The sequence below is a fragment of the Asticcacaulis sp. AC460 genome (assembly GCF_000495795.1).
Lineage (GTDB): Bacteria > Pseudomonadota > Alphaproteobacteria > Caulobacterales > Caulobacteraceae > Asticcacaulis.
The window spans coordinates 1-55,715 of record NZ_AWGD01000018.1 but is presented as its reverse complement, the minus strand read 5'-3'; the positions used below and the strand labels follow the sequence as shown (position 1 = coordinate 55,715).

Below are 55,715 nucleotides of genomic sequence, written 5' to 3'. Positions count from 1 at the left end.
CTTTCCAGTGCGGACGTGTGGCATGGCGGAACCTTTTTCCGAAGAAACAGCCCCGATGGCTCAGGTGCTGTTTATCGAAGACAGCGCCGCCGAAATCCGTCTTGTTACCGATCTGCTCAACCGCGCCCGGGTCCAGTTCGACGGCCACTGGGTGACCTCGGCCGAGGATGCCCTGCGGTTCCTGCGCAACGAACCGCGGTTCGAGAGCGCGCCGCGGCCCAACCTGATCTTCCTCGACCTCAACCTGCCGCGCATCCAGGGTGGCGGGTTCCTGAAGGAATTGCGCGGCCTGCCCGAGTTGAAAACCATTCCCGTGGTGGTCCTGTCGGGTTCGGATTACGAGGAAGACATTGTTGGCGCCCGCGAACTGGGCGCCGTGCACTACCTGGTCAAGCCGTTGAACTACGAAAAGCTGTGCGAGGTGGTGGCCCGGGTGCGATCGCTGAAGCTGGAACTGCGTGGCGAAGACCTGTTCCTGTGCGCGGAGGATCTGCGGCGGGTCTAAACCCCGATACGCGGGCACAGGTGGCTGACGATGCACAGCTCGCATTTGGGTTTGCGCGCGATACAGACATAGCGTCCGTGCAGGATCAGCCAGTGATGGGCGCGGGTCAGCCATTTACGTGGTATGACCTGCATTAGCTGCTGTTCGACCTTGTCCGGGGTCCTGGCGGCCGCATCGACCAGGCCCAGCCGGTGCGAGACGCGAAAGACATGGGTGTCGACGGCGATGGCCGGCTGAATGTCCAGTTCGTTCAGCACGACGCTGGCGGTCTTGTTGCCGACGCCGGGCAGGGCTACCAGTTCGTCGCGGGTCAGGGGGATATTACCGCCATACTGGTCGATCAGAATCTGGCTGAGCCGGATGACATTGCGCGCCTTGGTGCGGAACAGGTTCAGCGAAGCCAGCATCGGGGTCAGCCCGTCTTCGCCCAGCGCGGCCATGGCGGCGGGGTTGTCGGCGATGTTGAACACCGCTGCGGTGGCCTTGTTGACGGCCTTGTCGGTGGTCTGGGCCGACAGCACCACCGCGACCAGCAGGGTGTAGCGGTTGACGAAGTCCAGTTCGGTGCGCGGGTCGGGCTTATCCTCTTCGAAGCGCTCGAACAGGGCGGAAATCAGGGCGGGATCGGGTGCGGCCATCGGGTGTGCTTAGCGGAGTTCGAGGGAGGACGGAACCGTCATTGTTCATGGCTTCTGATGTAAGGTTTTTCACCACGGACCACACGGACTTTGAGACAGTTCTGACGCCGCGAAGCGGCCTTACGTTTATTGCCGCTGCGCGGCAGTTTCCGATAAATCCTGAAGTCCGTGTGGTCCGTGTGGTCCGTGGTTAAACTTCCTACTTTCTCAACCGCTCCAGCAGTTGGATCTTCTCCCCGCGCAGGTCGCCCTCCACCCATGGCGTGAACCCGACCTTCGCCGCCAACCGGAACGACGCCGCATTGTCCGGCGCGATCATGCACGTCGTCCGCGCCAGCCGCAGATCCTCGTCGGCATGACGCAAAGCTTCGGTCACCGCTTCGAAGGCATAACCCTGGCCCTGAAATGCCGGATCCAGGCCCCAACCAAGTTCCAGATCCCCAAAGGCCGGCACCAGGTCGCGGCGGTAGTCGAAAATCCCCACCGTCCCCAGCCACACACCGTCCTCAAGCCGGCGGACCGCCCAGTTGCCGACGCCCATCACCTGCCAGTGGCCGATATCGCGCAACAACCGCAGCCAGACCGTCTCCGACGTCATCGCCGGTAAACCGATCTGCCGGGTAAAGTCTTCGTTGCGCCACAGCCGGCAGAGATCGTCGAAATCCGCCACCGTCATCGGCGTCAGGCTCAGCCGAGCCGTCGTCAGGACCGTCATGCCCAAACCTCTACTATCCGACCCGTTCCGGCGCACCTTCATCAGCCATGACTTGCTCCCATTTCAGCCACTTCTCGGTGATGGCGGCATTGAGGTCGATGCCTTCGGACCGCGCCATCAGCAGCACCATGCAGATGACGTCGGCCATCTCCATGGCCACGTCATGACGGGCGCCGTCGACGCTGCGACGCGACCGGCCGGTCATGGCCAGATAGGCCTGGGTCAGCTCGCCCATCTCCTCCTGGACCTTGATCAGGTGCCAGTCGCCGCTGCGGTCGACGTCGTAGACCCTCTGATAGCGGTCGGAAATGACCTTCAGCCGGTCGATAAAGGCTTCCAGTTCGGGTATTGGCAAGGACATGACGGCACCGTTCACGGGATGTTCTCACCCCTTGTAAGCGCGATTCTTAAACCCGGCAAGCCTAGCGCAGTTGATTGCCGAAGCGTTGCGCCTCGCTGCGGGCGGCTTCGTCGGCCGTTGGCACATAAGCCGTGGTCTGCAGGAAGGCATGGATCAGGTCGCCATAGCGGATATGCGACACCTTCAACTTGCACGTCGTCTCGGCCAACCGGGCAAAGGCGGCCTGAGAATCCTTCAACGGATCGAACCCGGCCGAAACCACCCGAACCGGCGGCAACCCGCACAGGTCGGCCTGCACCGGAGACGTATCGGCAGACGTCGTTGCGACACCGGCCGGATAAACCTGATCGGCCAGGTATTTCAGATTGTCGGCGTCGAGCCCGTAGCCCGACCCCAGTGCCTTCAGTGACGGATAATCGTTCACCCGATCGACGCCGGGATAGAACAGCAGCAAGGCCTTTGGCATCGGCTTTTTGGCGTCACGCGCCCGCAACGCCGTCGCGATCGCCAAGGTGCCGCCGGCGCTGTCTCCGGCCAGGCCGACCCGGCCACCCAGATTGGCCTGCACCCAGTCATAGGCGTCTTCGGCATCGTTCCAGGCGGCGGGATAGGGATGTTCCGGCGCCAGGCGATAGCCGACCGAAACCACCACCGCCTTGGCCTCGGCCGCTATGATCCGTACTGACGGGTCGAAAGCGTCGATACTGCCGAACATGAAACCGCCGCCATGATAATAGACGATTACCGGGGCGTCCTTGGGCAGGCCGTCCGGATGGTAGATGCGGATCGGAATGGCATTGCCGTCACGACCTGGGACAGTGCGATCCTCGGTCGCCATCTGCGGCCCAGGCGCCGTCCGCAGCGCCCAGTAGCGGTCCAGAGCCGTGCGGGTGGCGGCGCGGCCTTCCGGCGTCTTATAGCTTTCGCGCAGGTAAGCCTGGACCGCCGGCGCCGAAGCCGGACGCGTCGTATTTTCCAGCACCCACTGCAGCCGCGCATCCAGTTTAACACCATCGGACTCTTCACGCGGGCCTTTCAGGTGGGCGATGAACCAGTCCTCTGGCTGTTTCAGGGCCTCGATCTGAGCCTGTTCCGCCGGGGTGGCGACGATCGGTTCGGCCAATGCGGGTGTCGCCAGGATCAGTGCGGCGGCGGCGATAATGCGGATCATGGTTCCCTGCCCTCTTATGGTTTGCCCGAGCCTACCCCGGCACCGGCGCAATTTCAACGGTTGTTGTAATTATCGCCTCGGCCTATGACAACCGCATGACCGCCATCCTGTTTGTCTGCCTTGGCAATATCTGCCGTTCCCCGCTGGCCGAGGGCGTGCTGCGCCATAAGGTGCGCGAAAAGCGCCTGGACCATCGCTTCGATATCGACTCCGCCGGTTGCGGTGGCTGGCACGCCGGCGAAGCACCCGACCACCGCTCCATTGCCGTCGCCGCCCGCTTCGGCATGGACATTTCCGGCCAGTCCGCCCGCCAGGTCAAGCCGCACGACTTCGATCACTACGACCTGATCCTGGGTCTGGACCGCGACAACGTCCGTCACCTGACGCAGATGCAGCCGCCGGGTTCGAAGGCGAAGGTCGCCCTCTATCTCGAGGAAGCCCTGGGCCTGAACAAGGACGTGCCCGATCCCTATTACGGCGGCGCGCGCGACTTCGAAGCCGTCTACCGGCTGTGCGACCAGGCCAGTGACGCGCTTCTGGCGAAACTGGTGTGATCCGGGATCACTGCCCCGTTACCGTATGCAGCGGTAACGGGCTGCAATCGTTTGCCCGTAAGGACCGCCGAAAAAGCGGCGATCAACTCTGACTTGAAGCCTCGACAAGCCGCCTTTCCCGGTGCAAAAGAGTCGCAAAGACGCTGCCGGGCCTGGCGGCATCCGCATGCGAATTTCGAAGTTCATTTATATTTTTCAGTAACTTAAAGCGTACCCCCAGGGAACCTGTAAGCGTTCATCGCAACTCAGATCATACAATGCCGCGAAAAGCCGGCAGGAGGAAACGCCATGGCTACGTTCGATCTCACCGCAGGGAATGACTTTGTCCACGTCTCAGGCGACGGTCAGGTGCCGACATCCGACTTCACCGATCTGGCCCTGGCGACCGATCTCGAGGATCTGGCGCGCATGGTGTCCGGCGGTACGGATTTCGTCTATCTGGGTGGCAGCAACGATACCCTGCAGGCCGGGGCCTTCCTTGATGTCACCGATACGGTGAACGGTGGCGCGGGCTATGATGAGGTGGTGCTGAACGGCGACTATTCCGCCGGCCTGTCCCTGACGGCCCAGCGCCTGATCGGTATCGAAAGCCTGAAACTGACCTCGGGCCACCAGTATAATCTGACCCTGGGCGCAGGCCTGGGCGCCATGACCGTCAACGCCCTGTCGACCGTCAGCGGTGACCGCTTGGTGCTGGACGGCACGGCGGAGACCGTCACCAACTTCCTGGTCCAGGGCAGCGGCGGTGGTGACGACATCCGCCTGGGCAGCGGCGCCATCAACCAGGTCTATGGCAATAACGGCAACGACTATCTCAGTTCGCTGGCCGACGGCGCCAGCACCATGACGGGCGGCGCCGGTCACGACACCATCGCCATGAGCGGGACCGGGATTTCCTATCTCTATGGCGACAGCGGCAACGACATCATCACCTCGTCGGGCTGGATCAACACCATCGCCGGCGGCACCGGCAACGACCAGATCACCTTCAGCAACGCCCGCGTTCTGGTCGGCGGCAGCGTCACCGGCGGCGACGGTTCGGACCGGCTGTCGATTGACGGCGTGGTCATCCACGAAGCCTTCCTGGAACTGGCCGCAAGCGGCTTCGAGACCCTGTTCTTCGCCACGGGAGCGCAATTGCACGGCCACGATGGCGCCAACCGGTTCGACCTCGGCGTCTCCCTGGCGGCCGGGTCCGCCGCGCCGACCGTCCACGGCAACCAGGGCGACGATACCGTCATCGGCACCACCGCCAACGACACCCTGTGGGGCGAAAGCGCCGCGGATTCGCTGATTGGCGGCGATGGCACCGACCACCTTCTGGGCGGTACTGAAGACGACCGCCTGTTCGGCGGCGCGCACAGCGACACCCTGGAAGGCAATAACGACCAGGACTATCTCGACGGCGGCGCCGATAACGACCTGCTGATCGGTGGCAACGGCGCCGACGCCCTGCTGGGCGGCCAGGGCCTGGATATTCTCTGGGGCGATACCGGCGACGACACCATGGACGCCGGCACCGAAGACGATGTCCTGTACGGCCAGGGCGGCCACGACACCCTGAACGGTGGCACCGGCGCCGACACCCTGTTCGGCGGTACCGGCAACGACGTCTATATCGTCACCGACAGCGACAGCATCACCGAAGACGCCGGCGCCGGGCGTGACCGCGTCGAAAGCGCCATCAGTTACACCCTGAGCGCCAATCTCGAAGACCTGACCCTGACCGGCACTGCGGCCAACGGCACCGGCAACACCATTTCCAACGTGATGACCGGCAATGCTTCGGGCAACAGCCTGACCGGCGGCAACGGCCTGGATACGATCAGCGGCGGCGACGGCAACGACACGATCGACGGCGGCGCCCACGCCGACAGCCTGACCGGTGGCGCAGGCAACGACAGCCTGACCGGCGGCAGCTTCGGCGACACCTTCGTCTTTGCCGCCTCGGGCGCCGGCGACGACACGATCACCGACTTCCAGACCTCAGCCGACCTCGTCGACCTGGGCGGCGCCGACTTCACCGCCGTCTCGGACGGTCCGGGTGGTGCAACCCTGACCCATGCCGGCGGCACGATCCTGATGGCCAGCATCACCGGATGGACGCTCGCGCAGTGGAACACGCGCGTCCAGCCGGCGCCGGGACCGGCGATCACGGCCGGTATCATCAGCGCCGACATCTATGGCGACGGCGGCGATAACACGCTCAGCGGCACGACCGATGCCGACAATATGTTCGGCCTGGGCGGCGCCGACACGATCACCGGCCAGAACGGCAACGACTATATCGAAGGCAATGAGGGTGACGATCACCTGCTGGGACTGGACCAGAATGACACCCTCTACGGTGGTGACGGTTTCGACGTGCTGGAAGGCAACGACAATGACGATCACCTGCACGGCGGCGCCGGTAATGACGCCCTGCTGGGCATGTACGGCAACGACACGGTCTGGGGCGACGACGGCCTGGACATAGCCTTTACCGGCACCGGCAACGACCTGCTCTACGGTGGCGATGACAACGACGTGCTGCAGGGCGAAACCGGCAATGACACGATCGTCGGCGGGGCCGGCGTCGACACCCTGATCGGCAGCACGGGCAACGATCTCTATATCGACCCCGACGCCGCGGATGACCTGCGCGAAGACGCCGGCGGCGGCCGCGACAAGGTCGAAAGCGCCACCACCTTCTCACTCTACAACCTGGCCCATGTCGAGGACCTGAAGCTGACAGGGTCGGCCGACAGCAACGGCGACGGCAACGGCAGTTCCAACCAGATCGACGGCAACGACGGCGCCAATATCCTGACCGGCTACAGCGGCTACGACACCATGGACGGCGGGGGCGGAAACGACAGCCTCAGCGGAGGCCAGCAAAACGATATCCTGACCGGCGGCCTGGGCGATGACACCCTCAACGGCGGCGACGGCGGCGACACCTATTATGTCTACGGCAACGACACCATCATCGAGGTCGCGGGCGGTGGCACCGACATCATTTTCAGCGCCGACGACTACTCACTGGCATCCCTGGCCTATGTCGAGAATCTCAGCCTGCTGGGCGTCGCCGTCAACGGCACCGGCAATGCCCTGTCCAACCAGATCACCGGCAGCGCCGCCGCCAACGTCCTGACAGGCGGCAACGGTTACGATACCCTGGACGGCGGCTCGGACAATGACAGCCTGTACGGCGGCGCCCATCAGGACCTGCTGATCGGCGGCCGCGGCAATGATTACCTCGACGGCGGCAGCTTCGCCGATGTGTTCGAATTCGCCACCAGCGACACCGGCAACGACACTGTGGCCGGCTTCCAGACCGTCGACCGCTTCAACCTGTCGGGCGGTAGCTTCACGGCAGTGTCGGATGGCGTCGATGGCGCCACCCTGACCCATGCCGGCGGGACCATCCTGGTGCTGGGCGTAACCGGCTGGAGCCTGACGGACTGGAACGGTTACGTGGTGTAGTGCTATGGGTGCGCAGGTTTAAACGAAAGCGTCTGCATGACCCAGCATATCGATCCCGGTTTCGAGGCCCGTTTCACGAGCTTTATCAACACGGCCAATGGCTACCTGGCCACGACGCCGCCGATCAATATCAGCGTGTCGCTGAACGAAGCGGCGGCGCGCTACCATGCCTGGGTATGGGCAAAGATGGCCCCGTCGGAGGCCGAGTTCGCCGCCAAGAAGGCCGAAGCCGCGGACTATTTCGTCGACCAGTGCCGCAAGATGTTCGAGGCCCATTTCGACGACTATGTCCGCACCTACGACAAGAACTTTCCGAAGGACGAGACCAAGGCCTGATTACAGGATATACCGGCTCAGATCGGCGTCCGTCGCGATGTCGCCCAGGCGGCGCTTGACATAGTCGGCATCGATCAGCACCGACTGCCCTGCCATGTCCGACGCGGTATAGGACAACTCCTCCATCACCTTTTCGATGACGGTGTGCAGCCGGCGCGCGCCGATATTCTCGACCTTGGCATTGACCGAAGCCGCCGCCGCCGCCATCTCGGCAATCGCGCCATCATCGAACTCCAAGGTCACGCCCTCGGTCTTCATCAAGGCCTGGTTCTGCTTGATCAGGTTGGCTTCCGGCTCGCTCAGGATGCGGCGGAAATCGTCCTGGGTCAGGGCCTTCAGCTCGACGCGGATCGGCAGGCGGCCCTGCAGTTCCGGCAACAGGTCCGATGGCTTGGCGACGTGGAAGGCGCCCGAGGCGATGAACAGGATATGGTCGGTCTTGACCGGGCCGTACTTGGTCGACACCGTCGTGCCCTCGATCAGCGGCAGCAGGTCGCGCTGGACGCCTTCGCGCGAAACATCGGCGCCGCCGCGTTCCGATCGCGACGCCACCTTGTCGATCTCGTCCAGAAACACGATGCCTTCGTTCTCGGCCAGGCGCAGGGCCTCACCCGCCACCGCCTCCTGGTCAAGCAGCTTGTCGGACTCTTCCGAAATCAGGGTCGGCCAGGCCGATTTGACCGAGGTCTTGACGGTTTTCTTGCGCCCACCCATGGCCTTGGACAGCATGTCGCCGAGGTTGAAGTTGTTGCCGGCCTGGCCCGGAATCTCGATCATGCCGATCGGAGAGCCGGTCTCGGTCAGTTGCAACTCGACCTCCTTGTCGTCCAGTTCGTTGTTACGCAATTTCTTGCGGAAGCTGTCGCGCGTCGCCTGGCCGGCTGTATTGCCGACCAGGGCGTCGATCAGACGCTCTTCGGCGGCCGCCTCGGCCTTGGCACGAACACCGGCGCGGTTCTTGTCCTTGATCATCAGCATGGCGGCCTCGACCAAGTCGCGGACGATCTGGTCGACGTCGCGGCCGACATAGCCGACCTCGGTGAACTTGGTCGCTTCGACCTTGATGAAGGGGGCCTGGGCCAGCTTGGCCAGGCGGCGGGCTATCTCAGTCTTGCCGACGCCGGTGGGCCCGATCATCAGGATGTTCTTGGGCGTGATCTCGTCGCGGATCGAGTCATCGGTGGCCTTGCGGCGCCAGCGGTTACGCAGGGCGACGGCGACGGCCTTCTTGGCGTCGGTATGGCCGATGATATGGCGGTCCAGTTCGGAGACGATTTCACGGGGAGAAAAAGTGGTCATGATGTCAGTCGGTCTGTGGGCGTTATGCGCGAAACGCGTTTGGGTCTTCGGATGAAAAGTTGCGGCGGGATTAACAGGTGCAGGCCATCAGCAGGCTGCGGCCACCATTGCGGGTGGTTGCCCTCTCCATATGGGATGAAACCGGCCTTTTCATAGGCCCGGATCGCCCGTCCGTTCGAGGGATGCGGATCGGTAACGACGACAACCGCGCCTTCGTCGAACAGCTCGGCCGCCCGTTGCCGGATAAAGGCCGAACCGTGCCCCTTCCCGACCATATCGGCAACGCCGATAAACTGGTCGATGCCACGGGCCGGCGCCGGGCGGTCCGCGAAGTGATGGCCGGGATAAAGGTGCGGGTCATAGTCCTGCATATAGGCGAACGGGACACCGTCGTGCATAACCAGCCACATGCGGAAATCCGGCTCGTCGAAGTCCTCAAGCCCGATCGGCTCTGCCGGCCCGTCGGCATCCACCCACCACTGCGCCACATGGGGCGCCAAAATCCAGCCGTTGACCAAGTCGAGATCGTCCGGCGTCAGGCGGCGGAAGCTGTAGCGAACCGTGCTCAAGGCGCGAAGCGTTAGCACAATTTCAAGCCCGCCCTTCCAGCTTCAGGATCTGGGCGCGCATCTCTTTCGAACAGATTTCCGACTTTTCGGCAAAACCGTCGTCGGGACCAATGACCTTGGCGGCAACGGCGGCGGCTTTCATCTCCCGGACATTGCCGGCGCCCGCATAGGCCCACAGTTTCCACCGCGGCGTCATCCAGGCTCGATATACCCAGGCCAGAGGCCAGCCGGAGACGGCGATGGCCATCGACATCAACAGAAACAGCTGCGGCAACTGCCCCATCGGCACCAGGATCAGGGCCTGGCCCCAGGCGGCGAACATGATGCAGGTCGCCGGCATATGCACCGTCATCTTCGCCTTGGCGATGGCCTGTTCAATGGTCACGCGCTGGCTCACGACAGGGTCTCGATCGTCAGGTGGTCGTTTGTATAGACGCAGATACTGGCGGCGATCTTCATCGCCTTGCGGGCAATGACCTCGGCATCCTGTTCGTATTCGATCAGGGCGCGTGCCGCCGACAGGGCATAGACCCCGCCCGATCCGATGGCGGCGACACCGTCTTCCGGCTCCAGTACATCGCCCACCCCGGTCAGGGTCAGGATATGGTTGCGGTCGGCGACCAGCAGCATGGCCTCCAGCCGGCGCAGGTAACGGTCGGTGCGCCAGTCCTTTGCCAGGTCGACACAGGCGCGCGCCAGTTGGTCCGGAAACAGCTCCAGCTTGGCTTCGAGGCGCTCCAGCAGCGTGAAGGCATCGGCCGTCGCGCCGGCGAAACCGGTGATCACCTTACCGCCAGCAAGCGTGCGGACCTTGCGGGCGCCACCCTTGACGATGGTTGCGCCCATGGACACCTGGCCGTCGCCGGCGATGACGGTCTTGCCGTTTTGGCGCACGGCGACGATGGTGGTGCCGTGCCAGTTGGGAAAATTCGAGTCTTGCATGGCCGTTTACTTGGCGGTTTTACGCGCGGCTTTCAAGGCCTGTCTGGCATTGGATCACAGGCAGGGCTATATGAGGGCCATGTTATCCGACGACGAAATCGACCGCTATGCCCGCCACCTGGTGCTGAAGGAAATCGGCGGCCAGGGCCAGCTGAAGCTCAAGGCCGCCAAGGTGGCGCTGATCGGAATGGGCGGGATCGGCTCGCCCGCCGCCCTGTACCTGGCCGCGGCCGGGGTTGGCACCCTGGGCCTGATCGACGATGACGCGGTCAGTCTCAGCAATCTCCAGCGCCAGATTTTGTATGGCACCGGTGAGATCGGCGCATCGAAGGCGCAGACCGCCCGGGCGCGGCTGAAGGATGTCAATCCGCACTGCGACTGCTGGGTGCATCCCCTGCGCCTGACCGAAGACAACGCTGCTGACGTCCTTTCCCACTACGATATCGTGCTGGACGGTTGCGACAACTTCCCGACCCGGCTGCTGGTCAACCGGGTCTGCCATGCCCTGGGCAAGCCGCTGGTGTCGGCCGCCATCGGCCGATGGAGCGGACAATTGGGCGTGTTTAAAGGTCGGCCCTGTTACCAGTGCCTGGTGCCCGACCTGCCGCCCGATGCCGAAACCTGCGAGCGGGTCGGTGTGGTCGGCGCCCTGGCCGGCGTGATGGGGACCCTGGCGGCGCTGGAGACGGTCAAGCTGATCACCGGCGCCGGGGAGAGCCTGGCCGGGCGGCTGATGATTTTCGACGGCCTGACGATGCAAAACCGGGTGGTCGGCCTGGCGGCGGATCCCCAGTGTCCGGTCTGTTCCGGCTGAATTGATCTGGATCAAGGCCCCGCCGTCCAATCACCGCCATCGTCGCTCGATCCTGATGGAGCGTCAAATGAAGGCCTTTCTGTTTCTCGCGGTTGCGCTTGTGGCCGCTTCACCCGCGTCCGCCAAGGCGCCCGGCACGACGCCTGCCGTTGAGGTCTCGGCCGATATTCAGGCCGGCGCTGCCCTGTATTTCAAAGCCTGCGGCCTTTGCCATGACGACAGTGCGCATATGCTTCTGGACACGGGCCCGCCCCTCTTTGGCGTGGTCGGCCGCAAGGTCGGTTCCGTCGAAGGGTTCGACTATTCGCCGGCCTTGCAAAAGGCCAATCGCAAGGGCCACAGGTGGAGCGAAAAGCGCCTCGACAAGTTCCTGTCGGGCCCGCAACATGTCTATACCGGCACCGACATGCCGATGATGTTCAACGACCCGAAGGTGCGCCACAACCTCATCGCCTACCTGAAAACCCTCAAAGACGAATAGACGATCGCGCGCCTTTGTGGCATGGATGGTTTCAAGCGCAAGCATCTGCGCACGACAGGGCTGGACACGTCGCCTTCGACGAGTTCGACATGACAGCTTCAGCGACAAACCCGGTCAAACCGGCCCCGGATAAAGGCAAAATCGACAAGGATGGCGCCGACGCGCTCTATCCGGCCGTCAAACACACCGTCATCGAAGACATCTACGCCTTCGCCATCGGCTGTTCGTTCGTCGTCCTGGGCATCATCTTCCTGAAATCGGCCGGCCTGGTGACCGGCGGCGTCGCCGGTATCGCCCTGCTGGTCTCCTATGTCGTGCCCCTGCCGGTAGGCGTGCTGTTCATGCTGATCAACATCCCCTTCTTCCTGTTCGCCTGGCCGGCCATGGGCAAGCGCTTCATGATCAAGACCGTCATCGTCAACCTGGCCATCATGGGCCTGGCGAGCCTGGCGCCGCTGATGTTCACCCTGTCCAACGTCAATCCGCTTTTTGCCGCCCTGTTCGGCGGCACCATCATCGGCATGGGCATCCTGGCCCTGGCGCGGCACAGCGCCGGCGCCGGCGGCACCGGCGTGCTGGCCCTGTACCTGCAAAAGACCAAAGGCATAAATGCCGGCAAGACCCAGATGCTGTGCGACGCCCTTATCCTGTCGGCTTCGATCCTGGTGCTGAACTGGCAACAGGTCGGCCTGTCCCTGCTGTCGGCCGCCGCCATGAGTGGCGTCATGCTGGGCTTTCACCGGCCCGAGCGCTATATCGGGCGATAAAATTTTCATTCGCGCGAACCGTTTTCGCCCGCCCGCTCCTCTTGGACATCAGGCCCTCATGGTGAGGGACCAGAGGAGGCTGATCATGCTATATTCCAAAAACCTTCCGGTGATCGAACGTGTCCTGCGCGTCGCGATCGGGCTGGGCATTGCTGTTGCCGGCTTCCTGTGGCTGACAGGTTGGCTGACCTACGTCATCGCCGCGGCCGGCGCCGGTTTTGCCCTGACCGGCTTCATCGGCTTCTGTCCGATGTGCGGCCTGGCCGGACGACGACTGGACAAGCGCTAAATCGGACCGATAAGACGCAGATATGGGACACGACACAACGGCAACACTGATCGACTCCGCCCGGGCGGGCGACGATCGCGCCATTCTGGCCCTGATCGTCTCGGTCCAGGGCGACGTCCGGCGTTATGCGCGTCGCAATTGCCGCTCATCTTCCGACGTGGAGGATGCCGTCCAGGAAACCCTGTGGGTCCTGTCCCGGCACATCGCCGGCGTACGCCACGCCGGCGCCCTGTCGTCGTGGCTGTTTCAGGTGGTGCGGCGCCTGTGCCTGAAACTGGCACGCCAGGCCATGCCGCCGGCCACGGTCGCCGAACTCGAGCATGAAGCCACCCTGACCCGGCGTCCTCAGGACGAACTGAGGCTGGACCTGACGCGTGCCATCCAGTCCCTGCCGCCGCACTATCGTGACGTCCTGCTGCTGCGCGACGCCCAGGAACTGACGGTGGATGAGATAGGCGCCCGGCTGGGCCTGACACGCGAAAGCGTCAAGGCCCGGCTACACCGCGCCCGGCTGCTGGTGCGGGAGTATCTGGCGCCATAAGGCGCGATTGGACTTTCCCGGCCGTTTCCTGTATAGGCTCGCACCTCCCCGAAAGATTGTTCCGAAAGCCGCATCCCTTGGCCCATACGCTCGACCTGTCCGCAAAGCCCGCTACGCCCGCGCTCATCAACATCACCGGCCTGACCCGTGATGGCCTGATGCGTGCCCTGGTCGACAGCGGCGTGGTCGAAGAGCGCAAGGCCAAGATGCGCATGCAGCAGGTCTGGCGCTGGGTCCACCATTACGGCTTTACCGATTTCGATCTGATGACCGATATCGCCAAGGACCAGCGCGCCCTGTTCAAGGACAAATTCACCCTCGCCCGCCCGGAAATCGTCGAACGTCAGATCTCACGTGACGGCACGCGCAAATATCTGATCCGCATGGGACCGGGTATCGAGGTCGAAAGCGTCTTCATTCCCAGCGTCGGCCGCGCCGGCGCGCTTTGCGTCTCCAGCCAGGTCGGCTGTACGCTGAACTGCACCTTCTGCCACACCGGCACGCAGAAGCTGGTCCGCAACCTGACCGCGGCCGAAATCGTCGCCCAGGTCCAGGTGGCCCGCGACGATCTGGGCGAATGGCCGTCGCCCAAGGAAGACCGCCAGCTATCGAACATCGTCTTCATGGGCATGGGCGAGCCCCTGTACAATCTCGACAATGTCGCCGACGCCATCGACATCATCTCCGACAACGAAGGCATCGCCCTGTCGCGCCGCCGCATCACTGTCTCGACCTCGGGCGTGGTGCCGGAACTGGAAGCCCTGGGCAACCGCACCGCGGCCATGCTGGCCATTTCGCTTCACGCCACCAACGATACGCTGCGTGACGAGATTGTTCCGCTTAACAAGAAGTATAATATCGAGACGCTGATGGCCGCCATCCGCGCCTATCCCGGCCTGTCCAATGCCCGCCGCGTCACCTTCGAATACGTCATGCTGAAAGGCGTCAACGACAGCCCGGCCGAGGCGCGCGCCCTGATCAAGCTGCTAAAAGGCATTCCGGCCAAGATCAATCTGATCCCGTTCAATCCCTGGCCCGGCACGCAATACCAGTGCTCGGACTGGACGGCGATCGAGACCTTCGCCGCCATTCTGAACAAGGCCGGCTACGCTTCGCCGATCCGCACCCCGCGCGGCCGCGACATCCTGGCGGCCTGTGGCCAGCTCAAGTCCGAGAGCGAAAAGAAACGCGCCTCGACGATCCGCCGCGAAGCCCAAAATGCGCCAAACGAGGACAGCGACCACGGCGAAAGCCTGCCATTCGCCCATCTCGCGGCCGGCATGATCGACTGAAGCCCTGTAATTTTCAGGCATCATCAATTCGAAGGAAATATTGTCCACAGCGGTTTATAGTTGGACTTGATCTTGCAGGGACAATATCCCATGAATGAGCGCCCGGCGGGGCGTACAGAAGGTAAGGGGAGCGTATGACTACCGACTCGTTCAATCTCGATTTCCTGTCGCCCGAGATTCTGCGGCCAGAAATCCAGGCGTTTGCCGAAGGGTTTCCGACCACCCTGGCCCATGCCGGCCTGACCCTGCTGCTGCTGTTCCTCGGCGCCTTCATCTATTCCGTCCTGACACCCTATAAGGAAATCCACCAGATCCGCGAAGGCAACTCCGCCGCGGCCGTGGCCTATGGCGGCGTCATCATCGGCCTGGCCGTACCGCTGGCCGCCTCCCTGGCCGCCGCTACCTCCTGGCGGGAAATCCTGCTGTGGGGCGGCGCCACCATCGTCCTGCAACTGTTCGTCTTCCGCCTGGTCGATTTCCTGCTGGCCGGGCTGCCGAACCGCATCAACGAAGGCGAAACCTCCGCCGCCGTGCTGCTGGTAGCCGCCAAGCTGGCCGCTGCCCTCGTCCTCGCCGCCGCCATCTCGCTCTAGGGCACGCCTGTGAAACTGGACTGGCTCCTTTACGCAGCAGGTATCGCGGTCCTGGTGATCGTGCCGGGCGCGTGGCACGAAGACTCCGCCCTGCCCGAAGCACCGCCGCCGCCGGGTGTCGGCGAAATGTCCCTCTTCGCCACCTTTACCCCGTTTTCGGCCGGCTCGATCATCAACCTGCCCTCCGCCGATCAGCGCGTCATGACCGGCACGGCCTTTTCGCTTGCCAATACAGGGGAATGGATCATGGCGCGCCAGAGCGTGGCCGGATGCCCGCACCCCTTCCTGAATATCGGCGGCAACCTGGCTGTCCCGTTCAAGGTTCGCGACGTCAAGGGCGTCGACGGCTATGTCGTCGGCCTCACCCAGGGCGCCGGCCGCGCCCTGGCCCTGGCCGATCCGAAGACGGTCGAAGCGGGCGTACGCGGCTTCATGCCGGGCTACCCGGCCGGCGTTCCGGGCGAGGCGACCGCGCGCTATATCGGCAACGTGACGCTGAAACGCGCCAAGCGCGGTGAGCGCTCCGAAACCGTCATGGCCTGGGCCCGGGCCGGCCGCACCAACGGCATCCGCGGCGACCTCAACAAGCTGGCCGGCGGGCCGGTGGTCGACGACAATGCCCGTGCGATCGGCATCGTCATCAAGGAAAAGCCGCGCCGCGGCCGCATCTATACCTCGACGCCGGAAACCCTGAGCAAGCTGGCCAGTACCACGGGGATGAAGCCCGACTTCGACAGCGAGGCCGTCATCACCAAGGCCAATTACGGCATCGTCTCGGACACGCTGCGACGTGAATACCGCGTCGCCCAGGTCGGCTGTATCAAGTCGTAGTTCCTGCTGCCAGAAACCGGCGAATCCGGTGATACACACCGTCCATGACGCCGCTGAATCCTGACCATCTGGCCCGTCTCGCCCAGGCCGACCCCAAGCTGAAACCGCTCACCGAGCGTTTCGGGCATATCCAGTACCGCCTGCGCGAAGGCAGCTTCCCTGCCCTGTTGCGGCTGATCGTCGAGCAGCAACTGTCGGTCAAGGCCGCAGATACCATTGTCGGCCGGCTGCAAGCCGGCCTCGGAGACGTCAGCCCCCAGGCCCTGCTTTCGCATGACGAGGACCTGTTGCGCGGTTACGGCCTGTCGCGGCCCAAGATCGCCTATGCCCGCGCCCTGGCCCAGGCCATTCACGCCGGCACCTTCGATGCCGATAGCCTCAGGGACCTCGATATCGACGCCGCCGCCGACAAGCTCCTGGCGTTGAAGGGCATCGGCCGCTGGACCGCCGAGGTCTATCTGATGTTCTCGGAAGGCCGGCTGGACCTGTTCCCGGTCGGCGACGTCGCCCTGCGCGAGGCCCTGGGCTGGCTCGACCAACGGGATTCCCGACCCGACGAAAAGTACTGCGCCGAACGCGCGAAAGTCTGGTCGCCGTTTCGTTCGGTGGCGTCGCATCTGTTGTGGGCGTGGTACGGCGCCGTAAAACGCGGAGAAGCCACCCGTGAGCTATAGCTTCACCGGCAGGCTGTGGCGCTGGCAGGGCGAGGCGCCGGCCTCGTGGATCTTCGTCACCCTGCCCGGCGATATCGCCTTCGAGATCAAGTGCCAGGTCGCCGACCGCCGCGCCTGGGGATCAGTCGCCGTCGAAGCCCGCATCGGCGCCACCGCCTGGCACACTTCGCTGTTTCCGGAAAAGGCGGCGGGAAGCTATCTCCTCCCCATCAAGGCCAGCGTGCGCAAAACCGAAAACCTGGGCGACGGCGACGAAGCCACCATCGAATTGACCGTGAAAGGCTGAACCATGCTCCGCGTCCTGGGCCGCCCATCATCGCTGAATGTCCGTAAGGTCCTGTGGGTCTGCGACGAACTGAACCTGGTCTATCAGCGCGAAGACTGGGGCGTTGGTTTCCGCCCGGTCGATACGCCGGACTTCCTGGCGCTCAATCCCAATGGCCAGATCCCTGTGCTGATCGATGGCGACCTGGTGCTGTGGGAGTCCAACACCATCATTCGTTATCTCGCCAACGGCTACGGACCGGAGCTTTATCCCACCGAACCCGTCGCCCGCGCCCATGTCGACCAATGGCTGGACTGGCAGGCCACCGATCTCAACGCCGCCTGGGTCTATGCCTTCCTGGCCCTGACGCGCCGCACGCCCGGCTATGACGATTCCGGACGGATCGAAGCGTCGGTCAAGGCGTGGAACCGGGCGATGACCATTCTCGATGCCCAACTGGCCAAGGCCGGCGGCTACGTCTCAGGTCCGGAGTTTCGTCTGTCGGATATCGCTATCGGCATAGCCGTCCATCGCTGGGTCGCAACGCCGCTCGACCATGCCGCCCTGCCGTATGTCCGCGCCTATTACGACCGCCTCAAGGCGCGTCCCGCCTTCGCAAACTATGCCCGTTCCGACTGGCCCTGAACCGTTACAGCATCGCCCACGCAAACCTCGCCATCTTCCAGCACCCGCGCCGTGATGCCGCCGTGGCCGCGCACGGCATTATAGCCGCCGGGGCCGAACGTTTCCTCCATTCGGGAACAGGGATGACATTCCCCCGTCATTTCCAGTAAAGCGGAACCGAGCCGAAAACGCCTCTCCTTCAAGGCCTGCAGGTTCAGACCCGCCACCACAATGTTGCGCCGCAGTTGCTCCGGCGCGACGGCGTCCAGGCCGAGATAGGCGGCGATGGCGGTCAGGTGCTCGGCCTGGATCAGGGTGACATGACGTTCGCCGCTGCGGCCGGAATAACGGTCGCCGACCAGGCCCACGGTCGTGGTCAGACTGGCGCGCTCCACCACCTCGACCGGCGCCTGGCGTTTCGGACGCAGACCAATCCACGTCACGACACCCGGCCGGACGGGGGCGGTCATCAGTTTCGCCAGGGGTGAGTTCGGATTCAACATGACAAAAGCCGGGAGATCATCTCCCGGCTTTTAATCCGTTTTGACGCAGCGGGCTAGCCGACCCGACCGACCGTATTGTCCGGCTTGACCTCGATGTCCGGGGTCAGGGCGTGGTCATTGGCGTCCTTCGGGGCGTCGAACTTGTGGTGCTTGTCCGGATGAAAGTATTCCTTGTCCTCTCCGGCCTGGTTCAGTTCGTGCGGCGAGAACACGCGCTTGCCCTCGTAGGTGACGGCATCGACGGCATTAGGCTCCCGCGGCTCGCTATGGGTGCCTTCGGTCGCCCGTGGTTCAGGCGCGAACGAATCCGCCGCGTTGTCGTGGACTTCGCTGGCGAAGGTCGGATCGCCGGCCTGGCCCACGCCGCTGTCGGGGGTGCGAAGAGTCAGATCCCCAGTCAGGCCGGCGGTGCTGGCAAAGGCATTGCCGCCCTGGACCTGGCTTAAACCATCCAGATTCTGACGCTGGTCTGTCGCCGACTGGCTCTGCCCGGCCTTTTCCCCAAACAGATCGGGGGCATTATCGGTGGAAGTATGGAAGTTGTTGTCGTCGCGCGGCCTGTCCATGACGGTCCTCCTGAAGGCGGTTAAACCATCATTATAGGCGCATGGAGATAAGGGCGGAGACGGCATTCCGTCCTTACCCCATAAGGGATACATAAGCTTAGCGGAGCGACTTTGACCCTTCGATCAGATCGGCCACGACGGACGGATCGGCCAGGGTCGAGATGTCGCCCAGATTGGACGTATCACCCTCGGCGATCTTGCGCAGGATACGACGCATGATCTTGCCCGAGCGCGTCTTGGGCAGGCCCGGCGCGAACTGGATGACATCCGGCGAGGCGATCGGTCCGATCTCCTGGCGCACCCAGTTGCGCAGTTCCGTCTTCAAAGCGTCCGAACCCTCGACGCCCTGTTTCAAGGTGACATAGCACCAGATGCCCTGGCCCTTGATGTCATGCGGATAGCCGACGACAGCAGCCTCGGTGACGCCGCTGTGGCCGACCAGGGCGCTTTCGACCTCGGCCGTGCCCAGGCGGTGGCCCGACACGTTGAGCACATCGTCGACCCGGCCGGTGATCCAGTAATAGCCGTCCTCGTCGCGGCGGCAGCCGTCGCCCGTGAAGTACATGCCGGGATAGGTCGAGAAATAGGTTTCCAGGAAACGCTGATGGTCGCCGAACACGGTGCGCATCTGGCCCGGCCACGAATCGGTCAGGCAGAGATTGCCTTCGGTGGCGCCTTCCAGGATCTTGCCCTCGGCATCGACGAGGCAGGGCTGAACGCCCGGCAGGGGCTGGGTGGCGGAACCCGGCTTCAGCGGCGTGGCGCCCGGCACCGGCGAGATCAGGATACCGCCGGTTTCGGTCTGCCACCAGGTATCGACGATCGGGCAGCGGCTGTCGCCGACCACCTTGTGATACCACAGCCAGGCTTCGGGATTGATCGGCTCGCCGACCGAACCCAGCAGGCGCAGGCTGCTGCGCGACGACGCCTTCACCGGCGCCTCGCCTTCGCGCATCAGGGCGCGGATGGCGGTGGGCGCCGTGTAGAAGATGTTGACCTGGTGCTTGTCGATCACCTGCCAGAAGCGGCTGACGGTCGGATAGTTGGGCACGCCTTCGAACATCAGCGTGGTGCCGCCATTGGCCAGCGGGCCGTACAGCACATAGGAATGGCCCGTCACCCAGCCGATATCGGCGGTGCACCAGTAGACGTCGCCGTCCTGGTAATCGAACACGGTCTTGTGGGTGTAGGCCGCCCAGGCGAGGTAACCGGCCGTGGTGTGGAGCACGCCCTTGGGCTTGCCGGTCGAACCCGAGGTATAGAGGATGAACAGGGGATCTTCGGCATTCATCGGCTCGGGCGGGCAGTCAGCCGACATGCCCTCCAATGCCTTGGCGACGCTGACATCACGGCCGCCATGGGTCAGGTAGGGCGCAGCCGTATGCTCGACCACCAGGACGTGGCGAACATTGGGGCACTGCAGCAGGGCCAGGTCGACATTGGCTTTCAGCGGAATCGTCTTGCCGCCGCGCAGGCCTTCATTGGCGGTGATGACGATATCCGACTGGCAGTCCAGAATCCGGCCGGCGATGCTGTCGGGCGAGAAGCCGCCGAACACCACCGAATGGACGGCGCCGATCCGGGCGCAGGCCAGCATGAAGAAGGCGGCTTCCGGCACCATCGGCATGTAGATCGTGACGCGGTCGCCCTTCTTGACGCCATGGGTCTTCAGCAGGTTGGCGCGTTTGTTGACCGCTTCCGACAGCTCGGCGTAGGTGATGTGTTGCGACACGCCGGGATCGTCGCCTTCGAAGATGATAGCGGTCTGGTCGGCACGGGTGCGCAGGTGACGGTCGATGCAGTTGGCTGAGACGTTCAGCACCCCGTCGTAGAACCAGCGGATGCGGAAGTCGGCCCGGTCGTACGAGACGTCCTTGACCTGGCTGTATTCGTGGATCCAGTCCAGCGAGTCGCCCAGGCCCCGCCAGTAATGTTCCGGGTCGGCGGCGAAGCGGTCACGCTGGGCCTGGAGGCCACCGGCGGTCAAGGTGCCGGGGCGGATGAAATCACCGGGAACGCGGAAAAAATGGTCGGGCATTGTGGTCGTCGTCCTCTGCATTCCCCCGTTGTGGCCCCAAAGGAACCAAGGGGGTTTTTGGTTGCCGGGACCTTAGGGAAAGCCGTTTTCGAAGTCCATAAGACCAATGCGAAAAAGATGGCATCCGTTGCCCGGAACGCTTAAACAGTCGCAGACTGCGACGGAGTACCCCCATGCTGCTGGCATTTTCCACCTGGCCCGAAATCGACGAACGCCTGAAGTCGTCGCGCACCGTCATCATCCCGATCGGCTCCAACGAACAGCACGGCCCAATGGGGCTGCTGGGCACCGACTGGCTGTGTCCGGAAATCATCGCCCATGCCGCTGAAAAGTCCGGCGACCTGCTGATCGCGCCGACCTTCAATATCGGCATGGCCCAGCATCATCTCGCCTTCTCGGGTACGATCTCATTACGCCCCTCGACCTTTATGGCGGCGATTTCGGACTGGGTGAATTCCCTCGCGCGGCACGGCTTCGACCGCATCTATTTCCTCAACGGCCACGGCGGAAATGTCGCCACCATCGAAGCCGCCTTTTCCGAGATCTATTCCGACTATTCGTACCAGGCCGAGCCCTGCCCCTTTATCCTGAAGCTGCGCAACTGGTGGGATCTGCCGGGCATTTCACGCCTGTGCGCCAAGCTGTACCCGACCGGACACGGCACCCATGCCACCCCGTCGGAAATCGCGGTGACCTTCGCCGCCTATCCCGACCGCGTGAAATCCCACGCCATGGAGCCCCAGATCGCCCCCAATGGCCCGATCCGCGACGCGCTGGACTACCGTGCGCGCTTTGCCGACGGCCGCATCGGTTCGGACTCATCGCTGGCCACGGTCGAGGACGGCCAGAAGATTATCGATGCCGCGGTGACCGGCCTGATTGACGACGTCGCCAAGTTCGACGCAGAATAGGCCGATGACTTTCAAGCGTTTCTTCGTCCTGATCCTGCTGACCGTCGGTGTCCTGGCCGTATGGCAGATATTGGCGACCGTCCTGCTGTCCTTCGGCACGCCGTTCTGGCTGGTGTCCATCACCTTCCTGCCAGCGATTACGGCGTGGTGGCTGTTGGCGAGGGTCGTGCGCAAGGGGGGGTGACTGCGTAATTGCGAACCTGCTAGTTCGGAGCCCCAGTCACGAATCCTGAAAATACGAAACGGAGCACTCAAAGCCGTCGTGATACAAGGCCTCGACGCCGCGTCCAATCCACAGTTCGTGCTTTCTAACTGCGCCACCAGCGTGACGGACCGAAAGTTCAACGCTTCGGTCATGGAAGTCGACGCCGCCTGATCTCTTGGGGCGACTTTTCAAACGGACGACGGTTTGCCGACCAGCGCTGTTCAACGCAAACCGGCCACCGATATCTCGCCGGTCCTGGCTGTCATCCGCACTCCCTAAGTCGGGTACATACTCGATGGTGACCTGCCCCAAGCTCGACGCTTCTTTGGCAATATCTTCCACAAATGACACATGAGCCTGCCGTGCACGCGGAGTAGCAAGCGCATAGGGGTCTTTAATGACCATGTCGACGATCACCCGCCCCTTGAAAATTGACAGTATCTCTGCTGTCGGTCGCGCAGTTCCAGCCAAAGCCTTCCATTTCCTCGCACCGGAGGCTTGAGGGGCGTCGGGTAGACTTAAGGTCTGCCGTTTGACCTCTCGCTCCGGCGCGAGAACTTCGACGGCAGGGGCCGCCGGCTCCGCCGCATCCTGGGTGCCAGTCACCTCGCCAAACAGAACCATCAAGTCGTTCTCGTCTGCTTCTGGCGGCGAGAACAGATCTTGTGTGAGTTGGCGTTTTCGGCTCAGGAGCGCATCCAGGCGAAGGTCGAAACTGGTCTCTGCCAACACGGGATCAGGATGTACTGCCAACGGAATATGTACATGCACTTCCCGCGCCTGCCCAATCCGGTAGACACGATCGGTGGCCTGATCTTCAACGGCTGGGTTCCACCACCGCGACAGGTGAATAACGTGGTTGGCCTGGGTCAAGGTCAGTCCGACCCCACCGGCTTTCGGTGAAAGTATCATGACATCAAACGGATCTAAGCTGCCTTGGAACGCCCGGACCATATCTTGACGCTTGGGACCGGGAACCCCGCCATTGATCCGTTTGGGAAGGGTTCTCAACTTGAAACGTGCCTGGATAAGACCCGCCAGTCGATCCTGCATGGCCAAATCTTCGACAAAAATCAGCGCCTTTTCCTTGCGCTCGCAAACCATGTCGAGGATCTCCAAAGCTTTGGTCAATCTCGCCGAGTCACGAGCATAGATATCCAGGCTGTCGGGAGCTTGCTCCGGATTAACGGGATGCAGAGATACCCCACGCATATTGGCCAGGACTTGGAGCATCCCCCCCTTGCCGAACGCACCGCTCGCCGACAGCGCCGCCGCCCGGACAACCACTTGACGATAAGTATCGGCTTGAACCGGCGGCATGGCCACGCGATAGGTGTGGACATGTTTGGCTGGTAAACTACCCAGGACCTCAGACTTCATTCGGCGCAGCATGTACGGCGTTTGCCCATCCGTATCCTTCGTCAAAAGCGCTTTGAGATTGGCCAGCTTGTCTGGTTGGTCGGGCGGAAACCTGCGTTCAAAATCACGAGATGCGCCCAGAAGACCAGGGGAAATCACATCCATAATCGACCACAGGTCCTGCAACCGGTTTTCAACCGGGGTCCCGGTCATGCCCAGGACGAAGTCAGCATTCAACGTTTTACTGGCCCGGGTCATCTGACTGACCGGGTTCTTCAGCTTCTGAATTTCGTCAAAAACAATCAGGCCAAACCGGGTCCGTGCAAAGCTGAAATGATAGTCACGCAGAGTCTCATAGGTGGTCAGAACAACCCCACCCTCACGCCATCTTTCTGCATCAAGGGACGCGCGACCGGTTTCAATGTCTCGCTGCGATAAGTCGGCCTCTTCACGAAGCAGTTTCAGGTCGCCACCAAACGCCAGAATCAATCGTCCCAGGCCAGGGGCATTTAGGTGCTTGGCGATCTCATCACGCCAATTGCCCAGCAGGCCGGTCGGCGCAACGATAAGACAAGCCGAACGATCCCCACCGTGCTCAAGCCGCTGTGCCTGGAGCCAAGCCATAAAGGCGATAGCCTGCAAGGTTTTTCCCAGGCCCATATCGTCGGCCAAGAGACCGCCGCGCCGCCCCAAACGGCAGGATTTGGCCAGCCAGCCCAAGCCTTCAACCTGGTGAGGTTTCAGGGGCGTTCGCAGAAGGCTTGGAACGGACACAGGATCACTGTCCGTTCCTTCTGGCGTTTCGCGAGGCGCAAACGCCACCTCCTCGAAATTCTCCTTTACGATAAGGAACAGTTTCCCCGGCCAAATTTCTTCTGCCGGCGAGCTGGCTTCGTCCGCGGAGCCGGCATCAGTGCCAGCGGCAAACGGCTTCAGGTGCGATATGGCGGCCAAGACCTGATCATTGACCGGCAAATGACTGGGAGGCGTAGAATCGGCGGCGACGCCCTGAAGCAGGCCTGAGACATCCACCTTGGGCTGGCCGGCCTCAGCCGCGGCCGAGACAGATGATACCAGTGCTTCGACCTTATCGGGCGAAACAGCATAGTAGTCATCGGCGACCTTTAAACCGAAGCGTTCCGGCAGCCAGTGGTTCTTATGCGACGGGACCATCCACGGCAGGACAGCAACCCGCCAAAGGTCAACCCCGGCCACCCGATCGGAATATTGCTGTGTCTCAACAAATAGCTCGTCCAGCGGCAATTCGTCGGCGCGGGCCTCCCCAATCAAGGTTCGCAAGACAGCACGCGGGTTCAGTACAAAATTCCGGCGTTCTGCCTCCGGACGATCCTGAAGCGTTCGAATGGAGTTCAGAATCGGTCGTAGTTCGGGATCAATAAAGACGTACTCCCCGTCGCGCAGCACGTAGACCGGACGGCCCTCGGATTCGCGGCGAAACCGGTTTTCAGCAAACAGCTTTTGCGCCCGCGGCGTCAGAAGGTTGTCCCATTCCTCATCCCTTTGCCTGTCCTCGGAAGGTAGGTCGGCCGCCGGACCAAAGAGGATCGGATCGAAGTCCGTTCGATTGGGCGTTAATGTCTTCAGTTTCAAAGACATCGCCGAAGCGTAATGCACACGTAAATCCTGCAGATAAGATTCCGAGGTTACCGCCGTGCCTTCAGGCCAGCAGGCCTTTAAAGCGGCCAGCGCGCGGAACCGATTGGCCTTATCGGTTGGCTGAGTCAGCGCTTTTGCCGCGCACCAACAGGCGTACAGCGGCTGCGGGATGCGCCACTGCTGGCCATCAGCCCGCAGCAGGGCGCCTTCGACTGTAGCTCGGATCGGTTGGCCACCCAGCCGGACCCAGGTTACCTGGACTATGAAGCCATCTTCGTCGATCCTGCCAATCGCCTTGATGTCCAGGGCCAAGGGCGTAGGCGAGGGTAGATTTAACGCCGACCCTGTTGCGGCCCCAAGTTCAGCCAAGCCACTCGGCGTAAATTCGATGGTGTGGTCGTCAACGATCGCAAAGGCCTCGTCAAGGCCGCATACGGTTGCGATAGCACTCGCCGCGCCAGGTTTCAGCCTCGACCATTCGGAGACGGGAACTGATTTTCCACGATCAAGCATGGCCAGGAAAACGCGGTCACTGCGCATTTCGCAGGTAAAATCTGCGCTTTCCTTATCCTTTTTCGACTTGAAAAAAGGAAATTTCATCGCCAGCCAATCCCCGTGAAATGCCTGATGATATTTGCAATTTTGCCTTTCCAACGGCCAGGCTGGTCATGTGATCCACAACCCTTGTGTTCCCCAAGCGCTGGGGCATTCATTATTCGATAGCACCTGTAATTTTTTTCGTAGAATTTGGGTGCCGTTCTGTCCGATGTAAGCCAAATGTTCCAGCTTCCATTATGACTCCATTCGACCACAGTTAACTCGCCTATCGCCATGATAAGGGCTGTGTGTTGCTTGGTTCTCCCCGAGCGAGCATCGTGCAATCCAAAATTCAGAAATGACGCATCTCCGGACTGTCGCGATATTTGTTTTGCGATGAAGGCGCCATCTTCACCAAATACGACCCATGCTTTTGAGACTTGATCGAGGTACTGCGACCAGAAAGTTTTCCTGTCCCGCCACATATCACCACGGCCAGCCATGTCCATCCTGTCCACGATCGCAAAAAACTGTTCAAAGGAAGCCCGGGCCAACCAACTATTAAGCACGGACCGCGCTTCGGCCGAGGCTTGATTCCATCGGCCCGTGCTAAACCTTGGATCTCCGCCATAGGCAAACACCGCCTCGATCACCAGGGACTTGTGTGCTTCTGAGGGCTCTGCCTGCGACCAAGGGGCCAGCAAGGCTTCAGCATAGTCGCGCCAGGCAGCCGGATAGTTCAACGGGCTGTCATCCAACCGCGCCCAATCTATGAGCCTTGACTGCATCCGCCCTGCAACGGCGCCTTTTTTAGTCGCGACCTCTCGGCAGGCGCAAACAAACGCAGCCAGCGCCAAGCCGCCTTTTTGGCGCAAGGCAGTGTCCAGACCGGCATCTTCCATCGTGCGATTCGGCGCCAAATCGTCGTGCAAGACGTGTTTTGCGATTTGTCCGGCAACCTGATCAACATCGAAAAATGCTTTATCGCGTAAACGCCATACATCATCTTCGCGCCATGGCCATTGGGCAGTCAGCGCTTTGAGTTCTCGCGCCAGGACTGAGATTTCAGCGTGGTCTGGTGAAAACCGGTCGATATAGGCGTCGATAAGACCAAACAACGCCGAGCGTCGATGTTGCTTCTCGACCAAGGCTACGAAATGCCGCAAAAAGGTCTCGTCCCGGCCCGGCTGCAAAGGCGGGTGAAAAAGCACACGTGCGCCCTCGCGCAAGTCCCGCCCACTCAGACCTTCGCCAGTCTCCAGGCTGGCCAGCAGGCGCCGCTGCAGAGCGTCAACATTCTCAGGCTCAGCACTTACGCCTTCGCCGTCCAAGGCCCGTATGGCGCGGCCAACCCTCACCAGGAGTGGTGCTCTAACGCTAAGCCTGCGAATCCAATCGCTTGAAAGTGCCTCCTTAAGGCCGCTCACTGACGTGCCTCAACTTCGCGGGAAATGGCCTCGATGTTTCCCCGATCCGGCGTAACCATGATCAAGCGAATGTCGATGCGGCGATTGCTACTCTTGTCTTCGTTACTGTCGCCTGCCTTGACTGGACGGCGGTCACCATAGCCGCTGACACTCAAAACTGGGGCACACCCACTGCCCTTTCGCGCACATAAATGCGTAAGCCGTCCTTCCGCCCCGACCAGGCTGCGGTAGGTATTGGTGGCCCGAACCACCGACAGATCCCAATTATCCTGGATCAGACCACCACCCGACAGTGGATCTTTATCCGTATGCCCTTCTATGTAGACGGACTCAATCCTGTGTTCCGTGGTCGGACAGGGGCGTGTCGATGCAGCGTCGCCTACGGTATCCGTGTAACAGGGGAGAATATCGCCCAGTGTCGCCGCCAGCTTTGCGACCTTTTCGGCACCACCCGGCTTTAGCACTGCCTGGCCACTATCAAAAAGAATAGCGTCCGGGAGGCGCAAGACCCCATCCTGAGTATCTATCGTGACTTCAACACCCTTGGACTTCAGTGATGACTGAATTTCGTGAAGTATCTTCGCCCGAGTTTCGTCGGCTCCCGTCAGTTGATCCGTAACTGTACGGAACTGAAGTGCATAGTACATCAACAGAATGATGAAGATGAAGATCATACCCACCATCATATCCGTCATTGAAACAAAATAGTTTTCTTCCTCGACCTGGGGCTCGTGGGCGTCATCGATAATCATTCAGCCGCCCGCCCTGCCTGCATCACATCATTATGTCGCTCCAGCGCCTCGGCATGATCCTCGATGGTTGCCAGGCGGGTAGCGAGCTTATTGATGGCTCCCGCCATCTCGCTATCAAACTTCTGAGCAAAGTCGCGGAACTGGTCGAACGAGCCGCCCAGAGCCGCTCCCAACTTCTCGACGGCACCACCCAGGGATTTGTCCACATCCTCAAAACGGCCGCGGTAGGTGCGAAGGGCTGTCTCAGCCTCTTCGTGTGAAGCACGAACCTGAGCTACAAACACTTGCATCTCCTTCAAAGCCTCGCGCTCCGCCCGAGTTGCACCGTCTACGGAAGCGGAAATGCGCCCCGCCGCTTCGTGAAGCGCCTTGGCGCTCAGAGCTACGGGATCGGCAGCCTGGCCGAACGAACGTGCGGATTCATCGAGAGAAACCGCCAGACTGCGACCGCTGGTAACAATGCCAGACATCGCGTCGACTGTTTGCTTCGCACCATCAGCACTGCGCTGGAAACCAAGGCTGGCATCAGCAATGGATTGAGCCGCCGAACTGACAGCCTGAGTAAGCCCTGTGGAGACGGACCTGAGCCCCTCGCCCGATTCTTCCAGTATGGAGCGGAATTGCCGGTCACTTTCGTGCATGGCATTCCCCAAAGTCGTTGCAAACTCCTCTTGCACTCTGTCTGCGGCCTTGGTCGCCGCAAATTGAAGCGCTTCAACAGCCTTCTCTATCGTCCCGGACGACCGCCCCTGAAGCAATTCGAAATCCTTCAAGACTCGACTCATGGCATCCGCCTGAGCTTGAGATGCCTGGTCGCTTTGATCTGTCAATTTCTTCCCGAGCGAATCGACGTTCGAGGTTAGGCGATCAAAGGCGTCTCGAATATCTCGGGCAGCGGCGGCGAAATCCTCACCTGCGGTTTTGATCTTGCCGGCAGCATCATCACTCGATGCCCCAACGGCGGTGCTTAAGCCGTCAAGTTTTGTGCCCAACTCCCCCAATATTTGGCCAAACGCTCGCAGTTCTCCTCCGATACCATCCCGGAACGCCTCCGCAGCGCCTGCGCCAAGGCCTTCTCTTACGCCACTGAAGCCTTCACTCAACCTATCCAATGACGCCGTCACCGGTTGCAGCGCCTGACTGAACTGAACACCGATCCGTTCCGATAATTGTAACGCAACATCAGTGTTGAACATTTTCAGTTGGTCGCGTTGCTCACGAAGTACGTCTAGCTGGTCAATGGCGATCTTCTGCGGCGGAATGTAGAGCAAACCCGATTCCAGCAGTGAGCAAAGTTCTTCGATCTTTGCTCGTGATTTAAGGTTTATCCGGTACTCATACCCGCGGAGCAACAATGAAGCCCCGACACCGCCAATAGAGGCGAAAAACTTAGCCCCAGCGACTTTCAAAAGTTCGATCAGTGAGGCAGATGGATCGGGACTGTTTCCCATGCCTTTTTGGGCAACATAAAGGGCAACGACAAGTCCCAAGAATGTCAAAACCAACCCGATGCCAACCGACATGTTGGACCAAAACATCAAGCGAAGTTGTGATGGCGCAACCTTTTGGAAATAGGTCAGAGGTCTGCTTGTGTTGACAATAGGAATTGCGGTTTCGTCGACGAGAGTTTCGTGAAACTCATCCCATGCTAGGACGAGCGCCTGAGCGTCCGTTTCGACTGGCGACATCACGGCTTTAATATCGTCAAAACGATCGGCAAATACCCTTCGTCCCGAATCAACGCCGGCGGGTTTCAGGATGCTTCGTAAGGTTTCCAGACGTTTGTCCACAGCCGCCCAGAACGGGCGTACCTTGCCGTCCGCCTGGACGATGACAATAATAGCCCAGCCGAGAAGCGCGGGAAGCAAAACGAAAGGCGCAACCCACGACTGGCCGAAGACAACGACGAACGGCCACATCAAAATATCTAAAGCGCTGCCCATTGCCCACCTGAAGAAAAACTGCCCAATCAGACCATCGTGCTTCGTACGGGCAGGGTCAACTGCAAATTGCCTCTTCGCTTCGGCGGCAACCTGCGTTCATCCTCAACCGCTATAAACACCTGTTAAGCATAATCCCTTACATCTGCCGCAGACACAACCGTAAGGACTCCCATGCCCAGTTCCGCGACAGCGCCCGCCGCCCCCGCCCTGTCGCGCCCACAGGCGTTGTTCGTCGTTACCGTCTTCACCAGCGCCTTCCTCGTCTTCTTCGTCCAGCCCATGGTTGGCAAGCTGCTGCTGCCCCTGCTGGGCGGCGCGCCGGCCGTATGGAACACCTCCATGGCCTTCTTCCAGGCCGCGCTGCTGGCCGGTTACGGCTACGCCCACGTCCTGCAGAAGATCAAAAACTTCAAGACCCAGGTTCTGGTTCACGGCATCATGCTGGCCCTGGCCGGCCTGACCCTCCCGCTGCATGTCACCGGCCTCCTGGGCCTGCCCGATCCCGAACACCCCGCCCTGTGGCTTCTGGGGGTGCTGACCCTGTCGATCGGCGCGCCGTTTGCCGTCCTGTCGGCCACGGCGCCCCTGGTCCAGGCCTGGTTCGCCCGCACTGCCGACCTGGACGCCGCCACCGGAAAGGCGCCCGAACCCTACCGGCTCTATGCCGCCTCCAATCTTGGCAGCCTGCTGTCGCTGCTGGCCTATCCCGTCATCGTCGAGCCCCTGACCCATCTGACGCACCAGCGCCTGGGCTGGAGTCTCGGCTACGGCGTTCTGGCGGTCATGATCATCCTGTTGGGGATGACGCAAAAGGCGCGCACCGTCGCCGCCGGGGCCGATGCCGTCACGCCACGTCCCGGCCTGATGACCATGGCCGGCTGGGTCGCCCTGGCCGCCATTCCGTCCAGCCTGATGATCGGCGTCACCACCTACCTGTCGACCGACGTCGCCACAGCGCCCTTCCTGTGGGTCATTCCCCTGGCGCTCTACCTGCTGACCTTTATCCTGGCCTTTTCGACCCGCCGCCTGATCAGCCGCAAGTACCTGCTGCTGGCCCAGGCCATGGGTTTGGGCCTGTGCCTCTATATCCTGCCGCTGCACGACACCAGCATCTTTGTGCACCTGGGTGTCCACCTGCTGTGCTTTTTCCTGACGGCCTGGATGTGCCACGACGCCCTGGCCCTGGCCCGGCCGGCGCCGGACCATCTGACGCTCTACTATCTCTGCCTGTCGCTGGGCGGCGTGATCGGCGGCGGCTTCAACGCCTTCATCGCGCCGGTCCTGTTCGATACCATCTTCGAGTACATCCTGGTCCTGGCCCTGTCCTGCGCCGCCCGGCCGTGGGGCGCCAGTCTCCTGGGCGCCTGGCCGCGGCGTGACATGATCTGGTTCGGCGCGGGTGCTGCCGCCGGTCTGGCCTTGACGGTCCTTCCCATGCTCAACCTCTCCGAAACGGTGGCCAGCGCCGCCGCCAAGATCCTGTTCGCCCTGACCATCGTCACCATCGTCGCGCTCCATCACCGCGGCCTGCTGATGGCGGTGGTCGCCGTACTGGCGGCCTTCGCGCTGCAGGGATTCAACCATCCCGGCAATGAGGTCGAAAGCGATCGCAACTTTTTCGGCGTCATTCGCGTCGCCGACGCCGAGGACAAGACCGTGGGCCCAATCCGCGAGATGATCCATGGCACCACCTTGCACGGCGCCCAGCGCCGGCTTCCCGGGACGCAATGCCAGCCCCTCACCTATTACGATCCGACCACGGCCATCGGCCAGAGCTTCGTCCTGCAACAGACGCGTTCGCCTTCGATCGATATCGCTACGGTCGGCCTGGGCGTGGGTACAGTGGCCACCTATGTCCGGTCGCAGGACCGGCTGACCTTCTATGAGATCGATCCTGAGGTGGTACGTATCGCCCGCGACCCGCAGCGCTTCACCTTCATCTCGGATTGCGCCAAGGGGCCAGTGGATTTCCGCACCGGCGACGCCCGCCTGACCTTGTCGCCGCTGCCGGCCGGAAAGCTGGATCTGCTGCTGGTCGACGCCTTTACCTCGGATGCGGTGCCGGCCCACCTGCTGACCGCCGAAGCCATCGCCATGTACCTGTCGAAGCTAAGCGACGACGGCGTGGTGGTCTTCCACCTCAGCAATCGCCATCTGGAACTGCGCAGCCCGGTCATCGCCGCCGTGCGCCAGGCCGGCGGCAAGTCGGTGACCCAGATCAGTCCGGCCGCTCCGGACGGCAGCCGCCTGCGCTCGGCCTCGATCGTGGTGGTGGCCGGCAAAAGCGACGATGCCCTGGCGCCGTTCCATGCCGATCCGCGCTGGAAAGGCACAAGCCCCGGCGGGGTCAAGGCCTGGACCGACGACTATATGAATGTCATCGGCGCCATGCTGCGGCCGCAGTATTGAGATGACAGAAAGAACATGATATAGCTAAGTTAGCTAATCGGAATATGTGTTATGCAGGTTACCATCCACGCCGCCAAAACCCAGTTATCAAAACTGATCGAAGCCGCCGCATCCGGCGAGGAGGTTGTGATTGCGCGCGGCCAGACGCCCGTGGCCCGACTTGTGCCGATCCGTAAGGGGCAGTTCAAAATCGGCATTCTCAAAGACAAGGTAACGACCGTTCCTGACTTTCTGGAGCCGATGGCCCCGTCCGACCTGGACCTTTGGGAAGGCCGCTGAGTGGCCCTGTTGCTGGATACCCATGTCTGGGCCTGGAGCCTGACAGGCATTGGGCTGAGCGCGACCATGATGGACGCCCTTGACGCTACCGACGCAATTTATGTCAGTCCTATAAGTTTTTTCGAAATCGGCCAAAAGGTGCGTATCGGCAAATGGCCGGAAATGGCGCCTTATGCAGGCAGTTTGCCTGGTCTGCTGGAAGATCAGAAAGGTCTCGTCGCTACGCTGACACCTGATATCGCACTTAAGGCGGCGATGATGGATTGGGAGCATCGCGATCCGTTTGACCGTATCCTGGCAGCAACCTGTCTGGCAAACAACTGGCCACTGGTTTCGGTGGATGCTGCGTTTGACGCCGTACCAGGTTTGATCCGTTTAGATTAGAGCGCATCCCGAAAAGTGTGACGCACTTTTCGGACAAAGATGCGCGTAAAAGCAAAAACTTAGAGCGCCGATCCGATTCTTCCGGATCGGCGCTCTAGGGCGGCGGGCGCCTGACCGCCGCCCGTTTTCGCTTACTCGGTGTAGTAGGTGTCGATTGACGCCCACACCCGATCCGGGCGGTGCAGGTTCAGGGACTGAACGTCGTCGCCTTCGACCTTGGCCGTGCCATCGACGGCGTAGGCGCCCTCGTCCGACATGTAGTTGTAGGTGAAGCCGATCACGACAGTATCGCCGTCGGCCTTGCAGTAGCTGATCTTGATCAGGCGGTCGCTCTGGCGCGAGGCGACATCGCCCAGCTCCTGACGCGCGGCGGCGGCGGCGGCGTGACCGGCGGCCTCTTCCTGGGCTTGCGAACAGGCGAAGGCGCCAGCGGCCGACAGGGACAGGGCCAGACCGGCGATGGTGCCGATGAGAACGGTTTTAACAGACATGGTGACACACTCACAAAGTTGATTTTGGGAAGGAAACACTGTCACCGGGGGAGCGATGACAGCGCTGTCATAATGCATGCCTAAGCCGAGCTGTCAGCCGTTAAATTTGGCTCTGCAACAATTATTGATGAAACCGTTTGCGCCTGTAAAACGCCGCGACGCCGCACTTGACTCTATTTCGATGTTTAGCTAAATACAAATTTATGAGCCTCGTTTTCAAAGCCCTCTCCGATCCGACCCGCCGCCGTGTCCTGGAAATGCTGCGCGAACGGACGATGTCGGCCGGAGAACTGGCGGCGGCCTTTCAGGTCTCCAAACCCACCATGTCGGCCCATTTCGCCGTCCTGCGGGAAGCCGGGCTGATTGTCTCGGAAAAACAGGCCCAAAGCGTCATCTATCACCTGCAAATGTCGGTTCTCGAAGAGGCCATGCTGGGTTTCGCCCAGGCCTTCGGCTGGCAGTTGCACCCGGCGGCCCAGCCGGAAACCCCAACCGACTGAACGGAGATCACACCATGTCAGAAGCCCCGACACCTGCAAGACCCGCCGTGTTTCCCGTCATCGCCCTCATCGTCCTGGTGGCGCTGGTTCTGGCGATCGCCGTAGCGAAAAAGACCGGGCTTATCGAAGCTGGCGCCGCGGCGCAATATGCCGGCAGTCTGTTCAGCCTGCTAATGATCGGCGCCGGCAATGTGCTGCCCAAGCGCGCCGCCTCACCTCAGACCGCCTCACGCCTTGCCGGTTGGATCCTGGTCCTGGGCGGCCTTGCCAGCCTGGGCCTGTGGCTGCTGGCGCCCCAGGAGATACGTATCGCCCTGGCCTCCGCGACCGCGTTATCGGCTTTTGCCGTCGCCATCCTGGCCGCTGCCCTGCACCTGAAAAGCGGCAGTCCGGTGGGCGGACGCGCCCACACGGCAATCCTGCAAATCCTGAATGGGTTGATGTGGGCCTTCGCCATGTTTCTGGCCGACGTGGCGATCGGCGGGCAGTCCGTACTGTGGCTGACGGCCGGCTTCACCGTATCGATGAGCCTTCTGGAAATCTGCCTGAAGGGTGCGGCGAAAAAATCGGCCTAATCCGCGCTGACGAACCGCGCCAAAAGCCGCAGATACGCCACCTGGTAAGCATTGGAGTTCTCGGTGACTTCCCACGAATTGATCGGCCAGCCGGCATTGAAATCGGCATAGGCCTTCTGGTCGGGCTGGCCGTGGGGCGGCGACAACAAGGCCGCTCCGCATTGCGGGCTAACCGCCGGACAGCGCGGATCCCAGCCATAGCCCGGATTGGCGCCACCGACGACATAGCCGGGCGCCGGTCCGAATTTCGAAGCCTTGACGCTGTCCCATGGGCCGCCGGGCGCAAACCACGAATGGTAAAACCGGTCGACCGAGTTTTCCGCGCCCGCCGCCGACATGTTCGACAGATAGACCTTACCCAGTGGATTGACGCCGTGCATGTAATGCAGGTAACCGGCGGCCGCGTCGCGCGACTCTTTCACCGGATGGCCGGACAGCCCCAGCCGCGCCAGATCCGAGAAAATTCCACCATGGTAGCCCTTGGTGGCGCTGCTGCCCCAGACATAGGCGGTGACGAAGGCGTTGTACGGGTCCGTCCCTTGCGAGCCCCAGCCCACCCCGCCTTCGAAGTTTGCAGCCCACGCCTCCTTGATGGCCCTGGCGACCTTCGGCGTCGCGCCTCGCATCAGGGCATAGTCCAGCAATGGCGCCTGATGACCGTAGTCGAAGTCGAGATTGCTGACATGCTTGAACAGGTTGGCGTCGCGGTAGTGGGCGTCGACATAATCGCGATAGACCGCCTCGCCCGTCAGGTCGAACAGGTAGATGGCCGCAGCCAGCGCCTTCATGGCGCGGCTGTAGTCATCGGTTTCCTGCTGGCCGGCGCCGACGCCTTCGGAGTTATCGCGCGGATCGTTATTGTAGAAGGTCACCTTCGGATTGGCCTGGGCCCAGGTCCACGCTTTGATGGCGCGTGCTTTCAGGTCGGCGGCATAATATCCATCATAGATCTTGGCCGCCTTGGCGAAGGCCGCCGCCGTGCCATAGGTCGCCGACGTCGTGGCCGGCCCATATAGGCTGGGCCCCTTAGCGGCCGAGGGCGGCGACGCATGCGACAGGGCGACGATCGACAACACGCCGCCGTCGGGGCTCTGCATCCGCACCAGCCAGTCGACGCCGTACTTCACCTCATCCAGCAGGTCGGGCACGCCATTGCCCGATTCCGGGATGTTGAAATCGTCGGTCCACAGTTCCGGCCGTTCGGAATAGATCCCCAAAAGGCCGACGACATAGTCGGCCGTCCAGGACGTGTATTTGTTGTAGTCGCCGGCATCGTACCACCCGCCCGACAGATCGCGTTCCGTCGCAGCGTCGTTCTTCGCACTGTAGAGACGCGCCTTTGCATCCTGGGTATGGGACGCCGCATCAGCCCAGCCTTCACCGGCGAAGCGCGCCTCCTTGGCGAAACCCGCGCGCTGGTAATAGAAGGCGCGGGTGGCGGCCACCAGGACAGGCCGGTAGACCGAAGCCGAGATTTCAAATTTATAGGAATCGTAGGCGGCTTGCTTGTCGCGGATGACATAGGCGCCCGGGGCCGTCACGGACGAGAAATCGAACTGCCAGATCCGGTCGCCGGACGAAGCATCGACCGCGCCATTTTTCCAGGCCACCGGCTTGCCTTCATAGGCCACGGCGCCGGTCGCGGTATTCACGACCTGATAGACGGCGCCCGGCGAGAAATCCCATTCGGCGTCGAAGCCAACTTCGGGGTCGCGGATGACCGCGACCTTCTGCGCATCGGGGAGGTAGCCGAACTGATCGACCACGATAAACGGCGTCGGCGGGGCATCCTGCGCCACGACCGGTCCGGCCAGAAGCAGTCCCGCCGCAAACGCCAGAACTTTCATGCCCGCTCGACCTTGAGCGGCCGCGACAGCAGCGCTTCGATGGCGGTGCGCACGTCCATCTCGCCCTGGAGCACGGCATTGACGGCTTCGCACAGCGGCAGTTCGACATCGAACTTGCGGCCGAGGTCGACCGCCGCCGGCGCCGATTGCACGCCTTCGGCCACCGACACCTTGCCGGCCAAAGCTTCCTCCAAAGTCATGCCCTTGCCCAGCGCCATGCCGACGCTCATATTGCGCGATTGGGTCGACGAGCAGGTCAGCACCAGATCGCCCAGGCCGCACAGCCCGACCATGGTGTCGAACTGCGCCCCCATGGCGACGGCCAGGCGCGACATCTCGGCGAACCCACGGGTGATCAGGGCGGCATGGGCGTTGCGCCCCAGCCCCTTGCCTTCGGAAATACCGCAGGCGATGGCCAGGACGTTCTTCAGCGCGCCGCCGGCTTCGGCGCCGATCATGTCGGTCGACTTGTACGGGCGGAAGGTCGGCCCGGCCATGGTGCGGGCGATCTTGGCGCACAATTGCGCATCGTCGCAGGCCACGGTTACGGCCGCGGGCAGGCCCCGCGCCACTTCGGACGCGAAACTCGGCCCGGCCAAAACGGCTCCACGCGCCTGGGGCAGGACCTCTTTCAGGACCTCGTTCATCAGGGCGTCGGTGCCGCGCTCGATCCCCTTGGAACACAGCACGATCGGCAGGCCGTCCTGCACATAGGGCGCCAACGCTTTCAAAGTGGCGCGCATATGCTGGGCCGGCGGCACGGCCAGGATCAGGTCGCAGTCGGCCAGCTCGGCAAAGTCGTGGGTGGCCCGGATGTCGGGCGACAGTTCCACGTCTTTCAGATAGATGGGGTTCTGCTGGTCTTCGCGGATGCTCTGCACCACCTCGGGCTCGCGCGCCTGCAAGATGACCTTGTGGCCGGCGAAGGTCGCCACCTGGGCCAGGGCCGTACCCCACGCCCCGGCGCCAATTACGCCCACACGTTTGAACCGTTCGTTCAAGACTTGGCTCCCTTACGCCCCTGTTTTTTATGGACCGGTTCGGCCTGCGCCCGCGCTTCATCGAGCGGCCAGCGCGGACGCGCCAGCGCCGCCAGCCCCTCCGCGATCAGCGACTCCCTGTCCTCAATCCCCATCTTGCAAAGCTTGGCGTAATGTTCAAGGCCTGCCAGAGCAATCATGGCAGCGTTGTCGGTGCAGTATTTCAGCGGCGGGGCCATGAAACGGAAACCGTGGGCCGCCGCCAGGGCCTGCAATTCGCGCCGCACAGTGGCATTGGCGGCGACTCCGCCGGCTACCACGAAGGCCGGTTCCGTCACTGCATTGTGTTCACGGAACAGCTTCATCGCCCGGCCTGAGCGCTCCACCAGTTGCCGCGCGATGGCCGCCTGGACCGATGCGCACAGGTCGTTGCGGTCCTGCTCGGTCTTGACGTGCTCATAGGCGATGGTCGCCGCCGCGGTCTTGAGACCCGAAAACGAGAAGTCGCAATCCTTTCGGCCCAAAAGGGCCCGCGGCAGGATGAAGCGTTGCGCGTCGCCCAGGGCCGCCGCCTTTTCCAGCGCCGGCCCGCCGGGGTAACCCAGCCCCAGGACCTTGGCGATCTTGTCGAAAGCCTCGCCCGCTGCGTCGTCGATCGTGGTGCCCAGCCGTTCGTAGTCGCCGACATCGCGCACCGACAGCAACTGGCAATGCCCGCCCGACACCAGCAAAAGCAGGAAAGGAAACGGCACCTCCTCGGTCAGGCGCGCCGACAGGGCATGGCCCTCCAAATGGTTGACCGGGATCAGCGGCAGGTCGCGGGCAAAGGCAAAGCCCTTGGCGAACGACAACCCCACCATAACCCCACCGATCAGGCCGGGCCCTGCCGTCGCCGCCACCGCGTCGATGTCCGGCCAGCCGGCATCGTTCAAAGCGCGCTGCGCCAGGTCGTCGATGGTTTCAACATGCGATCGTGCGGCGATTTCCGGCACCACACCGCCATATTCGGCGTGCTTGACCACCTGGGAATGGATGACGCTGGACAGGACTTCGACGCCCGCGGCCGAACGGCGCACCACGGCCACGGCGGTTTCGTCGCAGCTCGATTCAATGCCCAATACGGTCAGGGTCTGGTCCATAGGCCCCTAGATGCTTTCCTTAACCGGTGCGTCAAGTCTTTTGCATTGAACCGGCTAAAGAAAATGCTAGATCAGGAACATGACGACACTTCGCATAGGCACCCGCGGCTCGAAACTGGCACTGACTCAATGCGGTTGGGTCCAAAGGCGCATCGTCGCGGCCCTGGGTGAAGATGTGACCCGCGCCGACGACGTGGCGCCCCTGACCGTGATCACCACCCAGGGCGACCGCATCCAGGACCGCAGGCTGATCGAGGCCGGCGGCAAGGCGCTGTTCACCAAGGAGATCGAGGACGCCCTGCTGCGCGGCGAGATCGATGTGGCGGTCCATTCACTGAAGGACATGCCCGCCGCCGAGGTGCCGGGCCTGAGCCTGTGCGCCATTCCGGTGCGCGAGGATCCGCGCGACGCTTTTCTGTCCCCGAACTACGAGACCCTGGCCGATTTGCCGGCCGGCGCGCGGCTGGGCACGGCCAGCATGCGCCGCCAGGCCCAGGCCCTGGCCCAGCGGCCGGATTTGCAGGTCGTCATGACGCGCGGCAATGTCGACACCCGCATCGCTAAACTTCAGGCTGGCGAGTGTGATGCCTTATTGCTGGCGGCGGCCGGGCTGAACCGGCTGGGACTGTCGCACCATATCCGCAGCCATATCGATCCCGACCTGTTCCCGACGGCGCCGGGCCAGGGCGCCCTGGCGATCCAATGCCGCACTGAGGATCTCGGCGCCGCATGGGTCGCCAAGGTCCATGACGTGACCACCTTCCTGCGGGTCCAGGCCGAACGCGGCGCTTTGGAAGCCCTGGAAGCCTCATGCCGCACGGCGGTCGGCGCCTATGCCACCCTGCAGGACGATCAACTCGATCTGTTCGTCGAAGCCTTGAGCGGCGATGGTTCCAAACGCTGGCAAAGGCGCGAAAGCCTGTCGAGCCCGACAGTGCAGACCGCGCGCGACCTGGGCCTGAAGCTGGGCCACGCCATCAAGGCCGAAGCCGGGCCGGAATTGATCGTGAGCTGACGCATGACCAAGCCCGTCGTCTGGATCACACGCACACCCGATGGCGCCGGCGGCACCGCCAAGGCCATCCAGGCCCTGGGCGGTGACGCCATCCTGGCCCCGGTGCTCAAGGTCGTCCCGCTCAAACCGATCATCGACCCCCACAGCTTCGACGCCGTCATCCTGACCTCGCGCAACGGCCTGGCCGCTTTCGGCGCCATCGTCGCCCGCCGCTCGATCACCGCCTGGTGCGTCGGCGAAGCCACCGCCGAAGCCGCCCGTGCCGCCAAGTACCAGAACGTCGTTGCCGCCGAAGGCGATGTCGACGCCCTGGCCAGGCTGATCATCGCCACCGCCGACCAGCATACCCGCCTGATCTACGCCGCGCCGAAGGAACCGGCCGGTGACCTTGCGGCTGTATTACGCCAGGCCGGATTCCTGGTGCGCGAAGCCGCCGTCTACGAAACCAAACCCGTCATGCCGGTGATCCATCCCGCCGACATGGCGCGCCTGACCCACGTCCTGGTCCATTCCGCCAAGGCCGGCCGCGCCGTCGCCGCCATGCTGCGCGGCCATCGCGACCGGTTTGCACTGGATCGCCTGACCTTTGTCTGCATCTCCGACGCCGCCTGGCACGGACTTGAAAACGCCTTGAACGAAGGCGAAAAAAATATCGATCCGGCCCGCCTGATCCGGCGTATTTCGCCGTTCCCAGACGAGGCATCCATGCTAAAACTGATCGACTAAACAGGATACCCAGGATGAACACCCCCAACGATCCGCTGACGGCTGAGTACGACGCCGAAGACGCCGCCCTGCGCGAGCACCGGCGCGAGGCCGCCAAGGTGACGCGGATCGCCATCCTGTTCGCCGTGCCCTTCGTTCTGATGCTGGTCGGCATCATCGGCGCCTTTATCTGGAGCAGCCAGCGGACGCCGCCGGCGCCACCCGCCTGGCGGCCAGCCAGCCGGCGCCCGCTACGGCCGCCACCGCACCCGTCATCGACAAGGACGCCGAGATCGCCGCCCTGCGCGCGCAGATCGCGGCCCTGCAGCAGGGCCAGGGCGCCACCGTCAATCCAGCGGCACCCGGCGCCCCCGTCTATGCCGACCCCAACGCCCTGAGCCAGATCACCGCCCGCCTCGACCGCATCGAAGCCAACCAGCGCCTCCTGGCCCGCGCCGCCGCCGCCGCCAACGCTGCCGCCGCCCTGCAACAGGCGTCCCAGGGCGACGGCCCCTTCCTGGCGCAACTGGCCACCGTCCAGGCCAGCGTCGACGATCCGGCCCTGATCGCCCTGCTGCGCCCCCATGCCGAAAAGGGCGTGGCCAGCGAGGTCTCCCTGGCCGTCGAGTTCCCGCAATACGCCGCCAAGGCCCATATCGCCGCCGCATCGGGGGCCAACAAGAATGGCATCCTGGAACGCCTGGGCCAGATGCTGAACATCTCGGTCCGCCGCACCGACGGCAGCGACGGCGCCAGCCCCGATGGCCTGCTGCACAGCGCCGAAACCCGGCTGAACGCCGGCGACCTGCGCGGCGCCGTCAGCTTCCTGAACCGCCTCCCCGCCCCGGCCCAGGCGGCGCTGAAGCCGTGGCTGGACAAGGCCCAGGCCCGGATCAGCGTGGACGACGCCACCCACCGCCTGACCGAAGCCGCCCTCGCCCGCCTCAGCCAGAGCGCCGAAGCCCCGGTCCAAGCCTCAGGCGAAGCCGGAGGCGTCCTGTGATCCGTTCGCTTCTGATCCTTCTGGCCATCACCACCCTGATCGTCCTGGCCATCGGCCTGGTCGGCGATCCCGGCCTGGCGTCACTGAGCTGGATGAACTACCGCATCGACATTCCGGCGACCGCGGCGGTGATCATCATCGGCATCATGGCCTTCTGCGCCGTCGCCTTCTGGAACCTGGCCCTGTGGCTGGCGCGCTCGCCCCAGCGCGCCGAACGCGCCCGCGCCGACCAGCGCCGCCGCCAGGGTGACGACGCCCTGACCCGCGGCTTCATGGCGGTCGCCGTCGGCGATGGCTCCGAAGCCCGCCGCCACGCCGTCAAGGCGCTGGACCTCAGCGACAACTCCGTCCTCGTGCGGATCCTGAGCGCCATGGCGGCCGAAGAATCCGGCGACACCGTCGCCACCCGGACCGCCTATTCGGCCATGGTCAGCGTGCCGGAACTGAAGCTGGCCGGCCTGCGCGGCCTGATGCAACTGGCCGCGCGCCAGGGCGATAAGGCCGAGGCCGTCAAGCTGGCCGGCGAGGCCTATAACCAGCCGCGTCCATCCATGTGGGCCTTCGAGACCCTGTTCGCCGCCCGCCTGGAAGCCGGCGAGTGGGCCGAAGCCCTCGACCTGATCGAAGGCGCTTTGACGCGGAAGCTGATCTCTCCGATCTTCTCGGAACGCGCCAAGGCGTCGCTGATGGCGGCCTCGGCCGCGCGCCTGGAAGCCTCCGACGACGCCCAGATGCGCGATCAGGCGCTCGACTATGCCCAGCGCGCCGCCAAGCTGCAGCCCCAGTTCACCCCGGCGGCCATCATCGCCGCGCGCCTGCTGGCCAAGGCCAACAAGCCCGGCCGCGCCGAAGACGTGCTGGAAGCCGCCTGGGCCGCCCGCCCGCACCCGGCGGTGTGGCTGGCCTATCGCGACCTGGTCTCGGACGAGACGCCGAAGGAACGCGCCCGCCGGCTTCAGGGCCTGATCGACCGCAACCCCAAGCACCGCGAGAGCCGGCTGCTGCAGGTCGAACGCGCCCTGCTGACCAATACCAAGACTGAGATTGCTGCCGCGCTGGCCGCGCTGGAGGACGACAGCGCCGAAGCCAACCTGACCAAGCGCATCTGCGGCGTCATTGCCCGCGGCGCGCAAGGCCTGGGCGACTACGACACGGCGCGGGTGTGGATCGCCAAGGCGGCCGGCGCCCGCGGCGAAGCCGACTGGTCCGACCTGGATGCGGAAGGCAATGCCTTTACCTATTCGGCGGCCGACTGGAGCGGCGTCATCCTGAACTTTGCCGAGACGGCGGCTTTGTCGCATCCGCGCTATGAACGCGGCGACAAGGGCCTGCCGGAGATTCCGGACATGCCGACGCGCTACGTGCCGTCCATGCCCTTCATCAAGGGCCCGGCGCGCGGCTCGGCGCGACCCGACCCCAGTCATATGCCTGACGATGTCGGCCAGTACGACGCGGCGATCACCGGCCAGGACCTGGACGAACCTTCGGACGGCGCAAAGCCGAAGCCGGCCCGCGCGCGCGCCAGGCCGCCGAAGAAGTAAATCTTGCGGATCGCGGTGACAAACCGCTTGGCAAGCTATGGCGATCTGTGTAAAGACACCGGCCTGCCTAGCGGGGCTGATTTGCTCGCCCTGCCTGGATCCGGGCCGCTTTAGCTCAGCCGGTAGAGCACCTCATTCGTAATGAGGGGGTCAGGTGTTCGAGTCACCTAAGCGGCACCATTTTTGCCAATACATTCAATGCTTTGCGTTGCGCCAGTGGTGTTGCGTGCGTTTCATTAAGACGCCAGACACCAAATAGACACCACGGCAAATTACTTTGATGAAAACTCGTCTTCTGGCGCCTCCAACTGCTTGGAAGGTTTGCAAGGTTTGCTTGCGGACCTGAGCTCAACTTTTCAGCGGTAAAATGAAATGAATCGTACATGGCGCCCCTCCGTGCACGCTCACATATTAATGTTATTCCCTCTGGTTCAAGCGGCCACACATCGACGCAGTTTCTTTACGGCCGCTACGATTGCGACAATTTTTATGGCGGCATAAGCTTAAATGCGTACGAACCACTTCCGCTTCGGGCGAAGATTATCCAATCACCACAGCCGGAGCTACAATTCTGCTTTTGACGCGAGGGGGACAATTTGGTTGAAGGTCCCAGACTGAATAAGGATGACATTGTGAGCGATAAAGACATTGGGAGCGTGTATCTGACTTGTGCCTCGTGTGGCGCGACGCTCACAGGACCTGTGGAATGGTCTGAATTCTCCGCTTTCGATCCCGATGTCGTTGACGGTCAATCCCCTGTTCAACGCGGGACCATCGTTCGATGGAACATGAATAGCACAGCGCCGATCTATTTTGGCGACGGCAAATCTGAAGGACTGAAAGTTTACTCGCGGTCCGGGGCAATTTCGATGCATCCTGACGATGTCATTCGAGATCAAATCCAAAGCTGCGGGTTCGACAATGGCTGCTGCGGGTCGGACGGCCTCGACGGTGAAAATCGTGCTTGCAATTGTGGCGCCGTCTTGGGAACGGAATGGAGTGATTGTTGGACCCAAGCCGAGGTCCGCCTGAGCGGCGATGCCGTTGAAGTTAAGAGGTGCTGAAGACCTACCCCCATACGCCGCCGGGGCTCTGCATACCTCCGTGCGCGCACGCGCGGAAAATCTGTGTTAGCGTTCGAGCATAATGTCAGAGCTGGTTCGCCACATCTTTCACCTAGAGATTCTCCCCCCGCCCCTATGGTCCGAACTCGTTGAACTGGCGCATTATCTCCCTGATCCGCCGCAAATCGTCCTGACATTCCTTGGTGTAGATACCATGCCGGTATCGCCCATTGGCGCGGACCATAGGTGCACCCGGCTGATATTCCAAGCCTTGTGCAAGGGGTAACCATGGTTTTGAGGTCGTTCCTCTCCCCCGGTCGTGACGGTATCCGCGATGACATTCTTACTGTTCCTTGCATCGATGTGGGTGTGTTTGACCTCGACCAGTTGCCTGCCGCCACCGCTCATTTTTTGTAGCGCTTCGATCTGTGCCGTGAAGGTGCGCCCCAGCCGGTTGACTCGAAACAACCAAAGGTTGCTGGCGTTTAGTGTGGCTGCGGACTTCCGTATATTCCAATGCACGCCTTTCTATTCAACCCCATTGCTTCCTAACGCACGTTTCGTGAGGCTGAGACAAAACAACCGCAGCGGAAGACTGACGTGAAAGCTATAGTCCTGACAATTCCGACGCTGATCCTCGCCGCCACCTGCACACCGCCGGCCGCAGACACGCCGGCAACCGACTCATCCACCGCAAACTCGCCTGCCCCGGTGCAATCTGCAGAACCTGCCGGCCGCCAGTCGCGCTACACCTCGCTGACCGACTGCACAACCACCCTGTCGAAGCCGGACGAAGCCGGTTACCGAGCCTCGGACTGCCCCGGCGTCGATGGCTTTGCTGTCCAGAAAATCGAAGCCGATGGCCGCGAGAACCTGGCGATCCAACCACCCAAGGATCGGTCGCATAGCCTCAGACTGCCCGAATATGGCAGCGGAGGTTTCAGCGCTCTCGGAGAGCAGATCGAATGGCGCGGCGAACCCGGCGCGTCACCGGACGCCCTGATCGTGCGTTACAAGGTTGTTGAAAAGGCCGAAACGCCCGAGCGGTGGACATCCTATTTAATTGTCGCATCGCTTCAGGCAACGCCCTGCGTCGTGGCCAAAATCCCGCCCGGACCGCACCAGAACGACGAAGCCCGCCGCGCCGCCGACGATACGATGCGTTGTATAGCCCCCTGACACGCGACGTGGGTCTGATCCGCATCTGGTGCGTGCATCTGTTTGCCATCTTGCCACGTAGTACCGGCAACAGGTGGTGCGCGCATGACGGACTTGGGATGGTTGTCTTCGCCGGTAAGGCGGAAAAGATTGGCGCGACAGGCCACGGTCGCTTGCGCCGTCACGGCCGCCCACCTTCTGTTTTTCGCCCTCATCTGCATCGATATCCGCCCGAACAGCACGGCCCATGCCGGCGCCTACGGCACGACCGTGACCCTCAGCCTGGTCGACGGCGTGTCCCAGCCCCAAACGTCAAAAACCGCCGCAGCTTCCCCGCCACCGGCCAAAAAAACCAAAACCGTCGCCGATGCCAAGGCAGCGGAACCCGCTGAAGCGCCCCAAGCCACAGCCGACAGCGAGGTTACCCCCCCCGACGACGTTGCCGCCGCGGCCGAAGCCTCGCCGCTCTCCACCGCAGACATAACCGCCCTGGCCGCCTTCCAGATGCCGACCTCCTCCGGTGAACCCGGCCAGGCCTGCAACCTGACCGCCCTGTTGGCCACCGGTTTCGCCACCAGCCCCGCTGTCAGCCAAGGCCTGGCCGGACTGCCGAACGACCAGCGCTCGGTGGCCAATGCCGTCATGTTGTGGGACGGCGGCTGGCCCGACGACACCCACACCGGTGGCAAGGCCCTGTTGCGCGCCCTGCTGATCAAGGCGGTCTCGTCCGCGCCCCAGCCTTGCCTGGACCAGGCCCAGCGCGGGCCGGTCCTGTTCTTCGTGCCCGACAACGGCACCACCGCCGTCCTGGCCATCGGATCGGGCGAATGGCGCTGGGGCGACCTGATCGCGCCGGACGCGGCAGGCATCGACGGCAATTATTTTCTCACCCTCGCATCCGGAAGTCCGACCACCCCGTAATTCCGGACAGGGCCAACAAGACACACACAGTGGATCGCACAGCGATCAGGAGGGTTTTCGTGATAAGTCTGAAACGTCGTGGCATCGCCATTCTCACCACAGCCAGCATTCTCAGCCTGACGGCGGCATTAATGCCGGCCATGGCCTCCAGCCACCGCGAGGCGCCGGGCATCACCAAGTCGCCCAAGGTCGACGCGACCGACTTCTACATGTTCCGCAGCTACGAACCGGGCCGCGAGGACTATGTCACCATCCTGGCCAATTATCAGCCGCTGCAGGAACCGGGCGGCGGTCCCAACTACTTCACCATGGACCCGGACGCCGTCTATGAGATCCATATCGACAACAACGGCGACGCCAAGGAAGACCTGACCTTCCAGTTCAAGTTCAGCACGCCGCTGGTCAACGACACCGGCATCACCCTGAACATCGGCGGCACCACCAATGCGATCGCCCTGCGCGACGCCGGCCCGATCAGCCAGGCTCCGACCGACGCCACCCGCGCCGATACCGAAAACTATACGGTGACCCTAATCACCGGCGACCGCCGCACGGGCAGCAAGGCCGCGGTCGGCAATGTCACCGCCGGCGGCAACACCTTCGCCAAACCGTTCGACAATGCCGGCACCAAGACTATTGCCAACTACGGCGCCTATGCCAACAAGTTCATCTACGCCACCTCGATCCCGGGCTGTTCGGCCCAGGGCAAGGTGTTCGCCGGCCAGCGCGCCGAAGCCTTCGCGGTCAATCTGGGTCCGATCTTCGACCTGGTGAACTTCGTGCCGATCGAAGGCGACAGCGCACCCGGCGCCGGTGACGGCGGCGGCTTCCCCGGCGGCATCACCCAGAAGCGCTCCAATGACGACCTCTACGGCAAGAAGAACGTCACCACCCTGGCCATCGAAGTGCCGATCTCTTGCCTGAAGGGCTCCGGTAACGGCGTCATCGGCGGCTGGACGACGGCCAGCCTGCCCCAGGCCCGCCTGCTGGCGCCGAACGCCACCTACAACAAGCCCTCCGTCTCCGGTGGCGCTTACACCCAGGTGTCGCGCCTCAGCATGCCGCTGGTCAACGAACTGGTCATCGGCCTGCCGGACAAGGACAAGTTCAACGCTTCGTCGCCGTCCGGTGACGCCCAGTTCGGCGCCTATGTCACCAACCCGACCTTCCCGGCCATCGCCAACCTGCTGTTCCGCGACGCGGTCAATGCCACCCTGCACACCAATATCGCCGACCTGGCGCCGACCAACTTCCCGCGCAACGACTTGGTCGCCGTCTTCCTGACCGGCGTACCGACCCTGAACCAACAGGCCACGGTCACGCCATCGGAAATGCTGCGCCTCAACACCGGTGTCGCTGTCACGGCTCGCGCCAACCAGAAGAACCTGGGTGTCGCCGGCGACGACCTGGCCGGCTATCCCAACGGCCGCCGCCCGGGTGACGACACGGTCGACATCACCCTGCGCGTCGCGATGGGTGCCCTGTGCCATCCGATCCCGATCAACGGCACCCCGACCAATCTCGGCGTTTGCACCCCGGCCCAGGCCTCGGTCGGCACCGTGCCCTTCACGGACGGGGCACCGCTGTCGGCCCGCGATCTCGGCAACGCCTTCCCCTACTTGAATACGCCCATTCCGGGCTCGCCCAACGACTGAGGACTTAAGCCATGAAACGACTGATCATACTTTCGGTGATCCTCGGCGCGGCGGCCGGCCTGGCCGCCTGCGGCGGGGGCGGCAGCGGCGGTGGTTCGACGGTGGTGGTAACCCCACCCCCGCCGGCCGATCCCAACACCAAGTTCGGCGCCGGTTTCGCTGCGGCGTTCAAGGCCGATCCCAACTCGACCCCGGCTTCGGTATCGGCATCGGATGTGGTGCCCGTCGATCCGGCGGCCAAGCCGACGGACCTTTAGGACTACGCGCAGCACGCAATGAAGGCCCGCTTCCGGAAGGATGCGGGCCTTTTACTGTTTTTGGTGAGAGTGGCTTTTGAAGGTTTGGAACCGAGAATGAACGCGAATAGACGCGAATTTCAGGTTCGATCTGGTCTGTCGCCTCTACCTTATTGGACGCCGATTGGCCCTCTCTCTTATTCGCGTTTATTCGCGTTCACTCGCGGCTCCAAACTCAACTATCCCGGCGTGAAGCCCAGCGTCAGGCTGGAAAATATCGTGTCGAATTCCGCTTTGGGGTTACCCTGGACAGGTTTGGTCCACACCACGTTCAGTTGCCAGCTTCCCGTTTTCGGGATCTTGAACACCGCCCGTCCCGCCGCATCCGTGGTCATCACCTCCAGCGGGCGGGAATCGAAATCGAGATTATTAATCCGCACCATCGCTCCGGCCAGGGGCTGGCCCTGGTAATAGACCCGCACCGGCAGGCTGCCGGTAAACTCCGGCGCGTAAGGATTGACCTCCGGCACGATCTCCAGCGCTAAACCCAACCGCCGCGTCGCAATCGCATCATCCGCCCTGGCGTAATCCCCGACCTGGACCAGGGCCTTGGCCCGGCGGCTGTAGGTTTCACGCCCCGGCGCATTGACCGTTTTCTTCTGTGCCCGCCAGGCCATGGCCGTCGTCAATCCTTCGGCCTTCAGATAATCATTGAACCGGATCGCCGGCAGCTCGCTGTAGGCGCCATCGGTCTCGAAAGCCAGCAACTGCAACCCACGCGCCGGGAACTTCAGCACGGTATCGGCATTGGCGTCGCCCATCTTCAGCTCACCACGCCGATCGGCATGGCCCGCCGCCGACAAACTATCGAAGCGTACGACTCTATTGCGCGCGATCAACGACTTCTGGCGGTCCTTGCCATGGCCGACCTGAAACGTCATCGGCGTCGCAGCCCCCGCCTTGAGCCGGAACCGTTCCGGCTGCAGCCAGAAATCATGCGCCATTGCCGGCAAGGCCGCCCCGGCAATCGCCAGCGCCAAAGCAAATCCCCACCGCCGCCTCATCGGTTTACCGGTTTCCCGCGTATACGGAGTCACAAAGCCATAGCGGGAAATCGTCGATGTCATCAGCCAGCCCTCGTTCGCACCGCCGGGCCTCACACAGCCCGGCTTCCTCTCTTACGAACGAACCGCGCCGCCGGCCGCACGACGACGAAAATTTATTGGCGTTAGGCCGCATCGGCCTCGTCACCCTTCTCGCAACTCTCACCGCAGCCACCCCGGCCTTCGCCCATGAAGGCACCGGCCTGGCCGGCGGTTTCCTGTCGGGCATCCTGCACCCCCTGACCGGATGGGACCACCTGCTGGCCATGGTCGCGGTCGGCCTGTGGGGCGCCATCCTGGGCCGGCCGCTGATCATTGCCCTGCCGGTGATCTTTCCGGTAATGATGGTCGCCGGCGCCTTCCTGGCCATGGTCAATGTGCCTCTGCCGCCAGTCGAATTCGGCATAGCCCTGTCAGTCGTCGTGCTGGGCGCCGTCATCGCCTTTCGCTACGCCGCCCCGGTCTGGCTGGCCTGCACCATCGTCGCCGTCTTCGCCGTCTTCCACGGCTACGCCCACGGCATGGAGCTGCCTTCGGCCGCCGATCCCGCCGGCTACAGCACCGGCTTCGTCCTCAGCACCGGCCTGCTGCATATCGTCGGCATCGGTATCGGCTTGATCGACCGCCACGAGACCGGCCGCAAAGCCGTCCGCGCCCTTGGGGCCTTGATCTCGATCGCCGGCTGCGTCTTTCTTTGGAAGGCCATCGCCTGATGCGCGATCCCCTGCTGCCCCAGATCATGCTGGCCGCCGCCCTCGGACTGGCCCTGAGCTACACCGAACGCGGTACAGCCCGCCAGGCCGCAGGGATATGCGTTGTCGCTGCCATCGCCACAGCCCTGCTGCCCCTGCCCGGCTTTCCGACGGATCTCGCCTTTGCCGCCGGCTGGCTCAGCGTCCTGGCCACCGCCGCCAGCCTCCACCTGCCCGAGCCGTGGCGGCTGCGCGCAGGTCCCTGGCTGGGGCGCGGCCAGGCACTGAATGCCGGGCTTTGGGTGGGCCTGCTCAATCACATGACACTGTCGCCGTTCGGCCTGGCCTTTGCCTTGCCATTCGTCGCTTTGATGCTGCCGGGTGCCTGGCTGATCGGCCGCGGCTGGGGCATCGCCATCAAGGTCGCCGCTAGTTGGCTGATTGCGATCGCTGTGCTGCAGATCGCGCTGGGCTTCGTCCCGACACCGGGCTACGAAGCCGATCATATGGAATAAATTACGCCTGGATCTGCAGGTCGCCGCGCAAATACACCAGCGCGCCATGACGGCTGCTCAGCAGGCCGTGGCGCGCTTCCGGAAAAGCCATATGCATGTCGCCGGCGCGGATGGGCACGCCGTCGATCTCGATCTCGCCTTCCAGCACGAGGCATTCCTCGATCACGCCGTGGCCGTGATTACCAACACTGGCCCCGGGCGCTAGTCGATACAAAACGCCGCTGGTCGCCGCCGCCTTGTCGACGAAGACGATCTTGCGGTCGATACCGGGAATGAAGGCTTCCCAGGCCAGCTCGGCGGTGCGGATGGTACGGGTATGGGGCGATCTGTCCTGATCGTCGATGGCGCTTTCGATGCGGTCCCACAGATCGGCCGGCGGCGCGATCGGCGCAACACCAGGCTCCAGGCCGGAAAAGACGAGGTCGTAACGGCCGACCTCCGCCGCAAATTCCGCATCGGCGTCGATACGGGCTTCGGCGGAAACAATTTCGGCAAGCGACGCTATTCCCAGGGCGTAACGCGCCGCCAGGTAGCTGTCCGAAATGTCGTCATGTTCGCTCATCGATACTCAAAGACTCTTTCAGTTGCGCCAGGCCGCGCCGGACCCAGCTTTTGGCGGTACCCACCGGCACCTGCATTTCTTCGGCCAGTTCCTCATGGGTCAGGCCGAACACGTAACATAGCTGCAGAGCGCGATGGACATCCGGACGGAGTTCCTTCAGGCACTTGCGTACCGATATATAGTTTTCCGTGTTACCAATACCAACATAAATATCCGTTTCGCGCTCCATACCGGCGACGTCTTCGAACGCCCCCACGGTTTCTCTGCGGGAAATGCGCAGGCGATCGATCGCCTTGCGCCGCGTAATCGAAAACAGCCAGACCTCTGCATTGCCACGGCGAGAGTCGAACTGATGGGCCTTTCGCCATACGGTAACGAAAACGTCCTGCAGCAGGTCCTCTGCCACGTCTCTCTGCCTTACCATACGAAGAAGGACGGAAAAAAGACGCCCGGACATGAGATTATACAGAGATTTCAATGCCGGCTTATCGCCTTTGGCGACACTTTCGACCAGGAGGTTGAGATTGGCCGGTTCAGACACCCGCGGCCTCGCGGCAAGCATCTGCCTTACCTGAGGCGCGTCCATGACCATGATCATCCCAGCATATCCCGTGAACCCGCGCCATTTCCGCTTCCCCACCGTAAATATTCAATGCGGCCTTGCCGGCAAAAGAGCTGAGCATGACGGGTGCGACACGGAAAATGACGAACGGACGGCCTCCGCCGAAATGCGACAGCCGGACAGATACGTTCGAAGTCGCGCAGAGGATTTGCGGCCGGAAAAATAAAACAGCTGTTATCAACCAATAGGTATGCGCAGTGACAGTCGCAGGGTCCGCGGCTCGAACGGATGAACGTGAAAGTCGTCGACGCCTTCGTCCGGCTCCCCCGGGAGGCGCGAGGTGTAGACGTACTGGATATCGTTGTCGCGGCTGTCGAACAGGTTCAGCGCCTCCAGCTTCAGGCTAAACCGGCCGAAGTCGTAATCGACAAGCCCATTGACGAAGGTCGTCGCCTGCGACCGCCGCGAATTGTCCTCGATCAGCGGCGCCGGGCCCAGGGTACGCACGGTCAGAGTCGTGGTCAGGCGGGGAGTCAGTCGCGCGGTTATGCCGCCGGTCACGACATATTCCAGCGCATTGGGGATGCGGTCGCCGTCGGGCGGATCGCCGGCATAGCGCGAATGCGACGCTGCCGCCGTCAGATTGATATCCAGCCGCGAATGCGGGCTGTAGCCGAACAACAGCTCCAGCCCCGTCCGGTCGGTAGCGTCGGTGCTGGCCGTATCGCCGCCGTCGCCGATATAGACCAGCTCGGAGTCGAGGTGCAGCGCCCATAGCGCCGCCGTCGCGGTAAAGCCGCCCGCGCTATACCGCGCCCCCAGCTCTCCGCCCCGCGACGCCGCGAACAGGTCGACCGTCGGCGCCGGATCGTCGCTGCCGGGAATGACGGTGATGGTGGCGCCGCGAATGTCATTCGAATGGAATCCGCCGCCGGCATCGGCATACAGTTCCACAATCTCCGACACACGCCACGCCGCGGTGAACTTCGGACTGAGCAAGACGTCATGGGCCTCGCCGCTGTTGCGCGGATCGTCCGAGCGAACCTCACCGCCGATCGTATCGAGCCGCAGGCCTCCGGTTACCCGGACCGGCCCGAAGGCGCGCGTGGCGTCGGCAAACACCGTTGCCGAATATTCCCGCACCCGGTCTTCGCGCACCGTCGACAGGACCTGGCGCTGCTTGGTGTTATACAGCCCGACCCGGCCGATATCGTCGTAGCGAAACTCCGCCCCCGTCCGCACGGTAAAGCCCGCCATCGGTTGCGCCCAGGTCTTGATCACCGATCCGCCGTGCACCCAGCGCTGGTCCGACTGCTGGAACTGATCGCCATTGACCGGATCGTTGAGGAAATAGCTGAAGTTGGAAAACAGATCGAGGCTGTAGCGCTGGGTGTAGAGGGTTGCCTCCAGCCCGTCCGAGCCATGATAGCCCAGGGACAGGATATAGCGCGACGTCTCGCCGCCGTCGCTGGTGTCGATGGCGCCCAGCCGTGAGATCAGGCCGCTGTCGATGGCGCGCTGCGGCACCTGGTCGGTGGCGTTGGTGTGGGCATCATAGGCCAGGCCGGTCAGCGACCAGTTGCCCCAGCCGACCCGCCCGGTAATGGCCAGCTTGCGCAGGTTGTCGGGATTGTCATACGGCCCGCGCGAACTCGTGTAATCCACCGCCAGGAAGCTGCGCTCGCCCAGCCCCGCCACGCCCAGGAACCGGCCATAACCGTCCTCGCCGGTCGTGAGTTGGACATAGGACGGCGTACCGTTGGCGAAGGTCTCGAACTGCGCACCGCCGGCATTGGAAAAGTCGCCCAGAACGACGTGATAGGGGCCTTTACGATAGGTAATAGTCTCGACGACCTCCGGCGTAATGCCGTTCAGGTCGAGATAGCCCTGGCCGTGACCGTGGCTGCGCAGGTTCAGGGGCACGCCGTCAAGCGACACCGAAAAATCGGTGCCGTGATCGAGATTAAATCCACGCAGGAAATACTGATTGGCCTTGGTATTGCCGGAATGCTGGGTCGCCGCCATGCCGGGCACCACCTCGACCAGCTCACCCGGCCGGGTCAGGGGCCGGTCGTCGAAGCGGGCGAAGGACACAACGCCTTCGCTGGCCGACTGGGCGACGCCGATCTCGCTGCGCCGCTTGCCGAAGACATAGACCGGCTCGCCTGCCGCAACGATCTCTTCCCCGGCCGCCGGCACCTGGGCCATGGCGGGCAAGGCGACACTTGCCATCAAAAGGCTCAGCCACAACGGATGACGATACATATCCGGCCTCGTATGAAGTTTGCTTCAATTGTTCATACGAACGGGTTGCGGCAGCGGACGCAAGCGAATTTACTTTTTCGCCGAATTGATCTTAGGGTCGCCCACCGGGTTGAGAACGAGGCTTTTCATGCAGCGCGTCACCATCTCCATCGACGACGGCCTGTCGCAGGACTTCGACCGGCTGACCCACGAACAGGGCTATACCAGCAAGTCGGAAGCCATTCGCGACCTGATCCGCACGGCGGTGGCCGCCAGACCGGATCTGCCGGTGGACGGCGCCTGCGTGGCCAGCCTGTGCTATGTCTACGACCACCATGTCCGCGCTTTGGCGCAACGGCTGACCGAACTGCAGCACGACCACCACGACATTGTGGTGGCGACGACGCACATCCACCTCAACCATGACTCATGCCTGGAGACGGTGATTCTGAAGGGACCGGCCGGGGCGGTTCGGGGTCTGGCCGACGCTATCCAGTCCCAGCGCGGCGTACGCTTCGCCACGCTGAACGTTATTGGCGTGACGGCGGTGCACAGTCATGACCATGACCACCACCATCACACCTGACGCTTAGAGCGCATCCCAAAAAGTGTGACGCACTTTTTGGATTAAGATGCGCGTAAAAACAAAAACTTAGAGCGCCGATCCGATTCTACCGGATCGAAACGCGCTCTAGCCGCCGAACTGATAACGCAGGCTGATCCGCAGGGTATCGATCTCAATCTTGTCGCTGGTCCGGCGCATATCGGTGCCGGCCGGATTGACGATCAGGAACGGATTGGAATTGAAGGTATTGGCGCTGGGCCCAGCGTGCACAACCACGGCCGGCTCATCCTTCAGCGAGGTGCGCAGGTATTCGATGCCGCCGATCCAGTGCTCGCTCATCCGCTGTTCGATGCCGAACCCGACCTGGTAGCCGTCGCTGTCATCGCCATCCGTAGCGGTAAAGCTGTTCAGCGCATTGCTGGTCCGGAAGGTACGCTCGATATCGGCCTGGGCGTATCCGGCGGTTACATAGACCTGCCACTCGCCCATGGCGTGCCCGGCCTTGGCGCGCAAGGCATTGATGTTCTCGATGTCGCGGGTGAAGACATAATTGGCCGGCGTGGTCGAAAAGGCCGTGACGCTGTCCTGGAACTTTGCGTCGCTGACTTCGCCGACGACGCCGAACACCCAGTTTCCGAACTGCCAGTCATAGCCGCCGCGCAGGCCGATGCCGGCCTGCTCGCGCTGCTTGGCGCAGCCTTCGCCGGGCGTGCGGCCATTGGCGCCGCCGTCGCAGAAACCCGGTGAAAAGGCGTTGGCGCCGGCAAAGGTATTGACCATATCACCGTATTCGCCATCGAGATTGGTATCGAATTCAATGGTTTCATGATCGTCGGCGATATTGGTCATACCGGCGGCGACCCCGACATAGGGCCCTGCCCACGTCTTTGCCCCGTCCTGCGCCCAGGCTATGGGCGCGGCTGCAGCCAGCACGCCGGTCGCGATCAGAGTAACGGTCAACTTGGTCGTTTGCATGGGGATGCCCTGTCTTTGCTGGATGGAAACCTGAGGCGGCTCATCGCAAGTACGGGCGGGGGGCAGTTTCGGATGCAAGGCTTCAGGCCTCACCAGCTAACGGGGTATAAAAGAAAAGGCCGGCGGTTTCCCGCCGGCCTTTCCCAGTTTGAGATGAACCTTCGTCTTACACGAGGAAGACGAGGTCGGACTTGGTGATGGTGACATTGTTGTCGAAGACGACGGTGGCCGTAACGCCGCCGCTGCCGGTGCCATTGCTGTCCCAGACCAGGGTGTGGGTCGTGGTGTTGTAGATGAACTGACCGACATTGCCGACCGCCGTACCGTTGGCGTTGCTGGTGAACAGGGTATTGGCCAGGCTGTTGGTGAACTCCGACGCGTTGAACGCCAGGTGGTCGATGCCGACCTGGAAGTCCGTGACGTGGTCGGTGCCACCGCCCGACTTGGCGAAGACGAAGGTATCGGCTTCGGTACCGCCGGTCAGGTTGTCGTTGCCCGTACCGCCGGTGATGCGGTCGATGCCCGCGCCGCCGGAGATGGTGTCGGCACCCGCACCGCCGTCCAGGGCGTTGGCCCCGATATTGCCGGTGATGGTGTTGTTCAGCGTGTTGCCGGTGCCGTAGATATCGCCGGTGCCCGCAAGTTCCAGCTTTTCGACGTTGTTGGCCAGGGTGCGGCTCACGGTCGAGATGGTCGTGTCCGTACCCGTTCCCGTGCCCGACTCTTCGAACACCACGTCATTGGCATCGTTGACGTAGTACACGTCGGAGCCGAGGCCGCCGGCCATGGAGTCGGCGCCCGCGCCACCGTCGAGGGTGTCGTTGCCTTCACCGCCGGAGATGGTGTCGTTGCCGTCCATGCCGTAGAGCTGGTTGGAACCGCGGCCGCCGGTGACGTGGTTGGCCACCGAGTTACCCCAGGCATTGGTCGCCGCCGTACCCCAGCTGGCCAGTTCGACGTTTTCCAGGTTGTCGGCCAGGGTATAGCTGACCTGGGAGATGACGGTGTCGG

General features: G+C 62.8%; 60 protein-coding genes and 1 tRNA gene. 35 read left to right on the top strand and 26 right to left on the bottom strand.

The genetic code is table 11. The features are described 5' to 3' along the window. Positions 1 to 22 precede the first annotated feature (22 nt). Positions 23 to 505: a response regulator gene (locus ABAC460_RS0124455; RefSeq protein ID WP_081716507.1), complete on the top strand. Its 483-nt coding sequence runs from the start codon at positions 23 to 25 to the stop codon at positions 503 to 505. Here the strand turns inward: ABAC460_RS0124455 and nth are convergent. From nth to ABAC460_RS34345, 4 genes are all read right to left on the bottom strand, one after another. Further along, positions 502 to 1,143, bottom strand: a complete 642-nt coding sequence (nth, locus tag ABAC460_RS34360) for an endonuclease III (protein ID WP_023453210.1) — start codon at positions 1,141 to 1,143, stop codon at positions 502 to 504. The genes ABAC460_RS0124455 and nth overlap by 4 nt on opposite strands. A gap of 199 nt (positions 1,144 to 1,342) precedes the next feature. Beyond that, a complete protein-coding gene (locus ABAC460_RS34355) occupies positions 1,343 to 1,858 on the bottom strand; it encodes a GNAT family N-acetyltransferase (protein ID WP_023453209.1) in 516 nt (171 codons plus the stop codon). Positions 1,859 to 1,871: 13 nt separating this feature from the next. Beyond that, entirely contained in the window at positions 1,872 to 2,219 is a 348-nt protein-coding gene (locus ABAC460_RS34350) for a phosphoribosyl-ATP pyrophosphohydrolase (protein ID WP_031236692.1), read from the bottom strand. Between the two features lie 61 nt (positions 2,220 to 2,280). Beyond that, complete coding sequence (locus ABAC460_RS34345; protein WP_023453207.1) at positions 2,281 to 3,390, bottom strand: alpha/beta hydrolase; 1,110 nt, start codon at positions 3,388 to 3,390, stop codon at positions 2,281 to 2,283. 95 nt (positions 3,391 to 3,485) lie between these two features. On the opposite strand from ABAC460_RS34345, the gene ABAC460_RS34340 reads away from it, so the two are divergent. From ABAC460_RS34340 to ABAC460_RS0124450, 3 genes are all read left to right on the top strand, one after another. Further along, positions 3,486 to 3,944, top strand: coding sequence for a low molecular weight protein-tyrosine-phosphatase (locus tag ABAC460_RS34340; protein WP_023453206.1), 459 nt, complete (start codon positions 3,486 to 3,488; stop codon positions 3,942 to 3,944). A gap of 288 nt (positions 3,945 to 4,232) precedes the next feature. Then, on the top strand, positions 4,233 to 7,409 hold the full coding sequence (locus tag ABAC460_RS34335) for a beta strand repeat-containing protein (RefSeq protein WP_023453205.1): 3,177 nt from the start codon (positions 4,233 to 4,235) through the stop codon (positions 7,407 to 7,409). 36 nt (positions 7,410 to 7,445) lie between these two features. Then, the gene (locus ABAC460_RS0124450) at positions 7,446 to 7,745 is read left to right on the top strand and encodes a DUF3144 domain-containing protein (RefSeq protein ID WP_023453204.1); all 300 of its coding nucleotides are present in this window, start codon (positions 7,446 to 7,448) and stop codon (positions 7,743 to 7,745) included. Here ABAC460_RS0124450 and hslU read toward each other — a convergent pair whose 3' ends face one another. From hslU to hslV, 4 genes are read right to left on the bottom strand one after another with little or no spacing between them, the layout of a single operon-like run. Next, entirely contained in the window at positions 7,746 to 9,044 is a 1,299-nt protein-coding gene (hslU, locus tag ABAC460_RS34330) for an ATP-dependent protease ATPase subunit HslU (RefSeq protein ID WP_023453203.1), read from the bottom strand. It abuts the gene before it with no gap. Then, a complete protein-coding gene (locus ABAC460_RS0124445) occupies positions 9,041 to 9,631 on the bottom strand; it encodes a GNAT family N-acetyltransferase (protein ID WP_200863673.1) in 591 nt (196 codons plus the stop codon). The genes hslU and ABAC460_RS0124445 overlap by 4 nt, the downstream gene beginning before the upstream one ends. 4 nt (positions 9,632 to 9,635) lie before the next feature. Continuing rightward, on the bottom strand, positions 9,636 to 10,010 hold the full coding sequence (locus ABAC460_RS48225; RefSeq protein ID WP_023453201.1) for a hypothetical protein: 375 nt from the start codon (positions 10,008 to 10,010) through the stop codon (positions 9,636 to 9,638). Beyond that, positions 10,007 to 10,555: an ATP-dependent protease subunit HslV gene (gene hslV / locus ABAC460_RS34325; RefSeq protein ID WP_023453200.1), complete on the bottom strand. Its 549-nt coding sequence runs from the start codon at positions 10,553 to 10,555 to the stop codon at positions 10,007 to 10,009. Before hslV ends, ABAC460_RS48225 begins: the two co-directional genes overlap by 4 nt. 70 nt (positions 10,556 to 10,625) lie before the next feature. Here hslV and ABAC460_RS34320 point away from each other — a divergent pair, with 70 nt between their 5' ends. The 11 genes from ABAC460_RS34320 (at position 10,626) to ABAC460_RS34270 (ending at position 17,747) form a co-directional block, all read left to right on the top strand. Then, entirely contained in the window at positions 10,626 to 11,369 is a 744-nt protein-coding gene (locus tag ABAC460_RS34320) for a HesA/MoeB/ThiF family protein (protein WP_023453199.1), read from the top strand. 67 nt (positions 11,370 to 11,436) lie between these two features. Continuing rightward, positions 11,437 to 11,850 (top strand): c-type cytochrome, encoded by a 414-nt coding sequence (locus ABAC460_RS34315; RefSeq protein WP_023453198.1) that lies wholly within the window; start codon positions 11,437 to 11,439, stop codon positions 11,848 to 11,850. An 89-nt stretch (positions 11,851 to 11,939) separates the two neighbouring features. Beyond that, a complete protein-coding gene (locus tag ABAC460_RS34310; protein WP_023453197.1) occupies positions 11,940 to 12,617 on the top strand; it encodes a YitT family protein in 678 nt (225 codons plus the stop codon). Positions 12,618 to 12,702: 85 nt separating this feature from the next. Further along, positions 12,703 to 12,906, top strand: a complete 204-nt coding sequence (locus ABAC460_RS34305; RefSeq protein ID WP_023453196.1) for a YgaP family membrane protein — start codon at positions 12,703 to 12,705, stop codon at positions 12,904 to 12,906. 22 nt (positions 12,907 to 12,928) lie between these two features. Continuing rightward, complete coding sequence (locus tag ABAC460_RS34300) at positions 12,929 to 13,447, top strand: RNA polymerase sigma factor (protein ID WP_023453195.1); 519 nt, start codon at positions 12,929 to 12,931, stop codon at positions 13,445 to 13,447. A gap of 77 nt (positions 13,448 to 13,524) precedes the next feature. Next, the gene (rlmN, locus tag ABAC460_RS34295; RefSeq protein WP_023453194.1) at positions 13,525 to 14,739 is read left to right on the top strand and encodes a 23S rRNA (adenine(2503)-C(2))-methyltransferase RlmN; all 1,215 of its coding nucleotides are present in this window, start codon (positions 13,525 to 13,527) and stop codon (positions 14,737 to 14,739) included. 134 nt (positions 14,740 to 14,873) lie between these two features. Continuing rightward, on the top strand, positions 14,874 to 15,332 hold the full coding sequence (locus tag ABAC460_RS34290; protein WP_023453193.1) for a DUF350 domain-containing protein: 459 nt from the start codon (positions 14,874 to 14,876) through the stop codon (positions 15,330 to 15,332). Between the two features lie 9 nt (positions 15,333 to 15,341). Beyond that, positions 15,342 to 16,163: a hypothetical protein gene (locus ABAC460_RS34285; RefSeq protein WP_023453192.1), complete on the top strand. Its 822-nt coding sequence runs from the start codon at positions 15,342 to 15,344 to the stop codon at positions 16,161 to 16,163. A 44-nt stretch (positions 16,164 to 16,207) separates the two neighbouring features. Further along, positions 16,208 to 16,837 carry a DNA-3-methyladenine glycosylase family protein gene (locus ABAC460_RS34280; protein ID WP_023453191.1) on the top strand — a complete coding sequence of 210 codons (630 nt, stop codon included), beginning with the start codon at positions 16,208 to 16,210 and terminating at the stop codon, positions 16,835 to 16,837. Then, on the top strand, positions 16,827 to 17,123 hold the full coding sequence (locus tag ABAC460_RS34275) for a DUF1905 domain-containing protein (protein ID WP_023453190.1): 297 nt from the start codon (positions 16,827 to 16,829) through the stop codon (positions 17,121 to 17,123). The genes ABAC460_RS34280 and ABAC460_RS34275 overlap by 11 nt, the downstream gene beginning before the upstream one ends. A gap of 3 nt (positions 17,124 to 17,126) precedes the next feature. Further along, positions 17,127 to 17,747 (top strand): glutathione S-transferase family protein, encoded by a 621-nt coding sequence (locus ABAC460_RS34270; RefSeq protein WP_023453189.1) that lies wholly within the window; start codon positions 17,127 to 17,129, stop codon positions 17,745 to 17,747. Here the strand turns inward: ABAC460_RS34270 and ABAC460_RS34265 are convergent. The 3 genes from ABAC460_RS34265 to acs form a co-directional block, all read right to left on the bottom strand. After that, positions 17,723 to 18,196, bottom strand: coding sequence for an MOSC domain-containing protein (locus ABAC460_RS34265; protein ID WP_235075794.1), 474 nt, complete (start codon positions 18,194 to 18,196; stop codon positions 17,723 to 17,725). The two genes, ABAC460_RS34270 and ABAC460_RS34265, sit on opposite strands and share 25 nt — an antisense overlap. 86 nt (positions 18,197 to 18,282) lie before the next feature. After that, positions 18,283 to 18,795 (bottom strand): hypothetical protein, encoded by a 513-nt coding sequence (locus ABAC460_RS34260; RefSeq protein ID WP_023453187.1) that lies wholly within the window; start codon positions 18,793 to 18,795, stop codon positions 18,283 to 18,285. Positions 18,796 to 18,892: 97 nt separating this feature from the next. Continuing rightward, positions 18,893 to 20,833 (bottom strand): acetate--CoA ligase, encoded by a 1,941-nt coding sequence (gene acs, locus ABAC460_RS34255; RefSeq protein ID WP_023453186.1) that lies wholly within the window; start codon positions 20,831 to 20,833, stop codon positions 18,893 to 18,895. A gap of 173 nt (positions 20,834 to 21,006) precedes the next feature. On the opposite strand from acs, the gene ABAC460_RS34250 reads away from it, so the two are divergent. Together ABAC460_RS34250 and ABAC460_RS34245 are read left to right on the top strand one after the other, a co-directional pair. Further along, positions 21,007 to 21,744, top strand: a complete 738-nt coding sequence (locus tag ABAC460_RS34250; protein WP_023453185.1) for a creatininase family protein — start codon at positions 21,007 to 21,009, stop codon at positions 21,742 to 21,744. A 4-nt stretch (positions 21,745 to 21,748) separates the two neighbouring features. After that, on the top strand, positions 21,749 to 21,928 hold the full coding sequence (locus tag ABAC460_RS34245) for a hypothetical protein (protein WP_023453184.1): 180 nt from the start codon (positions 21,749 to 21,751) through the stop codon (positions 21,926 to 21,928). A gap of 36 nt (positions 21,929 to 21,964) precedes the next feature. Here the strand turns inward: ABAC460_RS34245 and ABAC460_RS0124435 are convergent, their stop codons facing one another. From ABAC460_RS0124435 to zorA, 4 genes are all read right to left on the bottom strand, one after another. Next, the gene (locus ABAC460_RS0124435; RefSeq protein ID WP_023453183.1) at positions 21,965 to 25,525 is read right to left on the bottom strand and encodes a DEAD/DEAH box helicase; all 3,561 of its coding nucleotides are present in this window, start codon (positions 25,523 to 25,525) and stop codon (positions 21,965 to 21,967) included. Then, positions 25,522 to 26,793 carry an EH signature domain-containing protein gene (locus ABAC460_RS34240; protein ID WP_162150308.1) on the bottom strand — a complete coding sequence of 424 codons (1,272 nt, stop codon included), beginning with the start codon at positions 26,791 to 26,793 and terminating at the stop codon, positions 25,522 to 25,524. The genes ABAC460_RS0124435 and ABAC460_RS34240 overlap by 4 nt, the downstream gene beginning before the upstream one ends. Positions 26,794 to 26,885: 92 nt before the next feature. Then, entirely contained in the window at positions 26,886 to 27,641 is a 756-nt protein-coding gene (locus ABAC460_RS34235) for an OmpA/MotB family protein (RefSeq protein ID WP_023453181.1), read from the bottom strand. Then, on the bottom strand, positions 27,638 to 29,584 hold the full coding sequence (gene zorA, locus ABAC460_RS34230) for an anti-phage ZorAB system protein ZorA (protein WP_023453180.1): 1,947 nt from the start codon (positions 29,582 to 29,584) through the stop codon (positions 27,638 to 27,640). The genes ABAC460_RS34235 and zorA overlap by 4 nt, the downstream gene beginning before the upstream one ends. A gap of 171 nt (positions 29,585 to 29,755) precedes the next feature. On the opposite strand from zorA, the gene ABAC460_RS34225 reads away from it, so the two are divergent. Genes ABAC460_RS34225 through ABAC460_RS34215 form a run of 3 tightly spaced genes read left to right on the top strand, consistent with a single transcriptional unit; the run spans position 29,756 to position 32,656 of the window. Continuing rightward, a complete protein-coding gene (locus ABAC460_RS34225) occupies positions 29,756 to 31,993 on the top strand; it encodes a spermidine synthase (RefSeq protein WP_023453179.1) in 2,238 nt (745 codons plus the stop codon). Between the two features lie 51 nt (positions 31,994 to 32,044). Then, positions 32,045 to 32,272 (top strand): type II toxin-antitoxin system Phd/YefM family antitoxin, encoded by a 228-nt coding sequence (locus tag ABAC460_RS34220; RefSeq protein WP_023453178.1) that lies wholly within the window; start codon positions 32,045 to 32,047, stop codon positions 32,270 to 32,272. Then, positions 32,273 to 32,656 carry a type II toxin-antitoxin system VapC family toxin gene (locus tag ABAC460_RS34215; RefSeq protein WP_023453177.1) on the top strand — a complete coding sequence of 128 codons (384 nt, stop codon included), beginning with the start codon at positions 32,273 to 32,275 and terminating at the stop codon, positions 32,654 to 32,656. It abuts the gene before it with no gap. 131 nt (positions 32,657 to 32,787) lie between these two features. Here the strand turns inward: ABAC460_RS34215 and ABAC460_RS34210 are convergent, their stop codons facing one another. Beyond that, a complete protein-coding gene (locus ABAC460_RS34210) occupies positions 32,788 to 33,147 on the bottom strand; it encodes a hypothetical protein (protein WP_023453176.1) in 360 nt (119 codons plus the stop codon). Between the two features lie 203 nt (positions 33,148 to 33,350). Here ABAC460_RS34210 and ABAC460_RS34205 point away from each other — a divergent pair, with 203 nt between their 5' ends. Next, on the top strand, positions 33,351 to 33,647 hold the full coding sequence (locus ABAC460_RS34205) for an autorepressor SdpR family transcription factor (protein ID WP_023453175.1): 297 nt from the start codon (positions 33,351 to 33,353) through the stop codon (positions 33,645 to 33,647). Between the two features lie 14 nt (positions 33,648 to 33,661). Beyond that, positions 33,662 to 34,222 carry a hypothetical protein gene (locus tag ABAC460_RS34200; RefSeq protein WP_155914618.1) on the top strand — a complete coding sequence of 187 codons (561 nt, stop codon included), beginning with the start codon at positions 33,662 to 33,664 and terminating at the stop codon, positions 34,220 to 34,222. Here ABAC460_RS34200 and ABAC460_RS34195 read toward each other — a convergent pair. From ABAC460_RS34195 to tsaD, 3 genes are read right to left on the bottom strand one after another with little or no spacing between them, the layout of a single operon-like run. Continuing rightward, a complete protein-coding gene (locus ABAC460_RS34195) occupies positions 34,219 to 36,069 on the bottom strand; it encodes a glycoside hydrolase family 9 protein (RefSeq protein WP_023453173.1) in 1,851 nt (616 codons plus the stop codon). The genes ABAC460_RS34200 and ABAC460_RS34195 overlap by 4 nt on opposite strands. Next, complete coding sequence (locus ABAC460_RS34190) at positions 36,066 to 37,070, bottom strand: NAD(P)H-dependent glycerol-3-phosphate dehydrogenase (protein WP_023453172.1); 1,005 nt, start codon at positions 37,068 to 37,070, stop codon at positions 36,066 to 36,068. Before ABAC460_RS34190 ends, ABAC460_RS34195 begins: the two co-directional genes overlap by 4 nt. After that, positions 37,067 to 38,188: a tRNA (adenosine(37)-N6)-threonylcarbamoyltransferase complex transferase subunit TsaD gene (gene tsaD, locus ABAC460_RS34185; protein ID WP_023453171.1), complete on the bottom strand. Its 1,122-nt coding sequence runs from the start codon at positions 38,186 to 38,188 to the stop codon at positions 37,067 to 37,069. Before tsaD ends, ABAC460_RS34190 begins: the two co-directional genes overlap by 4 nt. 70 nt (positions 38,189 to 38,258) lie before the next feature. Here tsaD and hemC point away from each other — a divergent pair, with 70 nt between their 5' ends. From hemC to ABAC460_RS34160, 5 genes are all read left to right on the top strand, one after another. After that, positions 38,259 to 39,203, top strand: coding sequence for a hydroxymethylbilane synthase (hemC, locus tag ABAC460_RS34180; RefSeq protein ID WP_369794094.1), 945 nt, complete (start codon positions 38,259 to 38,261; stop codon positions 39,201 to 39,203). Positions 39,204 to 39,206: 3 nt separating this feature from the next. After that, positions 39,207 to 39,929 carry a uroporphyrinogen-III synthase gene (locus ABAC460_RS34175; protein ID WP_023453169.1) on the top strand — a complete coding sequence of 241 codons (723 nt, stop codon included), beginning with the start codon at positions 39,207 to 39,209 and terminating at the stop codon, positions 39,927 to 39,929. Positions 39,930 to 40,506: 577 nt separating this feature from the next. Continuing rightward, positions 40,507 to 40,911 (top strand): COG4223 family protein, encoded by a 405-nt coding sequence (locus ABAC460_RS34170; RefSeq protein ID WP_023453168.1) that lies wholly within the window; start codon positions 40,507 to 40,509, stop codon positions 40,909 to 40,911. Further along, positions 40,908 to 42,452: a heme biosynthesis protein HemY gene (locus ABAC460_RS34165; protein ID WP_023453167.1), complete on the top strand. Its 1,545-nt coding sequence runs from the start codon at positions 40,908 to 40,910 to the stop codon at positions 42,450 to 42,452. Before ABAC460_RS34170 ends, ABAC460_RS34165 begins: the two co-directional genes overlap by 4 nt. Positions 42,453 to 42,556: 104 nt before the next feature. Beyond that, positions 42,557 to 42,632 (top strand) — tRNA-Thr (locus tag ABAC460_RS34160). Here the strand turns inward: ABAC460_RS34160 and ABAC460_RS49595 are convergent. Further along, complete coding sequence (locus tag ABAC460_RS49595; RefSeq protein WP_155914617.1) at positions 42,616 to 42,837, bottom strand: hypothetical protein; 222 nt, start codon at positions 42,835 to 42,837, stop codon at positions 42,616 to 42,618. The genes ABAC460_RS34160 and ABAC460_RS49595 overlap by 17 nt on opposite strands. Positions 42,838 to 43,084: 247 nt before the next feature. Between ABAC460_RS49595 and ABAC460_RS50105 the strand changes: the two genes are divergently transcribed. From ABAC460_RS50105 to ABAC460_RS34135, 5 genes are all read left to right on the top strand, one after another. Further along, positions 43,085 to 43,516, top strand: coding sequence for a hypothetical protein (locus ABAC460_RS50105; RefSeq protein WP_162150307.1), 432 nt, complete (start codon positions 43,085 to 43,087; stop codon positions 43,514 to 43,516). Positions 43,517 to 44,116: 600 nt separating this feature from the next. After that, complete coding sequence (locus ABAC460_RS34150; protein WP_031236685.1) at positions 44,117 to 44,695, top strand: hypothetical protein; 579 nt, start codon at positions 44,117 to 44,119, stop codon at positions 44,693 to 44,695. Positions 44,696 to 44,824: 129 nt separating this feature from the next. Continuing rightward, positions 44,825 to 45,595 carry a hypothetical protein gene (locus tag ABAC460_RS34145; RefSeq protein ID WP_023453163.1) on the top strand — a complete coding sequence of 257 codons (771 nt, stop codon included), beginning with the start codon at positions 44,825 to 44,827 and terminating at the stop codon, positions 45,593 to 45,595. A gap of 59 nt (positions 45,596 to 45,654) precedes the next feature. Further along, on the top strand, positions 45,655 to 47,250 hold the full coding sequence (locus ABAC460_RS34140; protein ID WP_200863672.1) for a DUF4331 domain-containing protein: 1,596 nt from the start codon (positions 45,655 to 45,657) through the stop codon (positions 47,248 to 47,250). Positions 47,251 to 47,261: 11 nt separating this feature from the next. Continuing rightward, the gene (locus tag ABAC460_RS34135; RefSeq protein ID WP_023453161.1) at positions 47,262 to 47,507 is read left to right on the top strand and encodes a hypothetical protein; all 246 of its coding nucleotides are present in this window, start codon (positions 47,262 to 47,264) and stop codon (positions 47,505 to 47,507) included. A 218-nt stretch (positions 47,508 to 47,725) separates the two neighbouring features. Here the strand turns inward: ABAC460_RS34135 and ABAC460_RS34130 are convergent, their stop codons facing one another. After that, positions 47,726 to 48,613 carry a DUF4198 domain-containing protein gene (locus tag ABAC460_RS34130; RefSeq protein ID WP_031236683.1) on the bottom strand — a complete coding sequence of 296 codons (888 nt, stop codon included), beginning with the start codon at positions 48,611 to 48,613 and terminating at the stop codon, positions 47,726 to 47,728. 95 nt (positions 48,614 to 48,708) lie between these two features. Here ABAC460_RS34130 and ABAC460_RS34125 point away from each other — a divergent pair, with 95 nt between their 5' ends. After that, complete coding sequence (locus ABAC460_RS34125; RefSeq protein WP_023453159.1) at positions 48,709 to 49,302, top strand: HupE/UreJ family protein; 594 nt, start codon at positions 48,709 to 48,711, stop codon at positions 49,300 to 49,302. Continuing rightward, positions 49,302 to 49,796, top strand: coding sequence for a hypothetical protein (locus tag ABAC460_RS34120; protein ID WP_023453158.1), 495 nt, complete (start codon positions 49,302 to 49,304; stop codon positions 49,794 to 49,796). Before ABAC460_RS34125 ends, ABAC460_RS34120 begins: the two co-directional genes overlap by 1 nt. 1 nt (position 49,797) lies before the next feature. On the opposite strand, the gene ABAC460_RS34115 is transcribed toward ABAC460_RS34120, so the two are convergent. From ABAC460_RS34115 to ABAC460_RS34105, 3 genes are all read right to left on the bottom strand, one after another. After that, a complete protein-coding gene (locus ABAC460_RS34115) occupies positions 49,798 to 50,358 on the bottom strand; it encodes a cupin domain-containing protein (protein ID WP_023453157.1) in 561 nt (186 codons plus the stop codon). Next, positions 50,345 to 50,956, bottom strand: coding sequence for a sigma-70 family RNA polymerase sigma factor (locus ABAC460_RS34110; RefSeq protein WP_023453156.1), 612 nt, complete (start codon positions 50,954 to 50,956; stop codon positions 50,345 to 50,347). The genes ABAC460_RS34115 and ABAC460_RS34110 overlap by 14 nt, the downstream gene beginning before the upstream one ends. Positions 50,957 to 51,157: 201 nt before the next feature. Further along, on the bottom strand, positions 51,158 to 53,185 hold the full coding sequence (locus tag ABAC460_RS34105) for a TonB-dependent receptor (protein ID WP_023453155.1): 2,028 nt from the start codon (positions 53,183 to 53,185) through the stop codon (positions 51,158 to 51,160). A 127-nt stretch (positions 53,186 to 53,312) separates the two neighbouring features. Between ABAC460_RS34105 and nikR the strand changes: the two genes are divergently transcribed. Continuing rightward, the gene (gene nikR / locus ABAC460_RS34100) at positions 53,313 to 53,750 is read left to right on the top strand and encodes a nickel-responsive transcriptional regulator NikR (RefSeq protein WP_023453154.1); all 438 of its coding nucleotides are present in this window, start codon (positions 53,313 to 53,315) and stop codon (positions 53,748 to 53,750) included. A gap of 105 nt (positions 53,751 to 53,855) precedes the next feature. Here nikR and ABAC460_RS34095 read toward each other — a convergent pair whose 3' ends face one another. Both ABAC460_RS34095 and ABAC460_RS34090 read right to left on the bottom strand, forming a co-directional pair. Then, positions 53,856 to 54,704, bottom strand: coding sequence for an outer membrane protein (locus ABAC460_RS34095; protein WP_023453153.1), 849 nt, complete (start codon positions 54,702 to 54,704; stop codon positions 53,856 to 53,858). Positions 54,705 to 54,870: 166 nt separating this feature from the next. Beyond that, positions 54,871 to 55,715, bottom strand: an 845-nt coding sequence (locus tag ABAC460_RS34090) for a calcium-binding protein (RefSeq protein ID WP_023453152.1), incomplete at its 5' end; no start/stop codon positions are given.

Bases quoted from the DNA above. Each gene is read 5' to 3' on its own strand.
- nikR (WP_023453154.1), top strand. From the start codon at position 53,313: ATGCAGCGCGTCACCATCTCCATCGACGACGGCCTGTCGCAGGACTTC.
- hslV (WP_023453200.1), bottom strand. From the start codon at position 10,555: ATGCAAGACTCGAATTTTCCCAACTGGCACGGCACCACCATCGTCGCC.
- ABAC460_RS34205 (WP_023453175.1), top strand. From the start codon at position 33,351: ATGAGCCTCGTTTTCAAAGCCCTCTCCGATCCGACCCGCCGCCGTGTC.
- ABAC460_RS34260 (WP_023453187.1), bottom strand. From the start codon at position 18,795: ATGGACAGGCCGCGCGACGACAACAACTTCCATACTTCCACCGATAAT.
- hslU (WP_023453203.1), bottom strand. From the start codon at position 9,044: ATGACCACTTTTTCTCCCCGTGAAATCGTCTCCGAACTGGACCGCCAT.
- ABAC460_RS34225 (WP_023453179.1), top strand. From the start codon at position 29,756: ATGCCCAGTTCCGCGACAGCGCCCGCCGCCCCCGCCCTGTCGCGCCCA.
- tsaD (WP_023453171.1), bottom strand. From the start codon at position 38,188: ATGGACCAGACCCTGACCGTATTGGGCATTGAATCGAGCTGCGACGAA.
- ABAC460_RS34270 (WP_023453189.1), top strand. From the start codon at position 17,127: ATGCTCCGCGTCCTGGGCCGCCCATCATCGCTGAATGTCCGTAAGGTC.
- ABAC460_RS34350 (WP_031236692.1), bottom strand. From the start codon at position 2,219: ATGTCCTTGCCAATACCCGAACTGGAAGCCTTTATCGACCGGCTGAAG.
- ABAC460_RS34290 (WP_023453193.1), top strand. From the start codon at position 14,874: ATGACTACCGACTCGTTCAATCTCGATTTCCTGTCGCCCGAGATTCTG.
- ABAC460_RS34135 (WP_023453161.1), top strand. From the start codon at position 47,262: ATGAAACGACTGATCATACTTTCGGTGATCCTCGGCGCGGCGGCCGGC.
- ABAC460_RS34335 (WP_023453205.1), top strand. From the start codon at position 4,233: ATGGCTACGTTCGATCTCACCGCAGGGAATGACTTTGTCCACGTCTCA.
- ABAC460_RS34115 (WP_023453157.1), bottom strand. From the start codon at position 50,358: ATGAGCGAACATGACGACATTTCGGACAGCTACCTGGCGGCGCGTTAC.
- ABAC460_RS34210 (WP_023453176.1), bottom strand. From the start codon at position 33,147: ATGTCTGTTAAAACCGTTCTCATCGGCACCATCGCCGGTCTGGCCCTG.
- ABAC460_RS34355 (WP_023453209.1), bottom strand. From the start codon at position 1,858: ATGACGGTCCTGACGACGGCTCGGCTGAGCCTGACGCCGATGACGGTG.
- ABAC460_RS34105 (WP_023453155.1), bottom strand. From the start codon at position 53,185: ATGTATCGTCATCCGTTGTGGCTGAGCCTTTTGATGGCAAGTGTCGCC.
- ABAC460_RS0124435 (WP_023453183.1), bottom strand. From the start codon at position 25,525: ATGAAATTTCCTTTTTTCAAGTCGAAAAAGGATAAGGAAAGCGCAGAT.
- ABAC460_RS34305 (WP_023453196.1), top strand. From the start codon at position 12,703: ATGCTATATTCCAAAAACCTTCCGGTGATCGAACGTGTCCTGCGCGTC.
- ABAC460_RS34300 (WP_023453195.1), top strand. From the start codon at position 12,929: ATGGGACACGACACAACGGCAACACTGATCGACTCCGCCCGGGCGGGC.
- ABAC460_RS34265 (WP_235075794.1), bottom strand. From the start codon at position 18,196: ATGACCGCCCCCGTCCGGCCGGGTGTCGTGACGTGGATTGGTCTGCGT.
- ABAC460_RS34220 (WP_023453178.1), top strand. From the start codon at position 32,045: ATGCAGGTTACCATCCACGCCGCCAAAACCCAGTTATCAAAACTGATC.
- nth (WP_023453210.1), bottom strand. From the start codon at position 1,143: ATGGCCGCACCCGATCCCGCCCTGATTTCCGCCCTGTTCGAGCGCTTC.
- ABAC460_RS0124450 (WP_023453204.1), top strand. From the start codon at position 7,446: ATGACCCAGCATATCGATCCCGGTTTCGAGGCCCGTTTCACGAGCTTT.
- ABAC460_RS34245 (WP_023453184.1), top strand. From the start codon at position 21,749: ATGACTTTCAAGCGTTTCTTCGTCCTGATCCTGCTGACCGTCGGTGTC.
- ABAC460_RS34345 (WP_023453207.1), bottom strand. From the start codon at position 3,390: ATGATCCGCATTATCGCCGCCGCCGCACTGATCCTGGCGACACCCGCA.
- ABAC460_RS0124455 (WP_081716507.1), top strand. From the start codon at position 23: ATGGCGGAACCTTTTTCCGAAGAAACAGCCCCGATGGCTCAGGTGCTG.
- acs (WP_023453186.1), bottom strand. From the start codon at position 20,833: ATGCCCGACCATTTTTTCCGCGTTCCCGGTGATTTCATCCGCCCCGGC.
- ABAC460_RS34235 (WP_023453181.1), bottom strand. From the start codon at position 27,641: ATGATTATCGATGACGCCCACGAGCCCCAGGTCGAGGAAGAAAACTAT.
- zorA (WP_023453180.1), bottom strand. From the start codon at position 29,584: ATGGGCAGCGCTTTAGATATTTTGATGTGGCCGTTCGTCGTTGTCTTC.
- ABAC460_RS34175 (WP_023453169.1), top strand. From the start codon at position 39,207: ATGACCAAGCCCGTCGTCTGGATCACACGCACACCCGATGGCGCCGGC.
- ABAC460_RS34250 (WP_023453185.1), top strand. From the start codon at position 21,007: ATGCTGCTGGCATTTTCCACCTGGCCCGAAATCGACGAACGCCTGAAG.
- ABAC460_RS34320 (WP_023453199.1), top strand. From the start codon at position 10,626: ATGAGGGCCATGTTATCCGACGACGAAATCGACCGCTATGCCCGCCAC.
- ABAC460_RS34200 (WP_155914618.1), top strand. From the start codon at position 33,662: ATGTCAGAAGCCCCGACACCTGCAAGACCCGCCGTGTTTCCCGTCATC.
- ABAC460_RS34310 (WP_023453197.1), top strand. From the start codon at position 11,940: ATGACAGCTTCAGCGACAAACCCGGTCAAACCGGCCCCGGATAAAGGC.
- ABAC460_RS34120 (WP_023453158.1), top strand. From the start codon at position 49,302: ATGCGCGATCCCCTGCTGCCCCAGATCATGCTGGCCGCCGCCCTCGGA.
- ABAC460_RS49595 (WP_155914617.1), bottom strand. From the start codon at position 42,837: ATGTACGATTCATTTCATTTTACCGCTGAAAAGTTGAGCTCAGGTCCG.
- ABAC460_RS34340 (WP_023453206.1), top strand. From the start codon at position 3,486: ATGACCGCCATCCTGTTTGTCTGCCTTGGCAATATCTGCCGTTCCCCG.
- ABAC460_RS34195 (WP_023453173.1), bottom strand. From the start codon at position 36,069: ATGAAAGTTCTGGCGTTTGCGGCGGGACTGCTTCTGGCCGGACCGGTC.
- ABAC460_RS34110 (WP_023453156.1), bottom strand. From the start codon at position 50,956: ATGATCATGGTCATGGACGCGCCTCAGGTAAGGCAGATGCTTGCCGCG.
- ABAC460_RS34280 (WP_023453191.1), top strand. From the start codon at position 16,208: ATGACGCCGCTGAATCCTGACCATCTGGCCCGTCTCGCCCAGGCCGAC.
- ABAC460_RS34095 (WP_023453153.1), bottom strand. From the start codon at position 54,704: ATGCAAACGACCAAGTTGACCGTTACTCTGATCGCGACCGGCGTGCTG.
- ABAC460_RS34130 (WP_031236683.1), bottom strand. From the start codon at position 48,613: ATGACATCGACGATTTCCCGCTATGGCTTTGTGACTCCGTATACGCGG.
- ABAC460_RS34315 (WP_023453198.1), top strand. From the start codon at position 11,437: ATGAAGGCCTTTCTGTTTCTCGCGGTTGCGCTTGTGGCCGCTTCACCC.